Origin of the sequence: Neobacillus rhizosphaerae, from assembly GCF_937468385.1 — a bacterium.
Lineage (GTDB): Bacteria > Bacillota > Bacilli > Bacillales > Cytobacillaceae > Neobacillus > Neobacillus rhizosphaerae.
Map to the genome: position 1 here is coordinate 1 of NZ_CALBWS010000021.1, position 57,671 is coordinate 57,671.

At 34.1% G+C, this 57,671-nt stretch carries 60 protein-coding genes and 8 pseudogenes; 53 read left to right on the forward strand and 15 right to left on the reverse strand.

Annotated features, from left to right (window positions below; genetic code table 11):
• Positions 1-148 precede the first annotated feature (148 nt).
• On the forward strand, positions 149-1,099 hold the full coding sequence (locus tag M5A78_RS15240; RefSeq protein ID WP_248736139.1) for an SMI1/KNR4 family protein: 951 nt from the start codon (positions 149-151) through the stop codon (positions 1,097-1,099).
• A gap of 164 nt (positions 1,100-1,263) precedes the next feature.
• Positions 1,264-1,818: a DUF4240 domain-containing protein gene (locus M5A78_RS15245; protein WP_319942303.1), complete on the forward strand. Its 555-nt coding sequence runs from the start codon at positions 1,264-1,266 to the stop codon at positions 1,816-1,818.
• A gap of 276 nt (positions 1,819-2,094) precedes the next feature.
• Here M5A78_RS15245 and M5A78_RS15250 read toward each other — a convergent pair.
• Positions 2,095-2,355, reverse strand: a pseudogene (locus tag M5A78_RS15250) (Tn3 family transposase); the annotation flags it as partial.
• Between the two features lie 32 nt (positions 2,356-2,387).
• The gene (locus M5A78_RS15255; RefSeq protein ID WP_248736141.1) at positions 2,388-3,074 is read right to left on the reverse strand and encodes an ArsR/SmtB family transcription factor; all 687 of its coding nucleotides are present in this window, start codon (positions 3,072-3,074) and stop codon (positions 2,388-2,390) included.
• A gap of 90 nt (positions 3,075-3,164) precedes the next feature.
• Between M5A78_RS15255 and M5A78_RS15260 the strand changes: the two genes are divergently transcribed.
• The 5 genes from M5A78_RS15260 (at position 3,165) to M5A78_RS15280 (ending at position 7,630) form a co-directional block, all read left to right on the forward strand.
• Positions 3,165-3,641, forward strand: a complete 477-nt coding sequence (locus M5A78_RS15260) for a DinB family protein (RefSeq protein ID WP_248736142.1) — start codon at positions 3,165-3,167, stop codon at positions 3,639-3,641.
• A 192-nt stretch (positions 3,642-3,833) separates the two neighbouring features.
• Positions 3,834-4,130 (forward strand): HNH endonuclease, encoded by a 297-nt coding sequence (locus M5A78_RS15265; protein WP_248736143.1) that lies wholly within the window; start codon positions 3,834-3,836, stop codon positions 4,128-4,130.
• Positions 4,131-4,195: 65 nt separating this feature from the next.
• Positions 4,196-4,627: a MarR family winged helix-turn-helix transcriptional regulator gene (locus M5A78_RS15270; protein WP_248736144.1), complete on the forward strand. Its 432-nt coding sequence runs from the start codon at positions 4,196-4,198 to the stop codon at positions 4,625-4,627.
• Complete coding sequence (locus tag M5A78_RS15275) at positions 4,620-6,869, forward strand: ATP-binding cassette domain-containing protein (RefSeq protein ID WP_248736145.1); 2,250 nt, start codon at positions 4,620-4,622, stop codon at positions 6,867-6,869. Before M5A78_RS15270 ends, M5A78_RS15275 begins: the two co-directional genes overlap by 8 nt.
• Before the next feature lie 254 nt (positions 6,870-7,123).
• On the forward strand, positions 7,124-7,630 hold the full coding sequence (locus M5A78_RS15280) for a PTS sugar transporter subunit IIA (protein ID WP_248736146.1): 507 nt from the start codon (positions 7,124-7,126) through the stop codon (positions 7,628-7,630).
• A gap of 650 nt (positions 7,631-8,280) precedes the next feature.
• On the opposite strand, the gene M5A78_RS15285 is transcribed toward M5A78_RS15280, so the two are convergent.
• Positions 8,281-10,173, reverse strand: a complete 1,893-nt coding sequence (locus M5A78_RS15285) for a BglG family transcription antiterminator (RefSeq protein WP_248736147.1) — start codon at positions 10,171-10,173, stop codon at positions 8,281-8,283.
• A 192-nt stretch (positions 10,174-10,365) separates the two neighbouring features.
• Here M5A78_RS15285 and M5A78_RS15290 point away from each other — a divergent pair, with 192 nt between their 5' ends.
• From M5A78_RS15290 to M5A78_RS15320, 7 genes and pseudogenes are all read left to right on the forward strand, one after another.
• On the forward strand, positions 10,366-10,689 hold the full coding sequence (locus M5A78_RS15290; protein WP_248736148.1) for a PTS sugar transporter subunit IIB: 324 nt from the start codon (positions 10,366-10,368) through the stop codon (positions 10,687-10,689).
• Positions 10,690-10,703: 14 nt separating this feature from the next.
• Positions 10,704-11,969: a PTS transporter subunit EIIC gene (locus M5A78_RS15295; RefSeq protein ID WP_248736149.1), complete on the forward strand. Its 1,266-nt coding sequence runs from the start codon at positions 10,704-10,706 to the stop codon at positions 11,967-11,969.
• Between the two features lie 34 nt (positions 11,970-12,003).
• Positions 12,004-12,351, forward strand: coding sequence for a PTS lactose/cellobiose transporter subunit IIA (locus M5A78_RS15300; RefSeq protein WP_248736150.1), 348 nt, complete (start codon positions 12,004-12,006; stop codon positions 12,349-12,351).
• Between the two features lie 22 nt (positions 12,352-12,373).
• Positions 12,374-13,804: a glycoside hydrolase family 1 protein gene (locus M5A78_RS15305; protein ID WP_248736151.1), complete on the forward strand. Its 1,431-nt coding sequence runs from the start codon at positions 12,374-12,376 to the stop codon at positions 13,802-13,804.
• A 47-nt stretch (positions 13,805-13,851) separates the two neighbouring features.
• On the forward strand, positions 13,852-14,226 hold the full coding sequence (locus M5A78_RS15310; RefSeq protein ID WP_248736152.1) for a cytidine deaminase family protein: 375 nt from the start codon (positions 13,852-13,854) through the stop codon (positions 14,224-14,226).
• A gap of 498 nt (positions 14,227-14,724) precedes the next feature.
• Positions 14,725-14,904 (forward strand): annotated as a pseudogene (locus M5A78_RS15315) (Tn3 family transposase); the annotation flags it as partial.
• 1,754 nt (positions 14,905-16,658) lie between these two features.
• Entirely contained in the window at positions 16,659-17,543 is an 885-nt protein-coding gene (locus tag M5A78_RS15320) for a GNAT family N-acetyltransferase (RefSeq protein ID WP_248736153.1), read from the forward strand.
• A 235-nt stretch (positions 17,544-17,778) separates the two neighbouring features.
• On the opposite strand, the pseudogene M5A78_RS24960 reads toward M5A78_RS15320, so the two are convergent.
• A pseudogene (locus M5A78_RS24960) lies at positions 17,779-18,308 on the reverse strand (DUF7000 family protein).
• Positions 18,309-18,335: 27 nt separating this feature from the next.
• Between M5A78_RS24960 and M5A78_RS15330 the strand changes: the two are divergent.
• Positions 18,336-18,794 (forward strand): MFS transporter, encoded by a 459-nt coding sequence (locus M5A78_RS15330; protein ID WP_248736155.1) that lies wholly within the window; start codon positions 18,336-18,338, stop codon positions 18,792-18,794.
• Positions 18,795-19,311: 517 nt separating this feature from the next.
• Here M5A78_RS15330 and M5A78_RS15335 read toward each other — a convergent pair.
• The 4 genes and pseudogenes from M5A78_RS15335 to M5A78_RS15350 all read right to left on the reverse strand — a co-directional run.
• The gene (locus M5A78_RS15335) at positions 19,312-20,262 is read right to left on the reverse strand and encodes a cation diffusion facilitator family transporter (protein ID WP_248736156.1); all 951 of its coding nucleotides are present in this window, start codon (positions 20,260-20,262) and stop codon (positions 19,312-19,314) included.
• Between the two features lie 34 nt (positions 20,263-20,296).
• Positions 20,297-20,632 carry an ArsR/SmtB family transcription factor gene (locus M5A78_RS15340; RefSeq protein ID WP_319942304.1) on the reverse strand — a complete coding sequence of 112 codons (336 nt, stop codon included), beginning with the start codon at positions 20,630-20,632 and terminating at the stop codon, positions 20,297-20,299.
• Positions 20,633-20,938: 306 nt separating this feature from the next.
• Positions 20,939-21,121 (reverse strand): hypothetical protein, encoded by a 183-nt coding sequence (locus tag M5A78_RS24815; protein WP_319942306.1) that lies wholly within the window; start codon positions 21,119-21,121, stop codon positions 20,939-20,941.
• A 343-nt stretch (positions 21,122-21,464) separates the two neighbouring features.
• A pseudogene (locus M5A78_RS15350) lies at positions 21,465-21,814 on the reverse strand (WYL domain-containing protein); the annotation flags it as partial.
• A gap of 173 nt (positions 21,815-21,987) precedes the next feature.
• On the opposite strand from M5A78_RS15350, the gene M5A78_RS15355 reads away from it, so the two are divergent.
• The 9 genes and pseudogenes from M5A78_RS15355 to M5A78_RS15385 all read left to right on the forward strand — a co-directional run bounded on the left by M5A78_RS15355 (position 21,988) and on the right by M5A78_RS15385 (position 27,188).
• Entirely contained in the window at positions 21,988-22,206 is a 219-nt protein-coding gene (locus M5A78_RS15355; RefSeq protein WP_248736157.1) for a hypothetical protein, read from the forward strand.
• Between the two features lie 28 nt (positions 22,207-22,234).
• Complete coding sequence (locus M5A78_RS15360) at positions 22,235-22,627, forward strand: HXXEE domain-containing protein (RefSeq protein ID WP_406603706.1); 393 nt, start codon at positions 22,235-22,237, stop codon at positions 22,625-22,627.
• 61 nt (positions 22,628-22,688) lie between these two features.
• Positions 22,689-22,949, forward strand: a complete 261-nt coding sequence (locus tag M5A78_RS15365; protein WP_248736159.1) for a hypothetical protein — start codon at positions 22,689-22,691, stop codon at positions 22,947-22,949.
• A 305-nt stretch (positions 22,950-23,254) separates the two neighbouring features.
• Complete coding sequence (locus M5A78_RS15370; RefSeq protein WP_248736160.1) at positions 23,255-24,268, forward strand: ornithine cyclodeaminase family protein; 1,014 nt, start codon at positions 23,255-23,257, stop codon at positions 24,266-24,268.
• A gap of 14 nt (positions 24,269-24,282) precedes the next feature.
• Positions 24,283-25,245 carry a threonine ammonia-lyase gene (locus tag M5A78_RS15375; RefSeq protein WP_248736161.1) on the forward strand — a complete coding sequence of 321 codons (963 nt, stop codon included), beginning with the start codon at positions 24,283-24,285 and terminating at the stop codon, positions 25,243-25,245.
• A gap of 144 nt (positions 25,246-25,389) precedes the next feature.
• Positions 25,390-25,497 (forward strand): annotated as a pseudogene (locus tag M5A78_RS24965) (transposase family protein); the annotation flags it as partial.
• 42 nt (positions 25,498-25,539) lie between these two features.
• Complete coding sequence (locus tag M5A78_RS24970) at positions 25,540-25,704, forward strand: transposase family protein (protein ID WP_406603709.1); 165 nt, start codon at positions 25,540-25,542, stop codon at positions 25,702-25,704.
• 100 nt (positions 25,705-25,804) lie between these two features.
• Entirely contained in the window at positions 25,805-26,500 is a 696-nt protein-coding gene (locus tag M5A78_RS15380) for a GNAT family N-acetyltransferase (protein WP_248736162.1), read from the forward strand.
• 289 nt (positions 26,501-26,789) lie between these two features.
• Positions 26,790-27,188, forward strand: coding sequence for a cytidine deaminase family protein (locus tag M5A78_RS15385; protein ID WP_248736163.1), 399 nt, complete (start codon positions 26,790-26,792; stop codon positions 27,186-27,188).
• A 219-nt stretch (positions 27,189-27,407) separates the two neighbouring features.
• Here the strand turns inward: M5A78_RS15385 and catA are convergent, their stop codons facing one another.
• Complete coding sequence (gene catA / locus M5A78_RS15390; RefSeq protein ID WP_248736164.1) at positions 27,408-28,058, reverse strand: type A chloramphenicol O-acetyltransferase; 651 nt, start codon at positions 28,056-28,058, stop codon at positions 27,408-27,410.
• A 563-nt stretch (positions 28,059-28,621) separates the two neighbouring features.
• Here catA and M5A78_RS15395 point away from each other — a divergent pair.
• Positions 28,622-30,082, forward strand: a complete 1,461-nt coding sequence (locus M5A78_RS15395; protein ID WP_248736165.1) for an IS1182 family transposase — start codon at positions 28,622-28,624, stop codon at positions 30,080-30,082.
• Between the two features lie 206 nt (positions 30,083-30,288).
• Here M5A78_RS15395 and speD read toward each other — a convergent pair whose 3' ends face one another.
• Complete coding sequence (gene speD / locus M5A78_RS15400; RefSeq protein WP_248736166.1) at positions 30,289-31,794, reverse strand: adenosylmethionine decarboxylase; 1,506 nt, start codon at positions 31,792-31,794, stop codon at positions 30,289-30,291.
• Positions 31,795-32,157: 363 nt separating this feature from the next.
• Between speD and M5A78_RS15405 the strand changes: the two genes are divergently transcribed.
• The 12 genes and pseudogenes from M5A78_RS15405 (at position 32,158) to M5A78_RS15460 (ending at position 40,671) form a co-directional block, all read left to right on the forward strand.
• Positions 32,158-32,307, forward strand: a complete 150-nt coding sequence (locus M5A78_RS15405; protein ID WP_248736167.1) for a hypothetical protein — start codon at positions 32,158-32,160, stop codon at positions 32,305-32,307.
• A gap of 144 nt (positions 32,308-32,451) precedes the next feature.
• Entirely contained in the window at positions 32,452-32,919 is a 468-nt protein-coding gene (locus M5A78_RS15410; protein ID WP_406603710.1) for a class I SAM-dependent methyltransferase, read from the forward strand.
• Between the two features lie 79 nt (positions 32,920-32,998).
• A complete protein-coding gene (locus M5A78_RS24975) occupies positions 32,999-33,106 on the forward strand; it encodes a DUF418 domain-containing protein (RefSeq protein ID WP_406603711.1) in 108 nt (35 codons plus the stop codon).
• Between the two features lie 194 nt (positions 33,107-33,300).
• Positions 33,301-33,930 (forward strand): DUF1349 domain-containing protein, encoded by a 630-nt coding sequence (locus M5A78_RS15415; RefSeq protein ID WP_248736168.1) that lies wholly within the window; start codon positions 33,301-33,303, stop codon positions 33,928-33,930.
• Between the two features lie 443 nt (positions 33,931-34,373).
• A complete protein-coding gene (locus tag M5A78_RS15425) occupies positions 34,374-34,772 on the forward strand; it encodes a cytidine deaminase family protein (protein ID WP_248736228.1) in 399 nt (132 codons plus the stop codon).
• A gap of 121 nt (positions 34,773-34,893) precedes the next feature.
• Positions 34,894-35,007, forward strand: a pseudogene (locus M5A78_RS15430) (IS3 family transposase); the annotation flags it as partial.
• 728 nt (positions 35,008-35,735) lie between these two features.
• Positions 35,736-36,056: a metal-sensitive transcriptional regulator gene (locus tag M5A78_RS15435; protein ID WP_248736169.1), complete on the forward strand. Its 321-nt coding sequence runs from the start codon at positions 35,736-35,738 to the stop codon at positions 36,054-36,056.
• Between the two features lie 16 nt (positions 36,057-36,072).
• Complete coding sequence (copZ, locus tag M5A78_RS15440) at positions 36,073-36,279, forward strand: copper chaperone CopZ (protein ID WP_248736170.1); 207 nt, start codon at positions 36,073-36,075, stop codon at positions 36,277-36,279.
• 85 nt (positions 36,280-36,364) lie between these two features.
• The gene (locus M5A78_RS15445) at positions 36,365-38,788 is read left to right on the forward strand and encodes a heavy metal translocating P-type ATPase (RefSeq protein WP_248736171.1); all 2,424 of its coding nucleotides are present in this window, start codon (positions 36,365-36,367) and stop codon (positions 38,786-38,788) included.
• Between the two features lie 22 nt (positions 38,789-38,810).
• Complete coding sequence (locus M5A78_RS15450; protein WP_248736172.1) at positions 38,811-39,629, forward strand: hypothetical protein; 819 nt, start codon at positions 38,811-38,813, stop codon at positions 39,627-39,629.
• 80 nt (positions 39,630-39,709) lie between these two features.
• Positions 39,710-39,934 (forward strand): annotated as a pseudogene (locus M5A78_RS15455) (glutaredoxin family protein); the annotation flags it as partial.
• A 101-nt stretch (positions 39,935-40,035) separates the two neighbouring features.
• Positions 40,036-40,671, forward strand: a complete 636-nt coding sequence (locus tag M5A78_RS15460) for an NAD(P)/FAD-dependent oxidoreductase (protein WP_248736173.1) — start codon at positions 40,036-40,038, stop codon at positions 40,669-40,671.
• 517 nt (positions 40,672-41,188) lie between these two features.
• On the opposite strand, the pseudogene M5A78_RS15465 reads toward M5A78_RS15460, so the two are convergent.
• A pseudogene (locus M5A78_RS15465) lies at positions 41,189-42,438 on the reverse strand (IS110 family transposase).
• Between the two features lie 255 nt (positions 42,439-42,693).
• Between M5A78_RS15465 and M5A78_RS15470 the strand changes: the two are divergent.
• From M5A78_RS15470 to M5A78_RS15485, 5 genes are all read left to right on the forward strand, one after another.
• On the forward strand, positions 42,694-42,855 hold the full coding sequence (locus M5A78_RS15470) for a hypothetical protein (protein WP_248736174.1): 162 nt from the start codon (positions 42,694-42,696) through the stop codon (positions 42,853-42,855).
• A gap of 142 nt (positions 42,856-42,997) precedes the next feature.
• Positions 42,998-43,666 carry a DUF3885 domain-containing protein gene (locus tag M5A78_RS15475; RefSeq protein WP_248736230.1) on the forward strand — a complete coding sequence of 223 codons (669 nt, stop codon included), beginning with the start codon at positions 42,998-43,000 and terminating at the stop codon, positions 43,664-43,666.
• 684 nt (positions 43,667-44,350) lie between these two features.
• Positions 44,351-44,545 (forward strand): DUF6980 family protein, encoded by a 195-nt coding sequence (locus M5A78_RS24980; protein WP_406603707.1) that lies wholly within the window; start codon positions 44,351-44,353, stop codon positions 44,543-44,545.
• A 165-nt stretch (positions 44,546-44,710) separates the two neighbouring features.
• Positions 44,711-45,235, forward strand: a complete 525-nt coding sequence (locus M5A78_RS15480; protein WP_248736175.1) for a CbrC family protein — start codon at positions 44,711-44,713, stop codon at positions 45,233-45,235.
• A 159-nt stretch (positions 45,236-45,394) separates the two neighbouring features.
• On the forward strand, positions 45,395-45,778 hold the full coding sequence (locus M5A78_RS15485; RefSeq protein WP_248736176.1) for a hypothetical protein: 384 nt from the start codon (positions 45,395-45,397) through the stop codon (positions 45,776-45,778).
• A 132-nt stretch (positions 45,779-45,910) separates the two neighbouring features.
• Here M5A78_RS15485 and M5A78_RS15490 read toward each other — a convergent pair whose 3' ends face one another.
• Positions 45,911-46,744, reverse strand: coding sequence for a nuclease-related domain-containing protein (locus M5A78_RS15490; protein ID WP_248736177.1), 834 nt, complete (start codon positions 46,742-46,744; stop codon positions 45,911-45,913).
• A gap of 700 nt (positions 46,745-47,444) precedes the next feature.
• Here M5A78_RS15490 and M5A78_RS15495 point away from each other — a divergent pair.
• The 4 genes from M5A78_RS15495 to M5A78_RS15510 all read left to right on the forward strand — a co-directional run bounded on the left by M5A78_RS15495 (position 47,445) and on the right by M5A78_RS15510 (position 50,085).
• Entirely contained in the window at positions 47,445-48,257 is an 813-nt protein-coding gene (locus M5A78_RS15495; RefSeq protein WP_406603712.1) for a metallophosphoesterase, read from the forward strand.
• A gap of 105 nt (positions 48,258-48,362) precedes the next feature.
• A complete protein-coding gene (locus tag M5A78_RS15500; protein WP_248736179.1) occupies positions 48,363-48,755 on the forward strand; it encodes a hypothetical protein in 393 nt (130 codons plus the stop codon).
• A gap of 201 nt (positions 48,756-48,956) precedes the next feature.
• Positions 48,957-49,349, forward strand: coding sequence for a hypothetical protein (locus M5A78_RS15505; RefSeq protein WP_248736180.1), 393 nt, complete (start codon positions 48,957-48,959; stop codon positions 49,347-49,349).
• 235 nt (positions 49,350-49,584) lie between these two features.
• Complete coding sequence (locus M5A78_RS15510; RefSeq protein ID WP_248736231.1) at positions 49,585-50,085, forward strand: GNAT family N-acetyltransferase; 501 nt, start codon at positions 49,585-49,587, stop codon at positions 50,083-50,085.
• Between the two features lie 135 nt (positions 50,086-50,220).
• On the opposite strand, the gene M5A78_RS15515 is transcribed toward M5A78_RS15510, so the two are convergent.
• Positions 50,221-50,685, reverse strand: a complete 465-nt coding sequence (locus tag M5A78_RS15515) for a hypothetical protein (protein ID WP_248736181.1) — start codon at positions 50,683-50,685, stop codon at positions 50,221-50,223.
• Between the two features lie 386 nt (positions 50,686-51,071).
• Here M5A78_RS15515 and M5A78_RS15520 point away from each other — a divergent pair, with 386 nt between their 5' ends.
• The 6 genes from M5A78_RS15520 (at position 51,072) to M5A78_RS15545 (ending at position 55,781) form a co-directional block, all read left to right on the forward strand.
• Complete coding sequence (locus M5A78_RS15520) at positions 51,072-51,524, forward strand: AraC family transcriptional regulator (protein WP_248736182.1); 453 nt, start codon at positions 51,072-51,074, stop codon at positions 51,522-51,524.
• A 291-nt stretch (positions 51,525-51,815) separates the two neighbouring features.
• Positions 51,816-52,814, forward strand: a complete 999-nt coding sequence (locus M5A78_RS15525; protein ID WP_248736183.1) for a D-cysteate sulfo-lyase — start codon at positions 51,816-51,818, stop codon at positions 52,812-52,814.
• A 615-nt stretch (positions 52,815-53,429) separates the two neighbouring features.
• Complete coding sequence (locus M5A78_RS15530) at positions 53,430-53,969, forward strand: AAA family ATPase (protein WP_248736184.1); 540 nt, start codon at positions 53,430-53,432, stop codon at positions 53,967-53,969.
• Positions 53,970-54,255: 286 nt separating this feature from the next.
• The gene (locus M5A78_RS15535) at positions 54,256-54,714 is read left to right on the forward strand and encodes a MarR family transcriptional regulator (protein ID WP_248736185.1); all 459 of its coding nucleotides are present in this window, start codon (positions 54,256-54,258) and stop codon (positions 54,712-54,714) included.
• 45 nt (positions 54,715-54,759) lie between these two features.
• Entirely contained in the window at positions 54,760-55,407 is a 648-nt protein-coding gene (locus tag M5A78_RS15540) for a pentapeptide repeat-containing protein (RefSeq protein ID WP_248736186.1), read from the forward strand.
• A 167-nt stretch (positions 55,408-55,574) separates the two neighbouring features.
• On the forward strand, positions 55,575-55,781 hold the full coding sequence (locus M5A78_RS15545; RefSeq protein ID WP_248736187.1) for a YjzC family protein: 207 nt from the start codon (positions 55,575-55,577) through the stop codon (positions 55,779-55,781).
• 161 nt (positions 55,782-55,942) lie between these two features.
• On the opposite strand, the gene M5A78_RS15550 is transcribed toward M5A78_RS15545, so the two are convergent.
• Positions 55,943-56,338, reverse strand: a complete 396-nt coding sequence (locus tag M5A78_RS15550; RefSeq protein ID WP_248736188.1) for a DUF3888 domain-containing protein — start codon at positions 56,336-56,338, stop codon at positions 55,943-55,945.
• Between the two features lie 128 nt (positions 56,339-56,466).
• Entirely contained in the window at positions 56,467-56,889 is a 423-nt protein-coding gene (locus M5A78_RS15555) for a hypothetical protein (protein WP_248736189.1), read from the reverse strand.
• A 157-nt stretch (positions 56,890-57,046) separates the two neighbouring features.
• On the opposite strand from M5A78_RS15555, the gene M5A78_RS15560 reads away from it, so the two are divergent.
• Positions 57,047-57,472 (forward strand): hypothetical protein, encoded by a 426-nt coding sequence (locus tag M5A78_RS15560; RefSeq protein ID WP_248736190.1) that lies wholly within the window; start codon positions 57,047-57,049, stop codon positions 57,470-57,472.
• Positions 57,473-57,671: the final 199 nt, after the last annotated feature.

A 57,671-nucleotide genomic window follows, 5' to 3' on the forward strand; every position in this document is an offset into this window, starting at 1 on the left:
AGTTCACTGGAGATGATAGGATTCATAAAAAACACCATCCTTTCTCGTAAACTTCTTACGATAAGCATAGCGTTTTTCCATTTTTGGGGGTATTGTTTTAACTTAGCTTGATGGGCATGTGACGGTACCCCATAAAGGTAGGTCAATCATGAAGAATCTAATAGAGTTGCTCCCAACAAGAAAACCGGGAGTCGATGAAATACATATAAAAGCAGCAGAAGAGAAGTTAGGTGCACTGTTTCCAGACGAATATAAAGAACTTTTTATGTTGATAAATAACCCTGAGATTGGCGATTGGATTCTCTATCCGATTAAGGATACCCTAAATCTAAAACAAACGTGGGACGATATCGTAAGACAAAACCTAGAACAAAGAGAAGAAGCTTTGTCAAACGATTTAATAGCGATCGGTGAGAACGGAACAGGAGATAAACTGTGCTTTCGTGTTAGAAAAAAGTTCATGCAAAGTCAAGTATATATATGGGATCATGAAACAACCCAGGCTAGGGTTGTAGCCTTATCATTGAAAGAATTTACCGAACGTGAGGTTGCTAAGTATAAAAATGAAACAATCTCCCTAGGGACATTCCAAGTGACGAGTGGCAAGCTTATTATAAGCGATCCTTGCTATGGTTACGACGAAGAAGATACTGAAGATTTGCAGGTTCTTTTAAAGTCAGCTAAACGAGGGGATTGGTCAGCTACTGTTTCTTATGATGAGGAAGAGGTTGTTCATCAACTTGTAGTCTTTTGGGGAAACATGGACCCTGAAGGGGAATGGTTCCCAACCGATCAATTGATCGCGGTCGATTCAGCCCAAGCTGGGATTTTTGATTTCACCTTTTTTGATGATGATGAAAAAATAATTGATGAAGTAGAAAATGTGTATGATATTGAGATGGATGAAGATGTATCCAAATACTATGTTGCATGCTGCGATGCAGTTGCTTCTGAACAGCAAGGTGGTATCGTCCCCGGTGGTGCGGTAGCGATGTCAGGATATGGTGATGGCTTATATCAAGTTTATATCAAACAGGATGCGTCTGGTGAAGTTGTTTCTGTTATGATTGATTTCTTGGAAAGCGATGAGGATGAATAAATATTTAGAGTTAAAAGAAGGTTGATCTTTCTTCTTCTTGCTTAGGTGATGTCTGTCACTTGAAACTGAGCCGTTTTAAAAAAAATTTTTTTATAAAAAAATTTATTTTTAAAGGAATCCTGTTAGATAAAATTTAATAACTCTCATAATTAATTAAGAAAAGGGTGTATATATTGGAAAAGAAGGGATTTTGGAGATTAATTGAAAAGTCCAGAGAATTTGATCAAGCGGAATGGTTAACAGAGGAATTAGCTCAAAAGGGATTAGAAGAAGTATTAGACTTTGAAATTTTATTTCAAGAATTAATGAACGCTAGTTATCAATCTCATTTATGGGGAGCGGCATTTGTACTGATGGGCGGCTGTTCTGACGATGCTTTTGACTATTTTAGAGGATGGCTGATTGGACAGGGAGAAGAAATATATAACAAGGTAATGAAAGACCCCGAATTTTTAGCAGAATACATAAATGAAGATAACCTTGATGATGAAGGCTTCCCTCAAAATGAAGAATTGCTTACGGTTGGTGTAGATGCCTATACGCTTATAAAGACGGGTGATATTGAATGGGATGACGATATACATAATGAGTTATTAGAAGCTCTTGACAATAAGGGGCTACAATCAGTAACTGACATAGAATTTGATTGGGAAGAAGATGATTTGGAAAATCTATTTCCAGTTCTATGGGATAGATTTGGAGAAGAACCACTAGGTTAAAAGAAAACAACTTAAGTAAATAGTTATCCTTACAAAAGAAATTAGAATCTACTCTTCAACAAACGGGCGCTATTGCAGAAGATGATGGCTAACGACTTTGAATCGTTAGTCATTTTTAACTTTAAATACATGTCTACAATGAAAGATCACATTATAATGATTACAAAAAATAAGATTTATTTTTAAACATCTTTAAAACCACCTACAAATTAATCTAGTAGGTGGTTACTACATTTCACGGGTTTAAATTAAACAACTTTATTATCTCTGCACACTTGAATTTGTATGAATAACCTTTGTGTAGTAAGAAGAGAATTGATCACTAGTAAAACGGTAGATGGTGGCTCCTTTTCCAGTTCCATAATGTGGATTTGCATCTGCATGTAGTGATGAAACACCTAGCTGCATTCTCATACCATCTGACGAAGATGTTGTACCGTCGCCCCAATAGCAAAGCAATTGTAATTTGTGATGAAAATTTACTAAAACGGCTTGTGCTTTATTCATTGCATCTTCATACATGCTCCATTCTTTTATAAGGATGGCGCTTCATTTGTCCTATTTTACACTTACTCAGACGTAATCCCCAAGGATTCATATAATCCATCTCTTCCTTTTTTTGTAACCCTTACAGCCCTGTCGGGGAGCTTTTCAATCCAATGTAGATCTAACAACCGTATTAAAACAGCGTTTCCGAGAGACCCTGCTAGGTGGTAGCGCCTTTCACTCCAATCCAGACACTTTCGAGCGAAATATCTTCTCTTATTTCTTAAAGCATCAAGATCGATTTTGAATTCACGAAAGAATTTCTCTCCCTTATCCGTTACTAGAAAATCAACCTCACCCTCAACCAAATAGCCTTTTTCTAGGAAGGCTTCAGTCAATGATACCCCAAGTTTTCCGGCTAAATGGTCATAACAAGTCCGGGCAATTCGAACTTTCTCTGCACGTGAAAATTCCTTCAATGAATTGATTCTTTGGGCTGGTGCAATAATAGTTAATTTTTCTATTGCCTGAGCGACATCGGGGCTAGCAATACGAAAATAGCGATGGCGACCATATTTTTCCACCGAAATCAGATTTCCTTCTACTAATTTCGCTAAATGTCCGCTCGCTGTTTGCAATGAGATATTTGCCTTCCTTGCTAACTCATTTGCTGGAAGACCGTCAAGTCTAAGGAGAGCATCTAACATAGCAGCCCTTGATGAATCAGCCATTAGTTTTGCAACATACGAAAAATCAGGTCTACTTCCCATTGTCATCCTCCCAATTACATTTATACTTCGATTATAACCGAAGTTTTAGTGTGATAAAATAGTGGAAACGTGATGGGAGGATTTAAAAAAATGAATGTAAATGATTTAATAATCTTTAATTTTGAAGAAGTTAGACGTAGAAGTATAAAAGTATTGAAAGCAATACCCAATCAAATGTTAAATTGGAAACCAGATGAAGATGCTCTTACTTGTGCTGAGATGATTAGACATTTATTGGAAGGTGAGTTTCTTTATCATCAAATACTCATTGGTAGAGGTAGTAAAGCGTTATCTAATTTAACTAATCCATTTGAGACAAAAGAATTCATAACTGTCGATGATGAAATTGCATTCGCTCAGCCATATCGTGAAGAATTCTTGAAATACATAAAGTCAATTAGTATGTACGATTTAGAAAATGTAGTAATAGACCGTTCTGACGTCGGCTATGTAAGAACACTTGGGGATATGCTTTTGCGTATCGCTTATCACGAATCTGTTCATACAGGGCAGCTGTTAGACTATATGCGGACAATGGAAATTGCTAGACCACAAATATGGGACTGATTTTTAGTTTTTTCTTGAAATAAACGTGCTTTTGTGCAATATCATATGCTGTTATATAGCTAAAATATTGCTGGACGACTCTGAATTAAAGGGAGATTTTCCAGAGTAACGAAAAAAGTCCAATTTCTCAATTTTCATGCTGAGAAATTGGACTTTTTAATATTGTAAATTCTTTAACGTTGTAAATGCGGAATGTTGGCGGTACCCCAAGTAGAAAATGTCTCTAAGAGATCCTCGCCGGATCAGTTTTATCAGGTGCTCTCATCATTTTATAACGGTAAGTGTTTTTATTGTGGGAAATCCATTAAGAAAGAAGACGCTCATGTTGATCACTTTATTCCATGGAGTTTTGTCCAAGCCGATCAATTGTGGAATTTGGTGATTGCTTGCAGCACATGTAATCTGTCGAAAAGTGATAAATTAGCCAATGGGATATTTTTAGATAAAGTGTTTGAGCGAAACGAAATCTTAATATCTGTACCCGATTAGGCCTTGTGATATTAATACTAACATTATATAATTTCTATATAGAAATTATATCCGAGGTGAAACTTATGAGTTCGATAGATGACGTACTGATAAATTTACAATGCGAGTTGGTAGCGGAGAGAAATAGAGTAAATCTGAAAGAAATCAGTTGGCTTCAATATGATATTTTGCATCTATTATCTCAACAAGAATGGCAGCTTCCCTCTGAAATGAATACTTCTTTAGGAATTAGTCGGACGAAATTATCGAAAGCTCTAAAGGAACTCAAACTGCTGGGCTATATTGAGCAGAAACCGAGTAAAAAAGATGGCAGAGAATTGTTAACATTATTAACCGATGATGGACATGAACTATTGGCTGGTATTGAGATCGGACATAATCAACTTTCGGCAGTTGCTAGTGAGCTATTTACAGAAGAAGAGCAGGCGCAATTTACAAAACTAGCAAGAAAACTATCCAATGCCCTCAGAACAGAAAGGATGAAAGTTCATGAATGATTTCATTTCTATAAAAGGAGCTAGGACGAACAATCTAAAAAATGTATCCATCGATATCCCTAAGCATAAGATCACTGTTGTAACTGGTGTTTCAGGATCGGGTAAATCTTCTCTGATTTTTGATACCTTGGCCGCAGAATCACAACGACTTCTAAACGAAACATATTCAAGTTACATTCAGCATCTGCTCCCTCACTATAATCAGCCAATTATAGACGAGATTAAAAATTTACCAGTCTCTATAGTTATTGATCAGAGGAAAATTGGCGGTAATGCTCGGTCTACTGTAGGTACAATCACTGATATATATACAGGTCTCAGGTTATTGTTTTCAAGGATTGCCGAGCCATTTATCGGATATTCAATGGTCTACTCTTTCAATAATCCCCAAGGAATGTGTCCAATATGCAAAGGTTTAGGAGAAACGAAACAAATCAATATAAAGCGACTAATCGATTTTGATAAATCGCTAAATGAAGGAGCGATAAATTTCCCTACCTTTCAACCAGGAGGATGGAGACTTACTAGATATACAGAGTCAGGAAATTTCAATAATCATAAAATGATATCCGACTACACAAAAGAGGAGTTAAATCTTCTTTTGTATGACACAGGCAGCACACCAAATAATCCAACGAGTAAATGGCCAAAAACTTCGACTTATATAGGGGTTATCCCAAGAATAACAAAAAGCTTTGTAGAAAAAGATGATGCTAAGTATACTTCCGAGTTAGAAAATATCCTTGAAGTACAAGTTTGCCCTAAATGCCATGGAACAAAAGTTAATGAAACTGTAAAATCAGCAAAAATCAAAGGAAAGTCCATTGCCGATTGTGTCACCATGCATATTTCCGAACTGTTGGCATTCATTGAATCAATTGATAACTCAATCGTAGAGATCATTTTAATTGATTTGAGAAAGAAGCTGGAAAGTTTACAAACTGTAGGGCTAAATTATTTATCTCTCAATCGTTCAACGAATACGCTCTCTGGTGGTGAATCTCAACGAATAAAGATGACGAAACATTTAAATAGTGCACTTTCCGATGTATTATATATTTTTGATGAGCCAAGTGTAGGACTCCACCCAGAGGACATTTCTGGAATAAACGAAATTATTAAAGGATTGAAGAATAAAGGAAATACGATTGTCTTAGTAGACCATGATCCAGACATTATTAAAATTGCTGATCACCTTATCAATGTAGGTGAAAATGCAGGGGCTAAAGGCGGCAAAATCACATTTGAAGGATCATTTGAAGAATTACTTCAATCTGACACACTCACTGGAAAAGCACTATCTGAAACTCATTCAATAAATAAAGAAAAGCAAACTTATAATTCCTTTTACACATTAGATAATGTTAGTCTCCACAACGTTAAAAATGCATCCATAAAAATACCAAAGAATGCATTAACAGTTGTAACTGGCGTTGCTGGATCTGGAAAGAGTACTTTGATTCGCTATCTTTTCACAGAAAAATACCCAGATGCTAAAATTCTTGATCAAAGTCCTATACGTGGAAATAATCGGTCAAATGTTCTTACCTATCTTAATGTTTTCGATAATATAAGAGAAGTGTTTGCTAAACACTCACACAAAAGTAGCTCTCTCTTTAGCTTCAATGGCAAGGGAGCTTGCCCAGTATGTAAAGGAAAAGGATATATTAAGTTGGATTTATCATATATGGGGGATGTTCACCAAATTTGCGAAAAGTGTAATGGCAAAAGATATAATGATGAAGCTCTATCAGTTAAATGGCGAGGAATGACTATACACGATGTTCTTCAATTAACCGTTGGCGAAGCAAAAGACTTATTTAAAGATAATCAATTAAAACAGGTTATTAACGATCTTATTGACGTAAATCTCAGCTACATTAAATTAGGGCAAAGTTTAGATACTTTCTCAGGTGGCGAGCTTCAACGGTTAAAAATTGCAAAAACAATAAATCAAAATACTAGCAGATTATTGATCCTGGATGAACCAAGCACAGGTCTTCACGAATCTGATATCGATAAACTAATTGTACTATTTAACAAATTATTAGACAAAAATAGAACCTTGATTGTCTTAGAGCACAACCTATCAATTATTAGCCAAGCACAATGGATTATTGATATGGGTTTATGCGGTGGAACTTTAGGAGGAAATGTCATCTTTCAAGGGTATCCTGCTGACTTACTAAATGTATCAAAATCATATACAGCAAAACACCTGCGTAACTATGTAAAGATTTAATTTAACAATACGCCAAAAGCAAGTAGCCACTAATTTATTGTTACTACTTGTTTTTATCATGAGCGAAATATTAATACAAATCAACGCTTTAATAAAAATGGTTATATAGATGTCCAAACCCTTGGTATATATGGGATTAGACGTTTTTTTTATTATATCATAATTAACGTTAAGAAGGATTAACGCTTATAAACACTAAATGATTAAAAAATTTAGACTTGTCCTCTTCATGATAGGAGGGAAAGGAGATTATTATGTTTAAGAGCTTATTTAGCAGTATTAAAAGTAGCAATAGCACAGGAGTTACAATTGTATCTCCGATATCTGGAAAGGCTGTTCATTTAGAGGAAGTACCGGACCCTGCTTTTTCGCAAAAGTTAGTTGGAGAGGGGATTGCTATCATTCCAGAGGAAGGGAAAGTTGTTTCTCCTATTAATGGAGAAGTAGCTTTGATATTCCCAACTAAACATGCTGTAGGACTTGTATCAGAAGAAGGTATTGAGATTTTAATTCACATTGGGATAGATACAGTTTCAATGGAGGGAGAGGGTTTTAAAACTCATGTGAAACAAGGTGATAAAGTTAAAGTTGGGGATTTACTAATTGAATTCTCTTTAGATTTGGTTAAGGAAAAAGCCACAAGTACAACTACTCCTATAGTAATCACTAATTTTGATCGAATTAATCATCTTGAATTGGCACCCTTTGAAAGCGTAAAAATAAAAGAAAGTACAATTATGAAGATAGATATTAAACCATAATTTAGTAGGAGTTTAATAAAAATATCTTTAAAAAATAGTATGGTACTTTCCGCTTACTTCATAACAAGTAAACAAGCAAACTATATGAATTATATTAGTTTGCTTGTTTACTAAAATAATAATCTGTTAAAAAATAATTCTGAGCTTTGTTGCTTTATTGGATTAAATACCCAGAGATGAATTAATAACACTCCATTCCAGAAGTAGTATCTCCTTACATCAATATTCCAAAAGGAAAAAACCAATGTCCCACATCCAATTGTTATTTTTTTCCTCCTCCCCCGAAAAGCGTAACGAAAATATGCCCACTTAAATGGACAAGAGTAACGATGGGCAGGATGACAAAAAAAGAGATTAGAAATTTTATGATATCAGCGAATCCAAACATAATTAACCTCCCCTAAAATAGACTTTGTAGTATCGGCCAATTCGTTGAGTGAGTTAACGACGTTATGTATATACCCTATAGAACATAACTGAAGTATATTTTTATTAATGGAATATTTTGTGTTTTTTCTAGCAGCAGGGTGCAAATGGTCACCAAAATAGTATGAAAAAAAGCCAGGGATATTACTGGCTTAGGCAAATGATATATGTAATTATTATATTCCATTCGAGTTAGTAATCTTCGAACATAGGGAAAGGGCAAATTATATATTTGAAAAAACAAGATCTTTAATATCTGATAAACATGATGCATTTTTTATCATTTCAAAGACATTCTCATTTTCAAATAAAGATAGAATGGAGTCATATATAGCTAAAAATATTTGCTTATCGAGTTTGTTAATGGCTATAAGTAAGACAATGTGTACAACATTATCTCCCCAAGTGATTCCTCTCCTGCTAACAGCTATACCAATGTTTGTTTGTAGAGCATTCATATGAACAGAATGAGGTATGGCGATTTGTCCAAAAGAAGTAGAAGAAGCGTCTTCTCTTTCAAATACGTTTGCTTTGAAAGAGTGTGAAACAAAGCCCATCTTTTCCATCTCATCACATAAAGTTTCGATTACCTCGTCTTTAGAAGCGTTATCTACCTTAAAGAACAATTCCTCAGTAAAATATTTTTCAAAATTGTTGAAAATGAGTTCTCTTTTCTTGTTTTGTTGAATTTCATATATTTTCCCGTGAATTTCCTTCTTTTGATTTTCAATTTGAAAAGGAGAAATCAATACGGATGGAAAATAATTATTCCTCTTATCATCAATAACTGTAATCAATAAATCGAAAGAATAGTTCTCCAATTCTTCATAACTAGTTATCTTAGCTTCAATGGTAATATCATTAGAAAACTCTACTAATAATTGATTATAAATTTTTATTTCAAGACCTAAATAATTCGGACAAAGGAGAATACATTTTAATTTGTCTGTTGTTGACTTTTGACGATCAATTTCTGTACCAATATGAATAGCGATAAAAGCGGTTTCATCCTCCTTTATACCAATTTTATACATATCAGAAAGTCGTAATGATACAAAAATGGCTATATCGTATATGATTGGACAATCACGTTTAATATTTTCTAAAAAGGGATTTTTATTAAATTTTTTTAACGAAGCTCTAGTCACCAATGACTTAATGTGTAAGCCAAATGGTATGATAAAGCCTTCATGGTTTAAATCAATTGAATATAAATCTAAAACTTCATCCATTATTCCGTAAACGGTGTTCAAATAATCTGGACCAATAATATTTTTTAATTGATTACCATTAGAATTGATCAGATAATTCACTTTCGTTTTAAAGAGAATGTAAATTTCATTTCTTTCATAAGAATTTAAACTTATTGAAAAGTCTCTTTCAATCCTTTCTGATAGTTTTTCAATAAGCGTAATTTCTTCGGGATTTTCCATAATCATTTCTTGAATATCTGAAAGATAGTATCCTTTTTTAACCCTGTCAATCAGAATAGAAAAGTGTAATAACAAGTTCATATAAGAAAAATTATTTAAATAATAATTGCTTTTTAAAAAGAAATCGTTAATAATATTAGAAATTTTTTCAATATCTTCTTCATTGAACGATTGTTTTAATGTATTTGTGTCAATAATCCGATTATTTGTTTCTTCAAAGATCACACTGGATAATAATGAGCGCTTATCTTTTTCAGCTCCTATTATATGCACGATATCATTATGGGTAGAAAAACGAACATTAAACTTTTGAAAAGTAGTGTTCATTTTAGAAAGATCAGCTTTAAGAGTAGAATATCCGATAAACAATTCATTACAAAGATCAAATACGTTTGGATTTTTGTGCTCCACTAATATTTTCTTGATAATATAAAACGCTCTTTCCGAGTAGTTTTGAGGTAAAGAATTTTGTTTATCTAATAAAGAAAGAGACTCTTGTTTGTCAATTAAATAGCCCTTACTAAACGAGTGAATGATCTTCTTATCAGTCATCAAATTAATATCTTTAATATACGTTTTAATCGTTCGAACAGAAATTTCTAGAATTTTTGCCAATTCAGCTGCAGAGCAAGGGGATTGTTGCTCCAGTAAATAAAGTATTAACCTTTTCTTCTTGTCTGTCACGGTATCTCCCCACCTTAAACATATATGTTAACTAATTATAACTAAACTAGTTTTTAGTTCAACTTGTGAATTGCACTGTACGGTGCAATTCTTTTGTTTTCTTTTTTGCACTCTATCGTGCAAAAGACAAGTGGAGGCGGTTCAAATTTTGGTCCATTATAAAGTCATCAAAGGAAAAGGAGAGATTCAGCAATGAAAAACCTATATATTTTATTATGTTGTGGTGCCGGAATGTCAAGTGGATTCTTGGCTCAAAAAGCTAGAAAGGCAGCCAAAAAAAGAGGATTAGATATTAAAATTGAAGCGAAAAGTGAGAATGAAGCTGCATCACACTTAGCAACTATAGATGTTTTATTATTAGGCCCCCACTATCAAGCTTATAAAGAAGAGTTTGCAAAATTGGGTAAGCCTTTAAATGTACCAGTAGATGTCATTCCACAAAAAATTTACGGTACATTGGATGGTGAAAAATTATTAGATTTTGCTCTTGAAATTATTGAAAATAAAAGTAAATAAGGAGGTAGGAGAAAGTGAAGGCTTTTATAAACTGGTTGAGTATGTCATTTGCCCCAAAAATGAATAAGATTACAAAGAACCCTTGGATCGCATCTTTATCAAGTGCTATGCAAAAAATCATCCCGTTTATTTTAACAGGGTCAGCTATTTTTCTTTATAATGTTATTCGATCTTATATACATGTCTTGCCTGATTTAGGGGTAATCGCCAATTACACTTTTGGGATGTTAGGATTGTTAACTGCTTTTATGATGGCAAACCAGGTTATGGAAAAGTTAGGTCGTATTAGTTATACGGTGAATGCAGGTTTAACTGCTATTTCTGTATTCATAATGTTTATAAAGCCAGTGGTTAACAATAACGGAGTAATGACGGTTGATTTTGGTCGTTTTGGTCCTACAGGTATTTTAGTGGGAATGATTGCAGGCCTGTTTGTTGCAGTTATTTTTAATCTTATTGGTAAATTGAACTTATTAAGTGAGTCGAGTTTACCGGATTTTGTAACTGGATGGATTAATAGTATTATTCCAATATTTATTTCAATAGGAATAGCTGCGTTAGCAACTCTCAAATTTAATTTAGATATTTTTGCAATCATTGTTAAAGCATTTTCACCAATTCAAAATTTCGCTCAAACCTTACCAGGTTTTATTTTAATTGTGTTTATTGTAGCTTTCTTTTACTCGTTAGGGATATCTACATGGTTGTGGCAAGCAGTTCTAACACCAATTTTTATGGCTGGTATTACGGAAAATATTAATGCTGTAGCACTTGGTTTACCGGCAACAAATATTGTAACAAGTGAAACAATGTATACAGCTGCCCTTATTACAATGGGGGGGATGGGGGCTACCTTAGGTTTAAATTTATTAATGCTTTTCTCTAAATCAAAAGATTTAAAAACAATAGGAAGGCTCACTATCTTACCTTCTATTTTTAATATTAATGAACCCATTATGTTTAGTGCACCTGTAGTAATGAATCCACTACTAATGTTACCAATGTGGATTAACGCAATTACAGGACCAGTAGTAATTTGGATTGTAATGAAAGCCCAACTTTTGAATATTCCGGATAAAATGATTCAAGTGGGACAAATTCCTGCACCATTTTCAAGTGTAATGATTACACAGGATTTACGTGCAATAATAGTTTACATCGTCTTATTAGGAATTTACCTTGTAACTTGGTATCCGTTCTTCAAAGTTTTTGAAAAAGAAAAGATGAAAGAAGAAGAACAAGAAGAACTTGAAGAATCCGGTAAATTAAAAAGGGCTTAAAAAGCAACAATAAACAAAGGATAGGTGGATAAATATGTCTAATACAAATGAAATCACGGAACAAGAAAACGAATTAATTCCTGTTGCCATGCAAATCATCTTATATGCCGGTGATGCGAGGAAATTAGCAGACGAAGCGTTTAAATTAGCAAAAGAAGGAAGTTCCCAATCTGCTAATGAAAAAATGCAAGAAGCAGAAAAAGAAATTTTAAAAGCACATCGTTCTCAAACGCAAATCGTTCAGGATGAAGCACGAGGAGTTACGCATCAACCTTCATTATTATTCAATCACGCTCAAGACCATTTGATGACAATCATGACTGAAATTCGTATGACAAAAAAGATGATTGAATTATATGAATTAATTGTAAACCTTAAATAAATTAAAGTAGTGAGGGATTAACATGACAAAATACAACTTTCCAGAAGGATTTTTATGGGGTGCTGCTACAAGTGCATATCAGGTAGAAGGAGCAGCCGAAGAAGATGGTAAAAAGAAATCTCAACAAGATCTTATAAATGAACGTTCTCCATTTACAGATGCTTCAGTAGCAAGTGATCACTATCATCGGTACAAGGAAGACGTAGCAATAATGAAAGAATTAGGAATGACCTCATATCGTTTTTCTATTGCTTGGACAAGAATCTTTCCAGATGGTGTAGGGGAACCGAATCTAAAAGGTATTGAATTTTATCATAATTTAATCGATGAATTAATTAAAAATGGGATAACTCCAATTCCAACGTTATATCATTATGACATGCCAATGGCTTTAGTAGAAAAGTATGATGGCTGGATTAATCGTCAAAGTGTAGAAGACTTTAGTAAATATGCTGAATTTGTAATTAAAGAATATGCTGATAAAGTCAAGTATTGGACCACAATTAACGAACAAAGCATCATTTTACAGTATTGGACTGCTAAAAATTATATTCCTGAAAAATATTTAAACAACCCACAAATTAAATATCAAATCAATCATCATATGAATCTAGCACATGCAATAGCTTGTAAATATGTTCATGAATATGTACTAGGCGGTCAGGTAGGAGCAGCACTAGGATATGCACCAATTTATGCTTTAACTAGTAATCCGGAAGACCAAATGGCTGCACAAAACGCAAATGATTTAAGAAATCTATTCTTTACTGATATTTACCTCAAAGGCGAATATAATAAAGCAGCTATGACTTATCTAGAAAAAAACCAGTTAGCGCCAACTATGGAAGATGGAGATATGGATATTATTAAAGAAGGCTATTCGGACTTCTTGGCTATAAACTATTATTACAGTGACTGCGCTAAAGCTCCGGCAAAAGAAGCAGTTAGAACAGAACCTGGTGTTAATTTGACTGGAAAGAAAGGTGAAAAATCAACGTATGAAATTCAGCCTGGGTTTTATGAAATGGTTCGAAATCCTAATTTGGACACTACTGATTGGGATTGGACAATTGATCCGACCGGTTTAGAATTTGCGCTACGGGATTTGAATGCACGTTACGGTAAACCATTAATGATTACGGAAAATGGGATGGGTGCATTTGACAAGCTAGAAGAGGATAATAGTATCCACGATCCGTACCGTATAGAATATATCAAATCTCATTTAAAAGCTATGGCAAGAGCCATTGATTACGGTGTAGAACTAATATCATATAATCCATGGTCTTTTATTGACATATTAAGTACAAGTAATGGTTACAATAAACGTTATGGTTTTGTATATGTTGACCGTACAGATGATGACCTGAAAGATTTAAAACGCTACAAAAAAGACTCTTTTTACTGGTATCAAGAAGTTATTAAAACGAATGGTAATAGTCTAGAGATATAATGTACAAGTTATAATCTACAACATTAGTCTGTAACGGGGGATAATAATTGGAATTTTCAGAATTAAAAAAGCGTGCTATGGAATGTGTAGGATTAGAGCAAACAAATAAAAATACCAAGATAGGCAGTGTTGCAGCGGCTATCTTAACGGATCAAGGTAATGTTTATACAGGGGTTTCAATAGTCACCCCTTGTTCAATGGGTTTTTGTGCAGAACATACAGCTATCGGAACAATGCTAACAGCAAGAGAATCAAGAATAGTTAAATTAGTGGCAGTTTATCAAGATGGTAGTGTTCTATCTCCCTGTGGAAGATGCAGAGAATTTATTAAACAAATTGATGCCCGTAACGGAGAATGTCTTATTCAATTAAAAAATGGTATCAAAACATTAGATGAGTTATTACCAGACCAATGGGATTAAAGAGACTTTTAGCTAAGTCTATCAGTTATATGATCGTTACGAAAAACCTTTGTTCATTTTTGCACAAGGTTTGACAAAAATCACCTTGTAAAGTAACAAATCTGTAGAGTGATTTTTTCCTTTCCAGTGCATCTCTAAGAAGAAGCCAGACTTAAGTTTTGTCTGGCTTTTTATTATTAAAGTCTGTTATACGGTTACTACACCTCATTTTAATAGATGTATGTTACCTTTACAAAATTACATAGTTATAAGTAGAATGATTGGTATGGCTGAAAAGCAATTTAAGGTTATACATAAAACAAAATATCTGTGCCTGTCACCCCCCGAAATTCGTCAAAAATCGATCGGTTTTTATAGGTTGTTGTAAATGATAAAATGGGTTACAACTGAAAATTGTTAGGGTGGCCGGGTTGTAATTTCTTCTTTTTCTGAAATAGGGAAGGAGGTAATAACTTTGGAAACATTTCTTGAAATCTTAAGAGAAATTCGGAAAGGGAATGGAATGCCGTTTATCTTACAGAAGCAACAAAATTATTGAAGGAAAAGGGGAATTTGAGAGAAGATTTACTTAAACATGTTTCTCCGTTTGGATGGGAACACATTAATTTTCTTGGTGAATACAACTTTGATGCAAGTAAAGTAGCAAGTCTACATTCACTACGCCCTCTTATTCAATAATACTAAAAGCCGATGATTCCTTAGCGTAGGAAAAATCGGCTTTCTTTATGTCGAAATTTGTGCTTAGTGTATGTTTTCCGCGTTTTAACAATTTGAATCCCTATCTTCATCTATTAAAAATGAAAAAATTGATTGCTAATAGAAGACTGTATTCCTTTAAAGGTTATCAAGACCTAAATTAAAAAAATAGAAAAATTAAAGGACATTACAAATTACAAATACTAGGCTACGTCATCTACTTTTCAAGATAATTGGACATCCCCAAAGCTATGTCCCCTCATGGTTTGGAGCACTTAGATGAAGACCATCCCGAGATGGGAGTCTTTTGCATGGTTATTTTTTTCGATACCTTTCCGGAATGGTTAAGCCATTTCTTTCATCATCCCAAGCTATTGAGCTTATCTTCCAACCACAGGGCGTGCGAATGAACTGCATTGTTTTCATGCCCATTGTATCAAAAGCTTCGCCAGACAATACACCTATTTTTCGATACAGGCTGAACCGATGAGCGATATTTCCGAAAATCTCTGTGATTTCGTACGATTCTTCTTCCTTGAAATTTATCAGGTTCCCTTCACTTAATAGTATCTTAGAAGCTGCTAATATAATGATTAACGGCCTTTACAGCTCCTTTTTTAATAATAGGTCCAGATTTTAGAAAAACCTAAAAATGGAAATTGTATATTTAGGTTAAATTATATAGAAAATATTGTGAAAAAATGTGTTTAAGCTAAAGGGAGTTAGTTGAAGTAGGAATCTATCGAAAAGGCTCATTAGCCATATACCTTGATGGAGTATCCATTGTCACTATTAAACGGGTGGAGTTTCCGCTTAATATTTGTCTATAATGGCGAAGCTAGGACGAAACTTGTATGCGAAACTAGGCAAAAATGTCCGGTCAAAAAACGTATCTTTGCAATACTGTTTGATAGAGACGGCAACTCGGGAGACCCTACTGGTCTTTACTTATTAGAAAAGTAGGGTGTACAAGCGATAAAAAGTAAGGAAACCAAATGCCGGTGTAGGGAGTCGGATAGCAGCGTAGTACCAATGAAGTTGGGTAGAGGAAAGGCTAGCTACCAGTTATTACCCTTGCTAGTGACACATTTACAACACACAGAGGTAGAAAACAAATGGAGACAAAGCTAGTAAGGATAGCAGAATTAGCAGAATCTGATCCTAATAGATTAGCAAGGTTTTGTGAATGGTAACTAGGAGGAGCCGTGTGTGTTAATAGCGCAAGCACGGTTCTGTGAAGGGGAGGAACACAATCTACCGAAAGGTAGAGAGGCTCCTTTCTACTCGACTAATTGAATAAAGAAATTTAGTAAATGTTATGTTACTCACATAGCTAGAAAAGTTTACAAAAAAGAGAATGCAAGGTAAAATGAATACAATCCGATAACAGAAGGGAGATTAGACTTTAATGCTAAAACTTATTATCGCAAATTAAATTCCAACGAATTTAATAATAGGACTATTCTATAATTTTAAGAAATTATAGGTTTATTAGTTATGTCCTTTTGCGATAATTGAGAGAAGCAAATGTTGTCTAATTCATATAAGCAATAATAAAGTGTTAAATCAGACTAAGATGAAACATAAGGTTTGATTTTCAACACTTTAGTTTGGGTATAAAAAGACTTTATGAGTTTATTCTCATAAAGTCTTTTTCTGTTTTTAGGAGGCGATAATTCCCATTAAATGCATGTAATGCACCAAAGTGATTGAAACAAAAATTGGAGGGAATTTAAATGAAAAAATATGAATTAGTAAGTGATTATCGTAATAATGAAAGCTTGAAGGAGAGTTTTAATGCCTTAGCTATGAAAACATTCAAATTAGATTTTCGGGGCTGGTACAACAAAGGGTATTGGAATGACAAATATATACCGTATTCATTTGTTGATGAGGGTAAGGTTATCTCAAATGCTTCAATTAATAAAATATCAATAATTATTAACGGTAAAATGTATAAAGGGATTCAGATTGGTACAGTAATGACAGATGAAAATTATCGCAATCAAGGTTTGGCTAAGCAATTAATGAAGCATATTATGAAAGAATACGAAAATACCTGTGATTTCATGTATCTTTTTGCGAATGATACTGTATTAGATTTTTATCCGAAGTTTGGCTTTACACGTCTAAATGAAAGTGAGTATAGCTTAGACCTAGCAAAAAGCTCAATTCAAATGAATATGGATGCGAAAGTAAAGCAGCTTACTATTGAAAATGATCTTGCATTACTTGAACAATTTGCGGAAAATCGCCATGTAAACTCAATGATTTTAGATGTTGAGCATAATGAAAGCTTATTAATGTTTTATTTCACAGTGGTATTTCATGAAGCTATTTTCTATGTGGAAGATTTAGAAACGATTGTGGTAATGGAGGAAGAAGAAGATACTCTGCATATTTTCGATATCATTTCGTTAAATGCACCAAATGTTGAAGCTATATTAGCAAGTATTGTGAAGGAAACAATGAAAAAAGTGGTATTTTATTTCACACCTGATTTTACAATCGAGGGCATGACAGCAACCATTATGCCAAATGATGATGATGCTTTATTCGTCTTAACGAAAAAATCATTGCTGAAGGGTAACTTTATGTTCCCGTTAACATCACATTGTTAATTGGAGTGAAATATCTATACTGGAGTTAGTATTGATACAGCTTGCGCTTTAGGCTTCTGTGCCAAACATGGTGCTGTCGCGGAAATCGTATTTCTTATCAATCTTTTTTTATAAAAAACAAACGTTACTTAAATAATCAAAACCTCACTTTGATCAAACTATGCTCAAAGTGAGGTTTTTTCTTGGTACTAATATCATTTGTAGTTACACAAATTACTCTCATATTTACCCAATGCTATAATCTTTTCAAATATTCAATGATTATCTCCATCTCTAAAAATGCTTTTTGCTCGATTTGCTCTGTTAATTTTTCTAGGCTATCGAAGTCAGGATTATCAACTAAAATTGTTTCAAGAACAGAGTAACGGGGCATTGTCATTCGCTTCGCATTCCACTTGCTTGTTTTCAAAGCTTCCCATTAAAAATTTTGCGTATTGGCATTCTGACCCATTAACCATAGTTCAAATCGAATTTTTTTACGATTAAACACAATCCCAAAACGCAATTTATTTTCTCGGAGATATTGAGTAAACAAAGGAAATTAGTGTAATCCATATATCCTGGAGATACGTTTCCATACAAAAACTCTGGATGCTTTTTTGACATAGTTGTTTTTAGCTTCATCACATATCCAACGAAACCACTATATGCTTGTTGAATTTTACCATCAGCTAGTTGTTTTTTATAGTATTCTGCTAACTCATTTAAATTTTCGCCTCGATGTTTGCCATGTACAGCTACTTTGCCGAATATATGGGACAGCATTTAAACATGAGCGGGAAGATTGTGAGTATGTTATTGGTCGTCTTTGGTGCCAGCGGCGTGGCGGGCAACTGGTATACGGGCAAGTTGCTCGGTAAGAATTTAATGAGAACGACGCTACTTTATCCGATCGCTTTGGCGGCGTGCTACATCCTTCTTAAATATGCAGGATTGTCGCTCATGTGGCTTCTTGGCATTGTTGTACTGTGGGGAGCCGTGCATACAAGTGGGCTTATCGTCAGTCAAATCTTGCTGACATCGGAAGCGCCCGAAGCGCCGGAGTTTGCAAACAGTTTGTTCGTCTCCTTTTCAAATCTTGGTGTTACGATCAGTACGGCCGTAGGCGGCTGGCTGATTGCGATCTCCGATACAGGGGAAATCGTATGGGGTGGAATGCTGTTCGCTACGCTTGCCTTGATATTTATCGCAGCAAACTTCGTATCGCGGGCGAAGTCAAAAGTACAGTCTGCGGTTGACGTGAAACAATAAAGGAATTGGTGTAAAGATGCGAACTCCTCACTTTCGTACACAACATTTCCAACGCAGGAATCAGCGTCAACCTTTTGGTGACTGTGCATAATCAGCCTTAGGCGGAACTTGCGGATATTCCGTGCGTATAAGCAGGTTATCCGTTTCCAGTTAGTAACATAGATAGAAAATGATCAAACTTTTTTATAAAACTGAAACTTAAATATTCTAGAGAAGAACCTATTTTGATCAATCTTTTTTTCAAAATGGGTTCTTGCTATTTACCGTAAAATACGGTTTTGTGAGGTATTTTGGTTCAAACTTTATTTTAAATCAACATAAAGCTGTTAAATCTTTTTCCATAGTAGATTGGATGAAGGAGTATTGCTTAATTTTTTTTCAATATCAGCTTTTTTTAATGCAATTAAAGGCTTTAAAGTTGTTTTGTCTTCTAAAACTAGTTTGATTTCATCAAGGGAAAACTCGTATTCTTTTAGCTTTTGAATAAACAAAATAATCTTTAATTGAAACATGTAATTTAATGATGATGGTGGAGATGTCCAGTTGATTCAGCCTTCACTTTACATAAAATAGAATTATCATGCTTATGTTCAGATGTTTCAAATTGAATTGTCACATGTTGAATCCCCTTATGTTCAAGATCATGTTCAATTTTATGTATCATTTTTTCACTTTCTGCAATGGTTAATTCATTATTAACAACTACATGGCTAGAAAGGGCATTTAAGCCACTTGTAATCGACCATATGTGTAAATCGTGAACACTTTGAATACCTGCAGATTTTTTGATAGTTTGAATGACATCGTTCATATCTATATTTTGCGGTGTACCTTCCATTAATACATGTACCGCAGATTTTGTCACATAGTAACCACTACGTAAGACAAGTACAGCGACGATAACACTTGCTAATGGATCTGCCCAACCCCAGCCAAAAAACATGATAAGTAATGCTGCGATAATGGCACCAACTGAACCAAGCATATCACTAATAACATGTAAAAATGCTCCACGCATATTTAAGTTTTCTTCTACATCCCCACCACGCATCATAATCCAAGCAACAAGAATATTGACAGCTAAACCAATACTACTAATTATCAGCATACCTGTTGAGGCTACTTCCGGTGGATTTGTAAAGCGTTCAATTGCTTCATAGAAAATATACAAAGCAATTAAAATAAGAGTTACACCGTTTAAAACGGCAGCTATAATTTCAAAACGTTTATAACCAAATGTCTTACTTTGACTCGCTACTTTTTCTCCTAATTTAAATGCAATTAATGCAATAGCTAATGAAAAGGCGTCACTAAGCATATGACCTGCATCTGCTAAAAGAGCCAAACTATTTGTTAAGTACCCACCAATGGCTTCTATAAACATATAACTTGCAATTATTAGAAACGATATGAATAATGTTTTTTTATTTGTGTTATGTGCATGATTATGATCGTGATAATCTGCCATATAAATTCCTCCATTCATTTAATAACTTGATTTTTTAAACATGACTAGCATGCGCAATTGCTTGTTTCAATAAATTCATAATGTGATTATCGTCATGTGAATAATATAATGTTGTGCCTTCTCTTCTAAATTTGACTAATCGCAAATTTTTTAAGAAACGTAATTGATGTGATACGGATGACTGACTTAAATTTAAAATTTCCGCAATATGATTGACGGAATGTTCATTCGAACATAACAAGTTTAAAATGCGAATTCGTGTTGGATCGCTTAACGCTTTAAAGGTTTGAGACACAACAAATAATGTTTCTTCGTCTATATGCTGATCTTTATTCATTTCAAGTTCATCTTTATTCTGATCCTCATTCATTTAGGATTCACCTCCAGTAGTGATATGTTTGTTATTTTATTATATGAGCATATGTTCATATAATAAAATATATACAAGCACCTGACGATTGTCAATCATAAATTATTTTAAAGGATTCTAAAAATAATCTTTCAGCGATATTTCTGATGAAACCTAACTGCTAAAAAACCCCTAGTATGAACACTTTTGTCTTGCTTACAGCATATTTGCTAATAAAAAAATCCTTCTAGAAATTAAATTCTATCACTTTACATACTATACACATTGATTTCTACCAATACTTTTGCCTCGATGGTTGGATGTGTATCATATTTTAGATAATAACGGGAAATTTGTAGGGTTGGAAGAGCTAGAAGAAACATATGGAGAGTATGAAGAGATGGATAAGAAAGCAATCTGAATTTCCTTTCCTTCAGGTGTGATAATACAGGCAGAAATGTTGTCCTTATGGACATCCATACCACATGCTCTTTCAATGACTACATCCATTAAAACATCCTTTTTTCGGTAAACATAAAATAGAGGCAGTGCATCAACCAGAATAGGATTAATCCACCATGTGTGCTTCCTGTAAGGGAGCGACAGTCTGTGGCGCACTGTTGTCTTTGAAGTCAGACTAACGAATGGGCTCTAACGCACCATAGTTCAAAGAACTTCTTTGCATGCATTAAAAGTATAGACTGCCTGATCCACTTTCATTCTTTGTGGTGAACCACTGATTTTTATGGTTTATGGGTGGCTAACGGGCAGCATTTAAAGTAGGAGCTATCGAAAAAGCCTCATCAGCCCCCATATTTGAAAGGGGGGTTGAGGCTAATAAAAAACAAATATTTTATTTCTCATCTTGATACATAGTTAAAATTTGTTTAGCTTGTTTACGTAATCCATCTATTATTTCTTTTGGTTCTAAAATTCGCGCATGACTTCCAAGTCTTAAAAATAGTGATGTTATAAAACCAAGCCCATCTTTATCAATAATTGTATCTATGTATCCAGTTTCATCTTCTTGTGTGACTACAAAACCATCAAAATAGGGAACGCTTTTACATTGACGTACGCCCTCCATTGTTAAGTGTACATGTAATCGAATTGGTTTTTTGACTTCATGAAAGTCGAACCATTCTTCTAATTCATGAATTTATCTTCACTTTTTTCGGTTGATAAGATTGAAAGAATGCGATCTTTCTCTTGTCAGGGCTGTGATTTCAGGTTTTTTCTTCATAATAATTCCTCTTTTCGTTGATGATACGACAAATGAGCATAAACTGACGGTTGATAGAGCATTGAAAAGTTCTATAATTATATATATAATACGACAGTTTGTTGGATTAACCAACCGAAAGGAGTTATCTATTATGAACTTTTTTAGAAGACATTGGTATAATGTTGGATTAGTTGTTGCCATCATATCTATTGTGTATTTAATCTTTGCTTGGGGGGATATGAGTATTCTCCAAAGGTTAGTGTTTATGAACTTTATAGTGCTTTTAATCCATCAATTTGAGGAATATGGATTTCCAGGCGGTGAACCAGCAATAATGAATATGGCACTTCAACCTAGTACTAAATCCTAGAAATTACCCTCTTAACCAAAACTCAGCGATGATTACGAATGTTGTTATAGTTTATATTATGTATCTAGTTCCAGTATTTTTACCTGATGTAATCTGGTTAGGATTGGCTCCAATGTTGTTTGGTATGATGCAGTTTGTGGTTCATGGAATTATGACACCTAAGAAACTTGGACAATTTTATAACCCTGGATTGGCTGCTGTTGTCTTGGGGCATATTCCGTTGGGGATTTATTATAGTATCTCCGCATTATCCAAGCAATCCAGATGGAAGCTTCTACAACAACTGGTCAACAAAGGGAAATGTAAATCCTTACACAGGCGAAAGTGGGTACCAAAACATACCTTGATTACTAGGAAGAGACTCATTCTTATTCAAATGAGGGGTGGTCAAGTGAAGAGACTGACGGATTTGGCAGCTTAGAAGAACTTATGGAGGTTCCGATTATACAGAGTTAGATTTCTACGAATTACAACAGCAGAGATTGGAACTCCAACAACAATACGAATGGGAACTTGAAGAATTGAAAAATGCTTATGAATATGATCAAGAGGAACTGAAAAGGCGAGTAGAGGAATTAAAAGCGAGAACGGCTGAATTGGAACAGAACATTAATTCCTTGCTAGAAGAATTGAAGGAAACAAAATACACTCCTGATTATGAGCCTTATGAATCCATTTTTGAAACCGAGGAAACACAGGAAATTGATTACCTCGCAAATGTGAAATTTGAGTACAGCTTCTAGTATTTTATTTCTTAACAAAATTTAAAAAATTATTGCTAATCTCAAAAAAATATGCTATTTTTATTTTGAATTATAAAATAAATAATATGATGCTTGTTTTTACCCCCGGGTAAAAACACTAAAAAGCACTGAATTTCACTCCGTTAGGGCCTTTATAGGAGGGGTGAGATTCAGTGCTTTATTGTCTTTTTAGGGTAAATGCAACTTCATACTTGGAGAGGAGCAGGGATTTACAGAGTAAAAATGGAGTAGAATTGGACAAGAAATTATAAATTTTTCGAGTAACTAGAAAGGGGCTAATACTAATGTTTGATATTCGTATTCTAAGTAAAGAAGATGTAACGAAAATTATTACTATGCAACAAGTAATAGAAGTTGTTGAAAGTGTTTATAAAGCAAAGAGTGAGAGCTTAACAGACGTATGGCCAACAGTATTTTATGAATTCAACCGAGGTAAAGCTGATTTAGATATTAAATCAGGGTATTTAAAAAGTAAGCAACTTTTCGGGCATAAAACGGTCACTTGGTTTGGAGATAATGCCGAAAAAGGAATTCCAACACTAATCGGTATGATTGCTGTATTTGATGCGGAAACAGGGATGCCTCTTGGTATGACAGACGCAGCATATATTACTGGCATGAGAACTGGAGCAGCAGGCGCATTAGGCGCTAAATATTTGGCTAGAGAAGACGCAGAAAACCTATTAATAGTTGGTGCTGGGAATCAAGCAATCTTCCAAATTGCCGCTACATTGACGACAATGCCAACAATTAAAAAGGTACGAGTAGCTGCACAGCAACTAGCCAATGCAAAAAGTTTTGTCGAAGGGATTCATTATAAACTTCAACATCAATTCGGTATAAGCATAGATAATATCACATTTGAAGCTGTAGAAGATTTAGAAAAAGCTGTACATGATAGTCATATTATCATTACGATAACCCCTTCAAGAAAACCAATCATCAAAAAAGAATGGCTAAAAATAGGAACGCACATTTCTTGTATCGGTGCGGATATGGTAGGAAAGCAGGAAATAGATGCTGAAATACTGACATCATCCTTACTGTTTGTAGACGATACGAAACATTGTAAAGAAGTTGGTGAAATAGAAATTCCACTTAAACAAGGCGTTATAAATGAAACAAATATCATTGGTGAACTAGGCGATTTAATAGTTGGTAAAGTTAAGGGAAGAACAAGTAATGAACAAATAACAGTTTTTGATGCTACTGGTATGGCGCTTTTAGATATAGCTACAGCTGATATGGCACTAAAGCAGGCAGAGAAAAACGAGCTTGGCACGAAAACAAATATTTAAAAGGAGATAGAAAAATGAGTTTACATTATAAAGAAATACAAGATGCTTATACACGTATTAAGAAATATGTACCAACAACACCCTTAGAAGAATCCTATTATTTAGGAGATCAAAATCAACGCTATTTCTTTAAACTTGAATCATTCCAAAGAGCAAAAAGTTTTAAAATTCGTGGTGCATTAAATAAAATGATGACACTAACAACAGAAGAAAAAGAACGTGGTATTGGAACTATTTCTTCAGGAAATCACGGCAGCTCTGTTAGTTATGCAGCTTCAATTCTTGGTATCAAAAATGCAAAAGTTATTGTTCCTAAAAACACACCGCAAAGTAAAATTGATAAAATTAAATATTTTGGTGCAGATGTTATGCTGATGGGAAATAGTTATGATGAGGCACATGCTCTTGGAATGACTTATATAGAGGAAAATGGTCTTACATTTATAGATGCATATTATAGTGATCCAAAAATATATGCAGGTCAAGGAACAATTGCTATAGAAATTCTGGAACAACAGCCTGATATTGATACGATCATTGTTCCAATCGGCGGCGGAGGCTTGATTACAGGTATTGCAGTTGCTGCAAAATCCATTAAACCAGATATCCGTATTATTGGGGTGCAAACAGAGGCATGCCCCGCTATGATAAATTCTTATAGAGATAATACCTTCTACGAAGAATATCCTAGTGAAGAGTCACTCTGCGATTCCCTAATTGGTGGTATCGGAAAACTAAGCTACGAAATGGCGAAGGATTATGTTGATGAATTTCTAATTGTTTCAGAGGAGTCCGTTGCAAAAGCCGTTAGTTTTATGGCAAAGGAAGAAAAGTATATTGTAGAAGCTGGAAGCTGTACAACCATAGCTGCAATAATGGAACACATAGAAAAAATTGGTGGACAAAACATAGCACTTGTTTTATCAGGTGGAAATATTGATGGTAAACTATTAACTTCTATTTTGGCGAAATATTGAAAATTCAAAGACAAAGCACTATTGTAATTAAATCCGTTAAATTTTTAATTCTTTAACTTAAAAGGTTATTTTGATTCATACTTTAGGAGTACTAAGTGACCTCAAAAGAACCTTTTGTAACTCTCCCCCTATTGCTCAAAATGTGGTACAGTTGCAAACTTATATAAGCACGGTAAAAAGAAGCAGTTATTTTTCGATCTACCAATGCACGCTAAACGTGTCGGGATTTATATAAAACGACAGCGTTATAGGTGTCGGGAGTGCAATGAAACATTTTTTGAAACCTTGACTGATATGGATGTCAAGAATAGACTTATAGATTGGATTCAGGAAGCCAGTCTTGAAAAGACATTCACCAGCGTTGCAGACGATATAGGCGTTGATGAAAAGACTGTACGAAACATCTTTAATGATTACGTTGTAGAACTTGAAGCACAAACAGATTTTAGAACTCCCTAATGGCTTGGTATTGATGAAGTCCATCTACTCAAAAACTATCGTTGTGTCATTACAGACGTTGAAAACAAGTCTGTAATTGACTTGTTAAGGAGGAAAGTGCATGACAATTAAATGGGATGAAATAACAAATGATAATGTAAGTAATTTAGAAAAAGCCCTAGAAATTTTTGATCGAGCATTTCCTGTCGAAGTGAGAGAAACACATGATGTTTTCATAAAAAGCTTACAATATGCAAAAAGCAGTAAACCAAATAATTATCGATTCCTAATTGGTTTTGAAGGAGAGAGAATTGTATCTTTTGCAACAGGACATTATTTAGCAGATGTTAATGTAGGATTTATCGTTTATATTGTTACGAACCCTCTTGTGAGAAGTAAAGGATTAGGAACAAAAACATTATTGAAATTAGAAGAATTATTAAACGAAGATGCAAGTTTTGCTGGAAACACCTCGCTGAAAGCAGTTATCTTGGAAACAGAAAAACAAGAAATGGCACATACAGTAACGGAAAAGCTAGACTGTATCAGAAGAAATATATTTTTCGAAAGGAATAATTATAAACAATATAAAAACTTAGACTACATCCAACCACCCTTACATTTTGGAGCCAGTCACATACCTTTAAATTTATTTATTAAAAATGTGCAAAAAAATAGAATTAGTGATGAAGAAATCAATGTTTCCATTGGAGCTATTTTTAGAGAAAAATATTATATTGTAAATGGAATTGATAAGAATATTCTAAAGCATTGTCTTAGAACGATGGGGATCGATGGTGAAGGCTTATTCGATTAATTATGCTAAAAGAACTGTAGTTAAAAATTTGATTTGATTTTCAGGAATAAAAAAAGAAATTTTCATAATGACTTTACCCGTATCGTGTACTTTGGATTTTACGTATCCAGCATCAGAAAAAAGCTTTTCCATATGTGGTTTTGAAATAAAGTTTGATAATTTATAATAACAGTCAGTTTGAATAATTTAAAAATAACCATAGAACTTCAAACAACTTAATTGTTACACTCATTCCAATCGATACCGCCTAATAGAAATTAAAATACCAAAAAAGAGGGAGTTATAAATTATGAATAATAAAGAATTAAAAAAGATCGCAACTGCAATTACTTCACCTACAGAATTAAATGATTTTGTTGAGTACGGAGGTGTTGGTGCAGCCATTGAAACCGTAGATGGTAATATATATACAGGGATTAGCATAGATACAGCTTGTTCTATGGGTTTTTGTGCAGAGCATGCAGCAGTTGCAGACATGTTGAAACATGGTGAGTATCAAATAAAAGCTTTTGTAGCAGTGGACACCGAAGGAAATGCTGTTCCACCATGTGGACGGTGCCGTGAGTTGATCAGTCAGCTTTCAAAAGAAAATTTAGAAGCTGTTGTAGAGGTTGAAAATGATACGTTTGTTTTATTGAAAGAGATTTTGCCGTATGATTGGAAAAACAATCGAGGTAGACAGTGGTAATTGTTTATTAAGTATTTAAATTTTAATAATTTTAGAGTTAGGTATTTTTGAATATTTCTAAAATTAGTTAAGCTATTCGAGAGGACTATAAACATGATGAACAATGCTTGAGTTTAAGACCGGCTATTATCCAGCCGATCTTTTCATTGTTTAATTATAGAGACAGGTTAGTGACATTAGAAAACCGACTGTAAAAAGTACAGTCGGTTCTTTCTAATGTTATAAAAGCAATTCATTGGGACTGTCAGCCAATTCCTGAATAGAAGTCATAAACATTCCTGCATGATAACCATCACAAACAGCATGATGGACTTGTAAAGATAGCGGTAAATAAATTGAATTACCTTTTTTAATGAATTTTCCTGCTGTAATAATGGGCAGAAGATAATTACTGTTATTATTGATATTTAAGTTAAACCCAGTAAATGAAGTCCATGGAATCATAGAAATAGAAAAAGTATTTTCAGGTATAGGTGTTTTGGGAAACAACTTCCCCGAACCATTATATTTCTCTACATCAGAAAGGTATAACTCATTAAACTCTTTGAAGTCATTCTTTCCTGTAGTCCAAATACCAGAGAATGTTTCAGATACACTATCAAAAATCGTATAAAGTGGGTCTAACTTATCCCAATAACCTAAATCTCCCTCGCTATTGTAACCCGTTCTAAAAGCTGTATTTGAGTTTATCACATTTGTCACTAAGAAAATAAATGCAGGATAAAATTTATATCCTTTTTGTTTTAAGTTTCGGTATAAAACACTAATATCAATTTCTGTGGTTATGCTAAAAGTCGTTTGTTGGTTCAAATAATGATTAAATATCTCTTTTCTCTTCCAATTGTCTAAATCAATTTTATTAAAGTTCATTTGATATGCCTCCTAAATTTTTATCTAAAGTGAATTTAGGAGGCAGACTTGTCAGCTTTCTTCATTAGAGTCAATCCTTTTTTAAAAGTTAATAACATTGTAACCGATTTATATATATTTTTAAATCAAACCTTTCCATCCAATTTTGGTTTATTGACTAACGGGTGCGAGAGTTGAAGAGATAGTATTGCTGCGGCAGATCATTTTTCTATTTCTTCTTCAACTAAATGGCAGTTTAGCATTCCTGTAGATCGTTAAATATCAGGTTTGAAAAAAATAGAGCCCCTCAGTAAGATACGAGTATAGAGTCCAATCTAACTCAAAGTCTTAAGGAGGAAGCCCTACTATGAATTTTAAAATGCAAGACAAACAAAATCAACTAATAGAAAGAATTTCCGATACACAGCCTTAGAACATTATTTAAAAGTGCACACTGTAATATAAATTGAACCGCCGTATACGGAACCGTACGTGAGTCTGTCTAACAATTTTAGGTTATTTCCATTTATTAGGGGATAATCGATATCTAATGTCGAATACCTATAATAAAGGAGCTGCTGAAAATGCCATTTATTATAGGTGAAGAAAGAAATCAAATTACCCTATTCCCTTATACTTTGGATGATTATGTTAGTGAAGATAATCCAGTAAGAGTAATTGATGCATATATAGATAGTTTAGATTTAGAGAAACTAGGATTTGTTATTTATTCTGGAAACAGGTCTGGTCAAAAACCTTACAGAAGACAAGATCTCCTAAAATTATTTATTTATTGTTATATGAATAAAATCAGGTCTTCTCGTTTGATGGAGACCGAGGCAACCAGAAACATTGAATTAATGTGGTTAATTGGGAAAATCAAGCCTGACCATGGTACTATATCTTCATTTATGAAAATTAATAAAAAAGCCATTAAGCAACTGTTTAAAGAATTTACACTTATGTTAAAAGGATTTGGACTTATTGACGGCATCCTGGTCGCTATTGATGGTACCAAGATAAAAGCAAATAGTGCAAAAAATAAACACTTTAACGAAAATATTATTAAAGAGAAATTAGAATACTATGAAGCAAAAATTGAGGAATATATCAATGACGTATTAAACACAACTGATGACGAAAGTTTGAAACAAAAAATTAATGATAAAATTGAGTGTTATCAAGATAGGATAAAGAATTTAAATGCCATTAAAGAAGAACTAAAAGAACAAGGAAAGAAACAAGTTTGTTTAACTGATTCAGATGTAAAATCGATGAAGAACAACGGGAAATTTGAGGTTTGCTTTAATGTTCAGGCAGTTGTAGATAATAAAAATAAGTTAATTGTTGACTTCGAAGTAGTAAATGATGTTAATGATCAAGGCCAATTATCAAATATGGTAAAAAAAGCGAATGAAGTATTCGAGGACCAAAATATTACAGCTTTAGCTGATACAGGTTATTTTAATATGTCTGAAATAGTTGAAGTGGTTGATGAGCGGACCGAAATTCTTATAAAGCCTCAAAAAGGAAAACAACAAAAGGTTGAAAACGGTTTTGATAAATCAAACTTCAAGTATGATCAAATAAATGATGCTTTTATTTGCCCGATGGGCTACTGTTTAAATTTTAAATGGAACGGAAAGCAAAACGGTAAGGATTTCAAACGCTATACGTGTGTAAACTTTAATGAGTGTGGAAAAAAGGAGATGTGTACTTCTGCAAAAGGTGGAAGATCAATAATTAGGTTTAAAGATGAAGAAATCATTGATCAGGTTACTGAAAATACCATTAAAAAATATCACATTTACAAGAAAAGGGGTTCTATAATAGAGCATCTATTTGGAACCATAAAACGACATTTCGGTTATACCTATTTTTTAACAAGAGGGCTTGAATCAGTAAACACTGAGGTAAGCTTTATTTGTCTTGCCTATAATTTTAAAAGACTAATAAATATTATCGGAGTTAAAGAGTTAATACGAAAATTCAGAGGGGGCATCGCCCCCATTTTACATGTATTCTATGAAATCATATTATTTTAATCAAAAATCAACAGAAAAATTTCCAACCTTTATAAATTTACAATTAGTTGTTAGACAGACTCACGTACGGTGGTGTGAGAGGGGCGAAAATAAATTACTTTATTTTCCCTCTACTCGATTTAAAGGGGGACTTCCAATACAAGAAAAACAACTTGTTTTTCTTTGCCTGTTTCATTTTAAGGGCTTATGGGAGCCCTTCATTTTTTCTATTTACCCCGATGTAGGTAATGCTGTGTGGCATTTCCTGCATTAAATTGCTCAGTAATATATTGAACAGCCTCTTGTAAGGCTAATTTACTGTTACAAGTGAAAACATCTATTGCCGCATAACCGTACTCTGGCCACGTATGAATCGTTAAATGTGATTCTTGAATAATGACTACACCGCTAACCCCGTAAGGTGAAAAATGATGGAAATGTTCGGCCACGATCGTTGCCTTTGCTTTATGGGCAGCTTGACACATAATCGTTTTAATTTGTTGCACGTCATTGAGTAATGTATCATTGCAATCGTGCAACTCTAATAAAATATGATGCCCTAATGCATGCTGGGATTGTATCTTTTGTACTGTTCTCTTAATTTGTGAAAACCTTTTATTTTTACAATTCGGGCAACCACTGGCTTGAAGTTGAGCAATCGTGGTGTATTGATAGCCAGCGCCGACTGTAAGTGAGTGCTGACAATGGGTACACTGATAAACGACGGATTTCCGCTCAATTTCTCCTGTGTAAATTGGTCGCGTAAATTTACGCTGATTAGGAATGGAGGAAGTCATTTGCTCAGTTGTTTGTAATACGAATAATTGGCTTGTAGCACCTATAATCTGCGCACCTTCGTAGGTGTTTATGTCGTATTGAATACTGTTAATCACGAAGCCCATAGCATGTAAGCTTTGTTGTAGCTGCCACTGCTTTTGATAGCTACGTTTAGCGTAGGAAAAAAACACATGCCTCATTGCTTCTGGCTTTAGTGCGTTAATTGCACGTGATAAAAAAAGCTGTGCGCCAATCAAGGTATATGGTGTATCTGTGTATACGCAATCAAACTGGTGGGCGTATGTTTTAGGCAAAGGCTCCTGAACGTTATAATAATCTGTTTTAATCGGAAGCTTAAAGTCCTTTGCTATTTTGCTAATCGTACATAAAATTCGTCTATCAATATCTAACACAACAATTTTAGTTGTAGAATTTGGAGCGATTTTCTTTAGTAAAAACGCTAATGCTATACTGATGAAATCATCATCACCTAAACACAAAATGCGCTTATTGAGTAGAATCGTATAGTCTAGTGCGAGAAATGCACGTTTTAATGCTGTCTCAACTGTACATTTTGCTTGATCAATTGTCACGTCAGCTGTGGGTCTAGCGTCATAAATAGTACTTAATTCGCTTATATTTTGTGTAATCCATTCCGTACGAAATGCATCATCTGTCGTTAATTGAAGGTAGAGTTTAGCATCAGCACCTGAGAGTTGAAAGTATTGCGAGATAGCGAGCTGGCCTTTTTTCGTTAAACTATGTTTACCCCAACCTTGCTTGGCAAATTCCTTCTTCATTGCTGAAACGATAGGTATCGGTAAGTCAGTCGTATGAGCTAAAGATTTAGTCGTGCAATTTTTATGGAAATATAAAGCAAGTAGAGCTTTTTCTAATGTGTGATAATGTTCTTCAAGCTGCATATCAGCTGTAATTTGTTGTAATTGTTTTTGCATTGTAGATTCGTCCTCTCAATTTTAATAAGTAAAAAATTAAAATTGTCTAAATCAACGAATAGAAAAAGCGCGACTAAAACTAGTCGCGCTAAATGTTTATACGAAGCTAACTAATTCTAATCCTGCTTTTTTTGTACAACAAATAACACCCCAGATGGGTGGTATGTTCGACAAAAATAAGCTATTACGTTGATTCAGATTAGAATTCTACAATTAACAAAAAGTTCACCCTTTAATAAAATAGTACTTCTACTATATAATAGATATAAAAATTTCGCAAGTTTTTAGTAAATCATCTCTTGATAGCGCAATATTTGCTCAAAAAATGTATAGAATTGGAGAAGACAATGGAGGCAATTAAAAATGGATAAAGAACTTATACATAATCTCGAAAAGGCTCTTGCATATAAGAAAAACACTCGAATCTCTGTTCCTACATATGGTGCGTTTTTTACGATGATTCAATCATACTTTGATCTCAATTGGGCGAAAAAGAGGCATCACTGCTTTTGATCGGCGCTGGTGGTGAAAATGAACTTTCATCATGGTGACCACCAAGCATAAGTGGAAAATTATTGAAGTTGACCCTTCTCAGGAGATGCTTCAAATCGCTAACAATAATCAGTTCAACTAGGGTCGGAAAGGCGTGTTAGACTCATTCAGGGAACGATTGACGACCTTCCACATATAGACTCGAAATTTGACAGGGCCAGTTGTATCTTGGTTCTTCATTTTATTGATGATATTCAAGAAAAGTTGAGGCTGCTCAGGAATATCAATAATCATTTGAAGCCTAGAAAACCTTTCGTACTCGTTAGTGCATACGGAGACCAAGATAGTGCCGAACTTCATGACAGAATAGACGTATGGAAAAGCTTTTTCCTGGATGCTGGATACGAGAACTCCAAAGTGGACGATATGGGTAAAGTCATTATGGAAACTTCCTCCATTTCCGAATACTTATTTCAAACCCGCCCGATTCCGCCAAATGTCTTTTATATTTTATCCAATTCGTCTACTGCACTTGTTGTGCTTGTACTTTCTATCTATGTTGCAGAAAGGTTTGCTGGACATTGGTTTACAAATGCCATTATCAAAACTGGACAAATGACATTAACGCACTAGTAAGCCATGTTATTGTGTTGGGATTGGAATATTAGTATTGTTAAATAGAATGGAAAACCAAACACTTGCCTTCTCACTTATGTTCTCATTCCTCTTTTTTGTAGGAAGTATTTTTTTCTCCGTTTTTTGGAGAAAAAAATACAAAAGAGGACCTATTGAGTTATTTATGAGAAAAATAACTCAATAATTGCCTTTTTATACTGTAGGTCAAAATTATTTATATGTTGAAAAACAAGAAGATCAGCAAGAACCCAAGTAATAATTGCGGGTATTAGTTTAATATGATGGAAAAGCCAATATACCTTACCGCATAGGAAATCGGCTTTTATCATTTTAGAAATTGTATAAAAATGAATATAACAGGTAAAGGAGACAGTATTAATGACCAATAATTACATACTAATAGAAGAGTTCAACAATGCAGTATTAGATAAAAACTTAAAATGGTTCTCCCCACCTGAAAAATGGGAGGTTAATTGCGAGAAATCGAACTTAATAATAAAAACTGACAAAGAAACAGATTTCTGGCAAAAAACACATTATGAATTTCAAGCTGATAATGGGCATTTTTTATATTATGAACTAAATGGAGACTTTAGAGTGATTACTAAAGTAAAATCTAAACCAAAGAATAGATATGATCAAGCTGGTTTAATGGTTCGATTTTCAAAAGATACTTGGTTAAAGACATCAGTTGAATATATACCTGATGGGATTAGTAAACTAGGTGTTGTTGTAACAAATTACGGCTATTCTGATTGGTCTAGCCAGGAATATTTAGAAGATCTGGATTCGCTTTTCTATCGAATTACGAGAAGAGGAAGTAATTACTATGTTGATTATTCATTAGACGCTACTTCATGGAAACAAATTAGAATAGCCCACCTCTTTGAAGAGAAGGATTGTATTAATGTGGGTATTTATGCTTGCAGTCCACAAGGAGAGGACTACGAAGCTGAGTTTGACTTCATTAAAATTGAAAATATAGATAAAAATACAATAGTTTATTAAAAACACAAGGTTATTTTTATTCTTATAAGAGGTGGGAAATCCGTAACAAAAGATATACCAGATAATATTGTAGTAGGTGGAAATCCTGGAAAAATAATTAAACAAATTGAATAGCGACCATACATGGGGAAACGAGGTCTTTAAAGATGCTTGCATTATAAAGCGTAAAGAAGCAGAAAAAGAGAGACTAACAGAAAATATCACTTGGATGGCTGAGGTGATAAAAAGAGGGAAGGATTCTCTCAAATCAACCCCAGGGGAGCGATTTTTTGCTACGGAGTTTGAAGGATTCGAATTGGAGGGAAATATGGAGATCGGATAAAGCCCTGAGATCCAATGAGTGTTTGTGCGTAACAGCAGTAAAAGAACAATTTGTTTCAAAACATTTATATTTTAAGCAATCGAGCTTGTATTGAATATACCAGAGGAGGAGGTTGACACTTATGCATCATAAAGAGTTAAAAAAGATTGCAACTGCAGTTACTTCACCTACAGTATTAAATGATTTTGTTGAGTACGGAGGTGTTGGTGCAGCCATTGAAACTGTAGATGGTAATATATATACAGGGATTAGCATAGATACAGCTTGTTCTATGGGTTTTTGTGCAGAGCATGCAGCAGTTGCGGATATGCTGAAACATGGTGAATATCAAATAAAAGCTTTTGTAGCAGTTGACTCGGAAGGAAATGCTGTTCCACCATGTGGACGGTGCCGTGAGTTGATCAGTCAGCTTTCAAAAGAAAATTTAGAAGCTGTTGTAGAGGTTGAAAATGACACGTTTGTTTTATTGAAAGAGATTTTGCCGTATGACTGGAAATCTAATCGAGGCAGAGAGTGGTAATAAGTATCTATTAATTTAACAATACAGAAAAAGGGATACCAAAGATATTACGATAAATACCTGGAATGAAATAGCAAAAAGGGCACCTGGAAAAAGGAGTGTACTTCACTTATGTAAGAAGAAATCGCTGTTTGAGTACATCGAGTTCTTCTATAATTCTAAGCGCATCCATTCGACTTTGGGGTATTATACACCGAACGAATATGAACGGATGTATGGAAAATCTGCAGCTTGATTTCACCTTCATAAAAACGTTTAAATCGTTCTTTATTTAAACATTTTTATGAAGGTCACCAAGCGAAAGCGCGGTAGAAATCTGTGTCTACTATCTTGACATAGTATCAAAATGTACGGATGTAAGCGGATGTTAGAAGAGGAAACAATTCGTATAATACTAATTAACGCTTAAATAAACTTGGTTATAAAAATGTCTAAGCCCTTGGTACATAAGGGATTAGACGTTTTTTTATTATATCATAATTAAGGTTAAGAAGGATTAACGCTTATTTTAAGAATTAACGCTTATTTTTGTGGTACTTCTTCAACTTCGGACAGGGGAGTCAAAGAAAGAGAAGTAGTAGAAAATTGACTAACACTTGGGAGTTAAATTAGATATTTATTCTAAAATAATTTGAGATTGAGAAGGAATGTACTTAAAGTAAAAGGTTTGTTTAAGTGAAAACTTTCACAAAAGGATCTGTTCTATACAATAGAATAACCGGATTTTTCAATGATTGTTTTCAAAATGAAACTGTAAGCATATCATGGCTACCGGCATTAATATATTCATGTCCTCGCTAGCGCAATGAACTTCATGATTTACAAAAATAAATTCAAAAATGGAGGGCAAATTAAAGGGGAAAACATTTTTTTTCATTTTAGACAATATTTCAGTGGATTTTTTTTAATCACTCGTATACTATAGGAGGGTATAGTATATTGTGAACGTGGAGGTGAGATTAGATGAATGAAAAAATGAATGATGATTGTCATCTTTCTAAAGAAAGAAAGAGTCATCATTCCGATAAAGTAAAGAAAAATTTGGTTACTCGTTTAAATCGAGTAGAAGGTCAAATCCGTGGAATAAAAGGGTTAATCGAAAAAGATACCTATTGTGATGATGTTATTACGCAAATTTCAGCTACACAATCTGCTTTAAACAGTGTGGCAAAAATTCTTCTAGATGGACATTTTAAAACTTGTGTATTGGAACGAATAAACGAGGGTGATACAGAAGTATTAGATGAAGTTCTTTTAACTATAGAAAAATTAATGAAAAAATAAATGGGAGTGTTTATTAATGGAAAAGATTACTTTAAAGGTTAATGGAATGTCTTGTGGCCATTGTGTAAATTCAATTGAAGGTAGTGTTGGAAAACTTGATGGTGTTAATTCTGTTAAAGTTAATTTAGCAGAAGGGACAGTCGATGTTGAATTTAACCCTGCTGAAGTTACCTTAAGCAAGATCAAAGAAACAATTGATGACCAGGGCTATGATGTTGAATAGGAAGTTAAAGATAACGTGCGACGAACAGCACGTTATCTTTAACAACGAAATATACCCCCTAACCGTATGAAAGAGGTGAATATCGATGAGTAATGATATAAAAGAAACAATTTATCAAATTACAGGAATGACCTGTGCGGCATGTGCCACAAGAATTGAAAAAGGACTCAAAAAAATGGAGGGCGTAAAAGAGGCAAATGTTAATCTAGCACTTGAAAAGTCCACTATAAAATATGATCCAGAAGTTGTATCTGAACAGGATTTCCAAAAGAAAATTCAGTCTTTAGGATATGATGTTGTAAGGGAAAAAGTGGAATTCGATATAACAGGAATGACCTGTGCGGCATGTGCAAATAAAATTGAAAAACGATTAAACAAATTAGATGGAGTTGAAAAAGCGACTGTCAATTTCGCGTTAGAAACTGTCCTTGTGGAGTATAATCCAGAACAGATCTCTGTCTCTGAAATGAAAGAGGATATTAAAAAGCTAGGATATACCCTTGAACAAAAGAAAGAAAATGCGGGAGAACAAGTTGACCATCGTCAAAAAGAAATTGAAAAGCAACAAGGAAAATTTATTTTCTCTCTTATCTTGTCAATCCCTCTATTGTGGGCGATGGTTAGCCACTTTGAATTTACACGATTTATTTGGCTGCCAGATATGTTTATGAATCCTTGGGTTCAATTAGCTCTGGCAACACCAGTACAATTCATCGTTGGTAAACAGTTTTATGTGGGAGCTTTTAAGGCGTTAAGAAATAAGAGTGCAAATATGGATGTGCTTGTTGCACTTGGTACATCAGCTGCTTATTTCTATAGTTTATATTTAAGTATTAGCTCGATTGGCTCCGGCGCTCATATGGTAGAACTCTATTATGAAACAAGTGCTGTTCTTATTACCTTAATTCTATTAGGGAAACTGTTTGAAGCTAAGGCTAAAGGACGTTCGTCTGAGGCGATTAAAAAATTAATGGGACTACAGGCAAAAAATGCAACTGTCGTTCGTGATGGTCAAGAGATGATTATCCCAATCGAAGAAGTTTTAGAAGGAGATATTGTTTATGTAAAACCAGGTGAAAAAGTGCCGGTTGATGGTGAAATTGTGGAAGGTCAATCAGCGGTTGACGAATCGATGTTAACGGGTGAAAGTATTCCGATTGATAAAACAATTGGAGATAACGTTATTGGATCAACGATTAATAAAAATGGTTTCCTGAAAATTAAAGCAACAAAAGTTGGTAAAGATACAGCATTAGCTCAAATTATTAAGGTGGTTGAAGAAGCACAAGGCTCTAAAGCACCGATCCAACGTTTAGCTGACGTGATTTCAGGAATATTTGTGCCGATCGTTGTAGGAATAGCAATTATTACTTTCCTTGTGTGGTATTTTGCTGTAAATCCTGGCGATTTTGCGGATGCCCTTGAGAAATTTATTGCGGTATTAGTTATCGCTTGTCCTTGTGCACTTGGTTTGGCGACACCAACTTCAATTATGGCTGGCTCAGGTCGTGCTGCCGAATTTGGAATTTTGTTTAAAGGCGGGGAGCACCTTGAAACAACTCATCGCTTAGATACGATTATTCTTGATAAAACAGGTACGGTTACAAACGGAAAACCATCTTTAACGGATGTTATTTTAGCAGACGGCATGGATGAAAAGGAATTTCTAACGCTGGTTGGTACGGCTGAGAGAAACTCGGAACATCCACTTGCAGAAGCAATTGTGGAAGGTATAAAGGAAAAAGGAATTAACCTTGGGGCATCTGATACATTTGAAGCTGTTCCTGGTTTTGGTATCCAATCAACGGTGAATGGTAAGCAGTTATTCATCGGTACACGTAGACTCATGGCGAAATATTGCATCAATGTCCAAGATGTACTAGCCAACATGGAGAACTTGGAAAAGCAAGGGAAAACAGCTATGTTAGTAGCCATCGATGGGCGCTATGCAGGTATTGTGGCGGTGGCAGATACCATTAAGGATACATCTAAAGAAGCTATTGCCCGATTACACAAAATGGGCTTAGAAGTAGTAATGATTACAGGGGATAATACCCAAACAGCCCAAGCCATTGCGGACCAAGTTGGAATTAAGAAAGTGATTGCAGAAGTTTTACCAGAAGGCAAGGCGGAAGAAGTGAAAAAGCTTCAGCAAGCTGGTAAAAAAGTAGCAATGGTAGGAGATGGAATTAATGACGCTCCGGCACTTGCGACAGCTGATATCGGTATGGCAATCGGTACGGGAACTGACGTTGCTATGGAAGCTGCAGATATTACACTTATTCGTGGCGATTTAACTAGCATTGCGGACGCAATTTTCATGAGTAAGAAGACAATAACAAATATTAAGCAAAATCTTTTCTGGGCGCTTGCATATAACGTCATAGGAATTCCAATCGCAGCAGCAGGTTTATTAGCACCATGGTTAGCAGGTGCAGCAATGGCATTTAGTTCTGTATCAGTTGTTCTCAACGCACTCAGACTTCAGAGAATTAAGTTAAAAGCTTAATGTAGAAAAGGAGGATGCTTATATGAAAAAAAGCATAATGATTTGGGCTGTTTCGGCTATCGTTTACCTTGGGATCGTCATCGCTGGTTACAGTGTGTATGCAAGCATTAATCCAAAATCAGAGGAACACAATAATCATACAGCTACTGAACAGGGGGAAGAAAGCAGGAATCATCAACAGCACGAGAATCATGGTGCAAACACTATCAGTGAGGTTACACCAAAAGTATCCTATGCAAATGGAGAAATCACAATTGAATTAAAAGATAATAATAATCATGCTCCGGAACTGGAAGTTTCTCATGAAAAATATATGCATTTGATTGTCGTTAGCTCAGACTTAAAAGAGTACTATCATTTACATCCAGAACAAAAGGGCGAAGGAACATATCAAGTGAAGGTAAATTTGGCAGATAATTCTTATAAAGCCTTCGTTGATATCCAGCCAAAAGGGCTTCAATATGCGGTAAGACCTATTGAGTTGCAGGTTGGGGAAGCACATCATATACACGGCAAAAATAATCTCATTACAGATAAAGATTTTACAAAGACAATAGACGGTCAAACGGTTGAATTAACCCCTCATTCATTTGAGGTCAACAAAGAGGTTACTCTTAATTTTGATGTAAAGGGTGAGAAACCTGAAGAGTATTTAGGTGCGTTAGGTCATGTTGTCATCCTAGATGAAGCAGGAGAGAAATTTATCCATGTCCATCCAGTTTCGAATGATAAAACTGTATTTGAAACACAATTTGATAAGCCGGGTATTTATAAGCTTTGGGCTGAATTCAAGTTTCGCGGACAGGTCAATGCCTACCCATTTGTTATCGAAGTTAAATAATAAAAGGTGAAGGGGTGATAATGATGGCAAAAGTTCAACTAGAGCTTTATACGAGACCTACCTGAACGGATTGTCAGGTAGGGAAAGAGTTTCTTTCCAAAAATAACGTAGCGTATATTGAATATGATTTAACGAAACTACCATCCAAGGAAGAGGACTTAATCAAAATAACGGGTACAAGAATTGTTCCAACATTTGTATTTAAAAATAAATCGTTGTTGGGGTTGATGAGTAAACCGAAAGTCCTGATTGGATTTGAACAAAATGTAGATGAAATAAGGAAGACTTTAAACATAGAATCCTGACATTACCTGTCGCATTATTTAGCGACAGGTCTAATTTTCACTAATATATACCTTACCGGTGTATAGTAAATAATTAATTAAAAGGGGGAGAAGAAAATAATATGGAAAATGGTGTGAAAAAAATTAAGATCGCCGTAAATGGAGGAATAGGGTTTGGGGCTAAACTCAATCCAAAACAACTTGTTACAATCTCAAAATATATGAATGAAGATGAGGAACTTGAACTAACAACATTACAACAACTCATTATAGAAATCTCGGAAGATAAAAAGGAAGAAATCATAGAAGAATTTCAAAAGGTTGGCTTAGCATGTTATCCGGTTGGAAACTTTGTAAAAAGCTTGAGAACCTGCAATTTTTGCAAAGGGGAAATAGAAGAAGGAATGCCGGTGGCAAAAGAGCTAAATCGCCGTATAGCAGGAAAAGCCGTACCGTTTACCCTAAAGGTTGCTTATACAGGTTGTCCTATAGGTTGCGGTGAACCAATGTTAAGTGACATAGGTGTTATGAAAATTAAAGATCATTACAATTTATATGTTGGAGGAAAAGCAAAAGGGAAAGACGCTGAGGTTGGTTCCTTGCTAATGGAGAATCTAACTCCAGAAGAATTATACGATGCTGTTGAAAAGATCATTGCTATGTATTCAGAAATGGGTAAAAAGCGGGAGACATTTTACAAATTTTTAAAACGGATAGGTAAAGAACAATTGATAAGTAATATAGTTGAAATGGAATAAGGGAGTTTCTTAGTTGGAACAGTCTTTTTCCATTTACAAGAAGTTTGTGAAATATTTTACTTAAACAAACGGGTGCTTTACTTCAATAAGGAGTAAGGCTTTTTTCTTGTTCAACTCCCTCAGTTTAATAGCTTTTTCTTACGAATGCTCGCTTATTCGCAGGATTTCATACCACTTTGTATCGGCATATCGGATGAATTAAAAGAGTCATGACAGTTTTGGTTAAATGAGGGCATGTGGAAATAGAGGATTAGTCTAAAATCCCATATACTTCCATGATTATGCACGCATTCTCCACACTGTCCTTGGAGGCTTTCCCTCCCATGTCTCAACGGGTCTCAGCCCTTTCATTCCTTCGTCATGCCTATCCAAGGGGTGGAGGCCGGTTTTGCTAACGGAACGGGTCGGTGCCCTTTTGTGGAACACATCCGGTACTCCGTGCTTTCTTTGAAATCCTACGAATAAGCCAATTCTCGTAAATAACTAACTTCTAAAAATGTAAATAAACGACTAAATCTTAAGCTGCTATTTGTGTGATAGATAATACTTTTTCAGGTGTGTAGTCTAGTCCATTTCGAGCCATTCCTACTAAGATTCGAGCTAGTTTTCCACACAGCTTCATGATCGACTTAATTCTCTTCATTTTTTTCACCTTAACATTGGCGGAGTGGAGGGCTTTGAACTCAGGGTTATTCATCACTAAGGCTATCGTCGCCATAAACAGAAAACGCCGAAGTCGAGAACGACCACGTTTGGATAATTTAATCTGTCCTTTCCACTTACCTGAACTTGCCTCAGCTAGATGTAATCCTGCATGCCGTAACAGGGAATTTCCGTGGGTAAACCCACTTAAATCTCCCGCCTCTCCCAAAATACCTGCCAGTGTAATAGGACTAATCCCTTTAATGGCAAGCATCTTCTTGACACAAGGTATTTGCTTCAGTACGTCTGTAGCTTCTTTTTCAATTGTTTCAAGCTGGGCAGTGGCAAGATCGTATTCTTCGAGTAATTGGTTTAAATGAAGCTTATGAGCATCGATGGCCCGCTGAGTCCCGACCGAACTTTTCGCAAGTTCAATAAGCAAACGAGCTTTAGGAAAACCAGCGTGTCGTTTCATTAATAATTTCCATCTATCCACTATTTCTTGTGGCTGTAATGTCTTTAATTCTCCTGGTGTTGGGAAAGCGCGAAGGGTGGCAATGGCACCTTTGCTCATTATGTCTTTAAACACTTGCCTTAGTTCTGGAAAAACGATTTCCACCCAACGGTGGAGTTGATTTTTGGCTGTGACCAAACGTTTTACAACCACGTCACGGTTGGACATAAGCACTCGTAGTTTTTCGAATGTTTCCGAATTGGAACGTGTAAAAGCATAGTAGCCATTCTTGACCATATCAGCGATGACGAGGGCATCTTTTTTATCACTTTTAGATTGGGTATTGTCTCGGTTTTCCTTATTTTTTTTGACTAAATGAGGATTAACTAAAACGACTTCTATATGATGTTCGGATAACCACTGGGCTAAATTTAACCAATAGTGTCCTGTAGGTTCCATACCAACTATTACTTTGTTTAAGTTTTTAGATTGGAGGAGTTTATTAATCCATTGAAATAATTGAAGGAAAGAGGTTCTCCAATGATAATCCCACGGTAGTTTACTGCTCGGGATACATGTATTTGTTGGGCAATATCAATCCCTACAACAAGATGTTGGTTAGTAATTCTTTCAATTAGTTGATTTTGTTTGTGTTGCATTTTAAACTTCATAGTAGAGCTTCCTCCTTTGATGATGAGTTAGAGTGGTATCCATACTCTTATCTTACTGAGGGGCTCTCTTTTTTTCAAAGCTGATAATTAACGATCTACAGGAATGCTATCGGGGTGCGATGCTTTAAGAGGGCCACGCCTTTTTCTTGTTAAACTAAGAGTCAGGTTTATTTAAAAAGAAAAAAATAAAAATCAACCACTTACCGAATTATGGTAATGTTAAAATAGTGAATTTATTTTAGGAGTGAGAGGGTTATGGGGATAATTTACGGCTTAGTAGGTTTAGTTGGTCTATTTCTTATTATTGTATATGCCGTTAGTTTTGGCATTGATAATTCTAAGCAAGTTAAGCTTTTAAGGTCTGAACTAAAAGAAATAAAAAAAGAACTAAAAATATTAGGGGAAAATCAGAAATAGATAATGTTCTTATTCAAGTAACGGGTGCTTGAGTTGAAGTTGAGTTGCGGCGGCAGCTCTTTTTTTGTTGATCAGCTAAAGGGTAGGTCAATGTAATAATGATACAATTAAACAAACAGTAGAAGGAAAGGAGTGAATCACGATAGAAGTAGGTCAATATTTAAACAATACTTTTCCAGGGCTTGTGTTGGCACCTAGTCTTTATCATCAATGGGATATAGGGATTCACTTTGAATTAGGATCTGGTATGTATCAATTCAAAGATGATGGAAGCCTTAACCTTGAAATGTTTGAACGTGTATATAATCAGGCATTGTCTATTTTTAAAGAACTTTTTTCAAATTCGGATGAAATTTTTCTTGTGACCAATGTTTATCGGCACAAGTCTGATGAAGTTAGGAAAAAGCGAATAAAGGTTTATGATCGCTATATAAAAAATAAAGATCTAAAATTTCATTTAAGGCAAGAATCCTTGCCATATGTATTTGATGATGAAGATGCTGATGATTATTATACCTCTCGATTTTCACTAAAGTGCCACAAACAAGACTTTAAATACTCATTACTCATTAAGGCAGCGTGCAATGAGGACTTTCCTTTGAAACCTAAGCTAGGTGGTAGTGGGTGCGGTTCAGACTATCCAGATGTGTTTTTCATTAATCTTACCAAAAATGTGATTTTTTTCATTTATGATGATAGAGGATGTGAAGTCATCGCAACTAATAAAGAAACAATATATCCTTTATATATAAAATACGGCGATTTGATTGATGAATACTCACGAGAAGAGATTGATCAACGTTTTAAATAAGGATGTAATTTTGTAACCCACTTCTCACACCCTTTGTTCTAAGAAATTTTTATACACTTCTTGTTTCACTAGCAGGTGTAAGAATTTAAGATCAGGCTGCCATCTTTGGTAGCTTCTTCTTGTGCTAACGAGCAGGTTACTTGAAGAAGGATTAACGCACTTTTTGTAGAACTATTGACCTAACGAAATAAGTTTTTATTGAAAAATTTCGGAAATAAGGTGAAGTTTATAGAATTAAATTTCTACATAAGGGGGGATTTAGTGTATATCTTTTTATTCATAGTTTTAACAATGGTTTTTGGTTATATTCTATTGTGGGTACATCCGTTATTTGCGGCATTATTAGCCTTCATTATTGTCGTCGGATTTTTGTTGAGAGGCTTATATTTACTTAACGAAATAAAAAATAAACTTTCAAATATTGATACAAAGAAATAAAAGAAATTGGATTATATAACAATGCTAAACGGCTTGGAAAATTCCTCGTCGCTTTTAGTGAAATAATTCTGTGAATTTAAGTGTAAAAAATTATGCGATTAATGGTGGTTTCATTTGAGATTTCTCATTCTAGGACCTAAAAGTAAAATCGTTCATAATTAGAAGGGAGTTTTTATTATATAGATATTTGTAAAAAATTGTACTTAAACTATAGGGTGCTTTAATTAAAAAAGGAGAAATACAATTATGAAAATACATTGTTGTGAGGATATGGCTTATCATGCAAATTTCAAGTGCGATATCCATGAAAAGCCTTTTGAATGTCCCGACAAACTCATCATATTCGATGAAAAGGTTAAGGACTATGGATTAATAATTCATGATGGCGGTACTTCAAGTATCAGAATAGATTTTTGTCCGTGGTGTGGTACGAAGCTATAAATTTTGGATACATTCTTCTTTCACTAACTGGTGCAATAGTTAAAGAATCGGAGCTGTCAATTTGGCAGCTTTTCCTGTTCCACTAACTGGCAGTATAGTTGAAGAAGAACTTATGCTAAATTTATATAAAAGGTAATAAAAATACATAGAATAGGCGGAAATAGAATGAATTTACCAACCTTTAAATACAATCTTGACCCAATTAAATTAGGAGTAATAATTGAAGAAGAAACAATATGTCCAGTTTGTAAAAAAGAACGTGATTTTGTTTATGATGGACCATTTTATTCATTGGAGGAAGTTGAAGGAATCTGTCCTTGGTGTATTGCAGATGGTTCGGCAGCACAAAAATATGAAGGTGATTTTCAAGATTCATATTCATGTGATGAAGTTGATAAAGAAGAATATTTAGATGAATTAATCTATAGAACTCCAGGCTATACTAGTTGGCAACAAGGGTATTGGTTAAGTCATTGTGGAGATTTCTGTTCTATTATTGGTTATGTTGGATGGGAAGAAATAAAGCATTTAGAAAATGAATTAGAGAGTGATATTAAAAGAATTTGTGACGATTATAATCTTACAAATGAAGATTTTAAAAATTTTTTAGTAAATGATGGAGATTTTCAAGGTTATTTATTTCAATGTAATTGCTGTAAAAAACATCGTCTTCATGTGGATGCGTCATAATCTTTATAAAAGTAGTTAATACAACTAAACGCATGCAATAGTTGAAGATCAAGCTGCCATTTAGGCGGCATTCTTATTCAAGTAACGGGCAGGTTCAAGAAGGATTGTGTAGATAATTTGTAGAACTCTTTAAAATAAACCAATTATAGGGGATAAAAAGTGAAAGTAAAAATACTGAAATGTGTAAAGCAAGTAGCAGACGGATTTATAGTGGGTTTTTACTCTCAATACGGTACAGCGGAAGGCAAATGGGTTGGCACTGAACCAAATTTGAATGGTGAATATTATATAGAAATTGATATTCCTGGTATTTGTGAATGGGGGACACAGGTTATACCCATTAATGAAAAAATAAGCCAGATTAAAAGTTATCAAAATCGGATTTATTTATCTGGGAAACTGGAGTCCGTTGATGAAGGGTTTGCTGTGCTTAGAATTGGAGATAGTATTGTTGCTTTTGAATTAATTGGCGAAGAATATACAACTGGTACGTATGTAAGAGTTGAAACAGACATAATTACTCTTTATGATATTAATCTTTAGTGTTTCTTCTTAAGCTAACGGGTGCAAGAGTTTAATTAGGGCCTAATTTTAAGATTTCAAAACTAATAAGATATTAAAAAACGATTAAAATACCCGCACATTTTAAGAGCGGGTATTTTCTAATAAAATGCTTTAATTAGATTTCTCAATTGATTTTTGGTGGTCAAAACAATATATTTTACCTTTAAATTTTGTGTTTGATAAACAATACATTTTCACTTTTTCAGACACAGATGTATTACAAATCACACAAGTGGATTTTTTACTTTTACTATCTGAAGGATTACTTTTTAATAAATGAATATGTTGCTCTCTAATTTTTGGATTAGTTACGTTCAAATTTTTAAAGCAATTATGAAGGAATATAATTTCTTTATCACTTAATAAAGGGTCTTGGTGCGCCATTTTTATTCGAGAAATTTTCCTGTGAATAAAATCTGTCAACTCTAAGTCATATACAATAAGTTCATTTGAGTCAATTTTGCGGTAATCTAAATCCAATTTAAAAGTGCAACGCTTTGTGAAAGATACCATTGAGATAAATAAACTATGGTATTTTACATCAATTAAAGATTTTAATGCTTGAATATGTCCGTAATTTTGAACAAATGGGTTCATCATTTTAAATTTCCCATTAATCAACCATGACTTATGTTCTTTTGAACCATATATGGTTCCTTGATAATTCTTAGTTTCAATAACGAAAATACCATATGGAGTAATGATCAGATGATCTATTTGAGAGTATCCTGACTGTGATTTTTGGTTTTTGATCATTATATCGCTTAAATATAGAAAGTCTTTAGGTAATTGGGCCAATTGAATATTAATTTTATACTCTCCTAATTCTCCTTTTCTTGTGGCAATTTGATCATTTGTCTTTTTGGGAATCGGTGAGGCGGGTTTAACTTCATGATTTTTGGCTATGTCCTTTTTCTTCGAAAAAATACTTAAGAAAGATAACATGATTTTCTCCTTTTACATATGTATATAATAATTGTATCTTTCGTATGGGAGTTTGACTATAACGTGTTTTTAACTTTGAATTAGTATAATTAGTAATGGCCCCGAGTTGAAAATTAGCAGCTAAACTATCCGGCTTTTTCTTATTAAACTAAAGGGAGTTTAGTTAAATAAGAAGTGCTACAATAGTAGTAAAAAATCGGGGGATTTTGTATGGCTGATATAGAAGCAAAAATAACATTTCATACCACTGAAGAAGGTGGAAGAACGACTCCTGTTTTTTCTGGTTATCGTCCAGCACATTAGTGAACAATGATTATTTAACCACTGGGATACATCAATACTATGATAGAGAAAAGGTCGAGTTAGGTGAGACAGTTTTAGGGACAATCACATTTATCACTCCAGAGGCGTACCCAGAATGTTTATGGGTTGGAAAAAGGATATCTATACAAGAAGCATCCCATATTGTTGGTTATGCGGAGATAACTAAAATATTTAATGAAACACTATTAAAGAACATGTGAAAATCTTATCCATCTATCGGGTGCAAGAGTTAAAGATCAGCTGCCATTTTCGGCGGCTTTTCTTATTGAAGTAACTGGCAGGATAGTTTAACAAAAATATATTTGATTAGTAAAAATAGAGGAGGTATAGGTTGAAGAGAAGAACAAAAAAGAGATGGCTATACTTTTTAATCGGTATGACTTTATTAATTTATTTTTTTTATTTTCAAAACAATTCAATTGTAACAAGTGAATATAGCATTCGATCAGACAAGCTCCCACAAAATTTTAATGGATATAAAATTGTACAATTATCTGACTTGCACAGTAAGTCTTTTAGGAATAACCAAAGTAACTTAGTTAAAAGAGTGAAAAAGGAAAAACCAGATTTGATTGTATTTACAGGTGATTTAATAGATTCAGAAAAATATGATGAGAAACCTAGTTTAATTTTGATGGGAAAATTGGTTCAAGTTGCTCCAGTTTATTACGTGACAGGAAATCATGAATGGTGGTCTGGGAAATTCAATTCATTAGAGGATAAATTAAAAAACATCGGTGTACAAGTGATGAGAAACTCAGCAGAGGAAATTACCAATGGAACTGACAAAATTCAAATTATAGGAATTGATGACCCAGCAAATGTAAAAGAATCTTATGCAGAAAAAGCCACAACGGAAGAAAACATCATTAATTCATTAGAAGGACTCGAAGAAGAAGATAATTTTCAAATTCTATTATCACATAGACCTGAAATGTTTTCTCTTTATAGTGAATATGAATTTGATGTTGTTTTTTCAGGTCACGCACACGGCGGACAATTTAGAATTCCTTTCATTGGTGGTTTAATTGCTCCAGACCAAGGATTATTTCCAAAGTATACTTCTGGTAAATACAATTCATTGAACACTACAATGATTGTAAATAGAGGACTTGGAAATAGTATTATTCCTTTAAGGATTTTTAATCGTCCAGAAATTGTTTTAGTGACATTAAACTATGTTAAATAAATATGAAGCTTGTGAGTGATTACACTTAAACTGTTGCGATGCCTCAATAAAGAAGGATCGTTTTTTTCTTATTCAAGTAACGAAGCGGTTTAGTTGAACTAGGAAATGGTAAAATGTGCTATTATTTTATATGGGAAATTGATAAATAAAGTAGGTGTTTTCCAAGAGGAAATTTATTCAATAACTAATTTTGACGAATTAAAAAACCTATATTTTCACGATGATGAACTTCAAAATATAGTGGTTAATTATATGAATAAAGAAATACGATTTCACTTAGTACAAACAGGAACCCAGGATACAAAACAAAAGGAAATTGGATTGGTCTTTACAGGGGGATACGATTTACACATTCCAATGGTGGAACCGTGGGGAAGTGGCTTTTATGTTAATTCAATTGAATTTAATAAACACTCAGATAAACAGATAAGAACTAAAATACTGTTGAACTCTGGAGACGAGATAACTTGTATAGCTGAAACAATAAAAACAGAGTAATCTTATTCAGCTCTAACAGATCAGGTCAGTTGAAATAGGGTTAATAAAATATATTTAATTATTTTTCGACAGATTCTACAAGTGTTTTTTATGAAAATTATGATATACATTTAGTGATAGAAATATACAGCTCAGCCTTAGAGCCTTTGAGGAAATTGTAATTTTGGAGGCATTGACATTAATACTAAGGAAGGCGAAATAATGGAAAAATACAGGAAATCTAAAACAACTGGAATGATTTTAGGGGCAATAATGATAATAGCTACCTTTGGGTACGGACTTCTATATTTATTAGGTACATCTTTAGGGAAAGCTCTTGGTTCCGAAATGAATACAACAGACAGTGATCGGCTTACTTTAATAATTTTATTGAGCATAGGCTTATTGGGTATAATAACAGGAGCCGGTTCTTATGGAATCAAATTTAAAGGATGGAGATATGTATATATTGGGTTTTGTGTGTTAATTGGTGTCGCACTTCTATTCACCTTTTTTATTTCAAGAAGAGCCTTGGGTACTACTAATGAATTTCTGATTTTATGTATAAGCACCTTGTATTTTTTATTAGGTTATTTAGTAAAAAAGGAGAAATGAAATTCAAAAAGTATTCTTTCCTGCCTTTATAGCGGCTACTAAAATCATAATGTTTAAGGAAAATAAATCTATTTATTTCTACAACTAACGGATGCTAGAGTTTAACAAAAGGGCTGCGGCGGCAGGTTTTTCTTATCGAGTTAAAGGTCAGGTTAATGGAAGAACCAATTCACCCAAAGGTTAAAGAATTTAAAATGGAGAATAGAGTAGAGGAAAAGGGGGATTCAATTTGAATGTGATTGCTGAAACGGAACGGCTGCTGTTGAGAGTTTTTGAAAAAACCGATGTGGAGAATGCAAAGGCATTTTGGGGAAATGAGGAAGTTATGGAACATTGCTTCGGCGCGATTCCTCACGAGCATCTAGATAAAGCGCTGGAAGCATATGCATCTTGCCACGGGACAAAAGGTCTCTCGGTTTATGCGGTTATAGAAAAGGAGTCGGGAAGGGTCGTTGGCGCAGCAGGATTTAATGTAAGAACAACACAGGAGACAGTTGAATTGATTTATCATTTTGCTAAATCCGCATGGGGGAAAGGCTACGCAACAGAGGCAGCAGGAGCATGTGTTGATTTTGCAAAAAAACATCCGATAATAATGAATATTTACGCATCAGCTGATCCGAAAAATGTGGGTTCACTGAAAATTTTAGAAAAAATCGGGTTTGAGTATAAAGGTATGAAATGGTTTGATGATACAAATCAGGAAGAGCCTTATTATGAAATGAATTTAAGTTGAAAAAGGGCTGTACCCAATTGAAATTAACAGGTTCTCTTTTGAGGTGCAAAAGTTAGAATAGCATATAAAAAACACACAAAAAAGCAGAGCGTTTCGAATATGAAGTTGCTCTACTTTTTGATTTTTTTAATACTCCTACATTTTTTCACTATTTCCAGTTTTTCTTATCATGTTAGGCAAATGCAAAACAAGCAAGAATCCCAACTGGATAAGAGAAATAATTGCATAAACAAATGAACTCAACCCCAAAATAACTAATAAACCGAGTCCATCCACAGTTGCCCCATACCAAAAAAAGGCTGATAATAGAACGATGAAATTTAAACAACCTGGGATTATAAATGAACCCCATATTTTTTTGGATCTCCTGTAGAAAAGAGGCTCTAAAATAAGACCCAATATTAATACAAGCACCATTGAGTAAACATAGATAAATCCTCTACTTCCAAAATCTCCTGTTTTAAACTCTTCAATCAATGTTTCATAATAAAGTTCAAAATACTCTTGCCCACCATTAAAAGCAATCCCTAAATTGAAATAAACGGAAGCGCCTATTGTCAATGCAAGAAATAAGGTAAAAACAAATTTTACATACTTCATAGAAATCACCATCCCTTCCCTAAAAGAGTAATTTTACACTATTATAATTCGCTGAAATTAGAAAAATTCCTTTTAGGAAACCTTAATTTCTTTTGAAATTTTAGTTGGTGGTGATTTATTGCATATAAATAATTTTTTAAGCCAATATGTGAATAAAACTGGATAAATTAACACAAGAAAAATCCCTACTTTTAATGAAAAAGAAAAGATTTTTTAAAAATTTTTATCGACTTAGAGATTTGAGCAATTAATAGGTCCTTTTCAAGAAAAGCTCTCGTTTATTGAAAAAGAAAATTATCAATTTTAAAAAAATAATTGATTATATTTTTATATCATAATAGCATTCGAAATGTAGTAAATATTAATGGAGAAAGGAAAAAGAACCTATGAATATTAAAGTCGAAACTCTTCCAAAATATCGCATTGCATATGTGCGGCAAGTTGGTCCATATGGTCCTGCTAACATTCAAGCAATGGAAAAGTTAAAGAAATGGGCTAAGGAGAAAAATCTTGTTAAATCGGCAATAATACTTGGAATTCCACAAGATAACCCTGAAACAACACTTCCTGATAACTGTAGATATGATGCTTGTATTGTGATTTCAAAGGATTATCAAATTGATAATTCAATTTGCGAAAGTGAATTTTCTGGTGGAAAATATGTTATTTGCAAAGTCAAACATACAGCGGAAGATATTCAAAAAGCTTGGGCTGAAATTTTTTCAGCTATACACAACAGTGGATATCAAATTGACAACAAACCGATTTTAGAAAGATACACGAGTGATATGATTAACAACGATTATTGCGAAATATGTGTACCTGTAAAACCGTTATAGTTTGATTAGTACGTATTTACAATGTCCATCACCAGAAAATTAAACATAGAAAAAGAAGAACCAGTGGCTTATCAATAACGATAACTTCTTGTTCTTCTTTCAATTAGTCTGCCTTGTTAGCTTAACAACAACGGTTCTTCCTTAGCTTCGCTCGTTTACCTAAAGATGCTTTGATTGAAATCGAAGCGTTTGCTATGATTTAATCATAATTATTGAAAAGAGAACGTCAGAGTGATATTCTCTTTTCTTATTAGGCCAGTCTTAAACAGAGAATACAGGAGGAGAAGTAATATGAATTTAGCACAATTCCCTAGACAGCGATATACACCAACATATACTCCCATTGAGAAATTACATCATTTTTCTGAAGTTCTTGGGGGCCCTTCCATTTATATTAAACGAGATGATTTACTTGGGCTGACGGCTGGTGGAAATAAAACAAGAAAACTAGAGTTCCTTGTTGCAGATGCATTAGACAAAGGAGCGGATACGTTAATTACATGTGGAGGCATTCAATCAAATCATTGCCGCTTAACACTGGCGGCTGCCGTTAAAGAGAAAATGAAGTGTATTCTTGTATTAGAAGAAGGTCTAACAAATTCTGAGCCGGATTTTAATGGTAACTATTTTCTGTATCATTTACTGGGTGCTGAAAAAGTCAAGATCGTGCCTAATGGGACGGACTTGATGAAGGAAATGCAGAAAGTAGCTAAAGAAGTAACGGATGAGGGAAATAAACCTTATATCATTCCGGTCGGGGGATCAAATGTCATTGGCGCAACGGGATATGCTGCATGCGCTCAAGAGATTTTGGCACAGTCCTTTGATCAAGGAGTCAATATAAATGCGGTCGTTTGTGTAAGCGGCAGCGGGGGAATGCATGCAGGATTGGTTACAGGCTTTTATGGAAATCAAAGCAAAATACCGGTAATCGGAATAAACGTAAGCAGAGGAAAAGCAGAACAAGAAGAGAAAGTTTTTCAGCTTGTTAAAGAAACATCTGCACACATTGGCATTCCAAATTCAATCCCACGTGAGGCTGTTAGGTGTTTTGATGAGTATGTCGGACCAGGCTACGCTTTACCTACGCCTGAAATGGTGGAAGCTGTCAAGCTCATGGCAAGAACAGAAGGGATTTTGCTGGATCCAGTATATACAGGTAAAGCAGCAGCGGGACTCATTGATTTAATCCAAAAAGTCACCTTTAAGCCGGACGATAACATCCTATTCGTGCACTCTGGCGGAGCCTCATCGTTATACGCCAATACTTCGCTCTTTAATGAAGCATAGTTATAATATAGTAATTGTGTGACTCGTAAAAACAAAAAGAAAAATGGGCAAGGTAATACCCTCTCTTATGTAGGGGAGAAAGGGTTCTGATGCAAGCGTTCGTTACACATAGTCTGGTTTTTAAACGACTTTATTGTTACTGACTATAAATAAAATGTGCACAGGCCTTTAAGAATTAAACAACTATTTTGAACACCGTTCGAATTATTCGGACGGTGTTATCAGTATTTATAAAAGAAAAATTAAATGACTTTATTGTCACTCGTTGGCGAACAAAGGATATGGGGACTAATTATATTAGTTATTGGGATGCATACTGGTTTTATCATTTCAAATTGGACGGAAATAATTGAATGGCTGGAAATTAAAGTTGAAAGTAGAGAAATAAAAAATAAAGTGTAATAATTCTTAAAGGGATACACGTTCCAGGCGAGGTACTAAGTAATACAATAAAGGTCTATGGTTATATAAAGGATGGTACTTTTATCGATTCTATTTAACACATCTTACTCAACTAACGGAGGCGTTGATCCAAGAAGAATTAACACTTTTTTTCTAGAACTTATTGAGCTAACGGGCAGGAGAGTTGAAGAAGGTTATAGGAGGTAATAAATTATGACTCTTGAAAAGGGTATTTATATTGTAACTGGGATAATGGCTTCTGGAAAATCCACAATTGCACAAATGTTATCAGAACAATTTGAGAAGGGTGTTCACGTGCGTGGAGATATTTTTCGAAAAATGATAGTAAAAGGGAATATTGATATGACCCCTGGTTATTCTCAAAGTGCGGTAGAGCAATTGGTACTCCGATATAAAATGACGGCAAAAGTGGCGGAAATGTATTACAAAGCAGGGTTCTCTGTTGTTGTGCAAGATACTTATTTGGGAAAAGAGGTGGCTTCTTTTCTTGAAGCATTTGAATCAAAGCCAGTTTACTTTATTACACTAAATCCAAATGTTGAAGCAATTATTGAAAGAGAGAAAAAGCGGAATAAGTCAGGCTATACAACTTGGGAGGTTGAACCTCTTTATAAAGTATTAATAAATGAAAATCCTAGAATAGGACTTTGGGTAGATTCCTCGGATATGACTCCTGAAGAAACGATATCAGAGATTATTAAACGTGTAAAATCTGAAGCACGCATTATATAAATGTTTAGTAAATTTATGATTATAATAATTTCCTTGTTCAACAAACGGGGGCTTTGCTTTAATAAGGGGTAAGGCTCTTTTTCTTATTCAAGTAACGGGCAGTTTAGTTAAATAAGGAATTATATTAAATGAATACTTTTACTATATAAAACCATAGCGCATTTAATTTATTGATTTGACATTATGGATAAAGCATATTATTATCAAATAGTTAAAAGGTCTTAACTATTAAAAGTGATTAAATATTAATACGTTTTAAGTTAATGGTAGGAGTGATGAATGAACGATGAATTATGATGGAGATATAAATTTTAAAAAGCTTGAAGAATTATCCCTTCTTTTGCATCGGAAATTTACTATGGCTTATACTATGCCACCAGAAGCCAAAGAAACTAGGATGTCTTATTCCCAATACTTAATTCTTGAGCTACTTAGAAAAGGAGGTACCAAAAGTAGTTCTGAGTTAGCTCAATTCTTTAAAATTACAATGCCAGCTATTACAAACTTATCAAAAAAACTAGTGGATGCAGGATATATAGAACGTATTTACTCAGAATCAGATCGACGCCTAGTTTTATTTCAAATAACTAAAAAGGGGATAAATTTCTTAAATTTGATGGATCAGACGGGAAAAAACTTTATTAAAACTCTATGGGGAAATTTATCTCCAGAGGAAGTAAAACAATTGAACGTCATATTTCAAAAAGCATTAGGATTAGATGATTGTTTCAATGTAGATGACTAGAGCATGACTCAATATATATGCATTGAATATGTAGAAGGTGATAAAATGACAAAAGGATTCAAAATTGAACATCCAAATATTCCAAGAAGTTTAGAAAAAGCAAATTTTCAAGATATCTTTTATGAAGAAGAACCATATTTATCGAACTGTATGATTACAAACGCAATAATTGATAACGAGGAAATTGATAGGGTAGTTTTATCCAAAGTTATTTTTAAAAATGTAACATTCATAAATGTTTCTTTTAAGAAGATTGATATGACTGATGTGATTTTTGAAAACTGTGATCTGTCCAATGCCAGCTTAAGTGAAGGTATAATACATAGAGTCACTTTTAAAGACTGTAAATTATTGGGCGTTGATTTTTCAGAAGGAAATTTGGGAAACGTTTCTTTTGAAAATTGTATTGCAAATTTAAGTAATTTTACAGAGGCTCGTTTAAAACAAGTGATATATGATAGTTCATCGTTACAGAGTGCTAACTATTACGATTGTAAACTTAGCAAGGTGGAATTTTATCAAAGTGATATTAATGATGTTGATTTTACTCAAACTTCACTAAAAGGTATAGATATTAGCACATGTACATTTGACAGACTTAATGTGGCTTTTGAGAGTTTAGCTGGATGTGAAGTTTCCCCTGAACAAGCAATTGGATTTGCAACGTTGTTAGGGTTAAAAATTAAACAATAAATCTTTACTCAACTAACGCATGCAAGAGTTTAAGATCCAGCTGCCATTTTTGGCGGCTTTCTTCCTGTGCTAACGTGGCAGTTTAGTTTAACAATATGAGTAATAACATTTCCTAATACCTAATATGATGGATTAGTATGATTATTTTTAATAAAGGGGTTGTGTAAATGATTTTGAAACCAGGCGAAACTGCACCTGTATCAGGTAAGTATGTTGAAGTAGGTCAGGGAGGCGGCAAGGTTAAAAGAGCTCAGCAAATTTATGTGAATCAGGGAGAGATTTTACCAATGCTAAGTCCTTATTCCATAAAAATCGAACATAAAGGTTCAAGTGAAGTAAGAAATAGACAGCACTTTTGGAAACTCGTACAATAGTGATATAAAATTGCGATTGGTAGTTTAAGCATCCATCAACTTGGATGCCTTTTATTTTTTTCATCATTCCTTAATAAATAGGCTACCTTTCCTTGATTGTAGCTGGTTTTTCTTCAAATAAAGGGGAGTTGAAGAATATTACCGAAGAAAAAGCACCCTTTTTACAAAGGATGCCTGCACTTAGATATTTCGTTTGGTTTTAACCTTCTGCTTTTGAAATCAATGGTCTGCCAACTTGGGGAATGAAAATTACTAAACTTAATAGTCATTAAATCATAAGGCGGATTAAGGGCACCCTCAAATGTCGTTACCTGTACGGTGACATCAAAGTAGTAGCTGCCTTGTTCCAGCTTCTTGATTTGGAGAATTTGTTGGCAATAATACTGCTTCGGTTTGCCGAAATGTTTCTCGATTTCTTTGTCAATTAAGGGAAATAACAAATTCAGGATTAGTTCATCACGTAACTGTACATCATTTTTAGTTATCGTTTCTGCTTTCACGGGTGAATAACAGAAAAGAGTGAAGCAGGCAAATAATATTAAAAAGCTTTTTTTCATAAAAATCCTCCACTTAATGTTTCTCTTATGATGAACAATTAAAGAAATTCTTATTAAGTTAACGGGTGCGATTCTTCAATAAGAGCAGTCGCTTTTCTTGTTCCGCCAATAAACCTTATTTCTGAGGTCTACGGCTTAAAATTCAATAATCCCAAGAATTTACTTGTATCGCCTTGAAATGTTAAGAAATATGGTTGGTTCTCGTTGTCAAAAACCATTAAATATGGGTGTTCTTGACCAGGAAATATAATCATTACTTCATCTACAAAGTCATTGAACCATTGATTTTTAACCATAACATTAGGTTCTAAAGGGATTTTTATTACAAACCCATTATTAGGATAAGGATTCAATTTCACGTAAACCCCTGTTATTCCTTCAAGGAATTTCTCTACTTCTTGTTGTATATCAGAGTTTTTTTGAACATTTTTTATGACTTTACCTTTACTTATATCGATAATTTGTATTTGTTGATTAGTTTGAGCCATAGCACTGGTTGTAATTAATTTAAAAATACAAATACAAATACTTATTAATATCTTTTTAATCACTTTAACCACCTCAAAGGTATTTTCCCCCAATAATTAAGGTGGTATTAAAATGCTTATTTTATAAATGTTAATTTTGAGTTTGTGAATAATTGTACTTAAACAAACGGGTAGCTATTGTTAAAAAGGGATAGCGGTTACTGGGGAGGTGATCAAAGGTATGACGTTTTATAATAATATAAAACAAAAATTAGAAAGTTTCCAAAACGATATAGATACAATGAATATGGAAGATTTTTATATTATTAAATACGACAATAGTGAAAAACTTATATTGGCAGGTAGCTTTGATTTTAGTTATTATCATAATTTAGAAATTATTTTTACCAATGTTTCCTTTATTTTATTGCCTGGTTCAGTATTTAAAATCAATAAGATTCGGTTGGCTAAAAATGATGAAACAAAAAAGCTTCAAGAGTTTTCTCACGGATATAATGAAGGTTTTACCTTTTGCCTTGAAGATACTTACTATAACAACAAATTCTATATTTCAGCTAATGGCTTCGAATATAAAGTTCAAACAGTATATTATTATAAGAGAGAGAATTTGAAAGAAAATGAAAAAATTGCGGACAGGGTAAAATGAGAAAAGTTTTTCCTTATACAACAAACGGGGTGCGATGCTTCAATAAAGAAGGATCGTTTTTTTCTTATTCAAGTAACGTGGCAGGATTATACAATTAGAACGTTTGGTTCATACATAGGGGGAGGATTGAATAATTTGAGATGGTTTCTTGCTATTCTATTTATTTTGCTCGGAGCTTTTTTATTTTTATTAACCATTG

Excerpts from the sequence above, each read along its gene's own strand:
- M5A78_RS15490 (WP_248736177.1), bottom strand. The coding sequence starts at position 46,744 with ATGTTATCTTTCTTAAGTATTTTTTCGAAGAAAAAGGACATAGCCAAA.
- M5A78_RS15290 (WP_248736148.1), top strand. The coding sequence starts at position 10,366 with ATGAAAAACCTATATATTTTATTATGTTGTGGTGCCGGAATGTCAAGT.
- M5A78_RS15480 (WP_248736175.1), top strand. The coding sequence starts at position 44,711 with ATGAATTTACCAACCTTTAAATACAATCTTGACCCAATTAAATTAGGA.
- M5A78_RS15530 (WP_248736184.1), top strand. The coding sequence starts at position 53,430 with ATGACTCTTGAAAAGGGTATTTATATTGTAACTGGGATAATGGCTTCT.
- M5A78_RS15415 (WP_248736168.1), top strand. The coding sequence starts at position 33,301 with ATGACCAATAATTACATACTAATAGAAGAGTTCAACAATGCAGTATTA.
- M5A78_RS15470 (WP_248736174.1), top strand. The coding sequence starts at position 42,694 with ATGGGGATAATTTACGGCTTAGTAGGTTTAGTTGGTCTATTTCTTATT.
- M5A78_RS15260 (WP_248736142.1), top strand. The coding sequence starts at position 3,165 with ATGAATGTAAATGATTTAATAATCTTTAATTTTGAAGAAGTTAGACGT.
- M5A78_RS15265 (WP_248736143.1), top strand. The coding sequence starts at position 3,834 with ATGTTGGCGGTACCCCAAGTAGAAAATGTCTCTAAGAGATCCTCGCCG.
- M5A78_RS15355 (WP_248736157.1), top strand. The coding sequence starts at position 21,988 with ATGAACTTTTTTAGAAGACATTGGTATAATGTTGGATTAGTTGTTGCC.
- M5A78_RS15450 (WP_248736172.1), top strand. The coding sequence starts at position 38,811 with ATGAAAAAAAGCATAATGATTTGGGCTGTTTCGGCTATCGTTTACCTT.
- M5A78_RS15240 (WP_248736139.1), top strand. The coding sequence starts at position 149 with ATGAAGAATCTAATAGAGTTGCTCCCAACAAGAAAACCGGGAGTCGAT.
- M5A78_RS24975 (WP_406603711.1), top strand. The coding sequence starts at position 32,999 with ATGTTCTCATTCCTCTTTTTTGTAGGAAGTATTTTTTTCTCCGTTTTT.
- M5A78_RS15275 (WP_248736145.1), top strand. The coding sequence starts at position 4,620 with ATGAATGATTTCATTTCTATAAAAGGAGCTAGGACGAACAATCTAAAA.
- M5A78_RS15370 (WP_248736160.1), top strand. The coding sequence starts at position 23,255 with ATGTTTGATATTCGTATTCTAAGTAAAGAAGATGTAACGAAAATTATT.
- M5A78_RS24980 (WP_406603707.1), top strand. The coding sequence starts at position 44,351 with ATGAAAATACATTGTTGTGAGGATATGGCTTATCATGCAAATTTCAAG.
- M5A78_RS15335 (WP_248736156.1), bottom strand. The coding sequence starts at position 20,262 with ATGGCAGATTATCACGATCATAATCATGCACATAACACAAATAAAAAA.
- speD (WP_248736166.1), bottom strand. The coding sequence starts at position 31,794 with ATGCAAAAACAATTACAACAAATTACAGCTGATATGCAGCTTGAAGAA.
- M5A78_RS15280 (WP_248736146.1), top strand. The coding sequence starts at position 7,124 with ATGTTTAAGAGCTTATTTAGCAGTATTAAAAGTAGCAATAGCACAGGA.
- M5A78_RS24970 (WP_406603709.1), top strand. The coding sequence starts at position 25,540 with ATGGATGTCAAGAATAGACTTATAGATTGGATTCAGGAAGCCAGTCTT.
- M5A78_RS15460 (WP_248736173.1), top strand. The coding sequence starts at position 40,036 with ATGGAAAATGGTGTGAAAAAAATTAAGATCGCCGTAAATGGAGGAATA.
- M5A78_RS15305 (WP_248736151.1), top strand. The coding sequence starts at position 12,374 with ATGACAAAATACAACTTTCCAGAAGGATTTTTATGGGGTGCTGCTACA.
- M5A78_RS15535 (WP_248736185.1), top strand. The coding sequence starts at position 54,256 with ATGAATTATGATGGAGATATAAATTTTAAAAAGCTTGAAGAATTATCC.
- M5A78_RS15550 (WP_248736188.1), bottom strand. The coding sequence starts at position 56,338 with ATGAAAAAAAGCTTTTTAATATTATTTGCCTGCTTCACTCTTTTCTGT.
- M5A78_RS15385 (WP_248736163.1), top strand. The coding sequence starts at position 26,790 with ATGAATAATAAAGAATTAAAAAAGATCGCAACTGCAATTACTTCACCT.
- M5A78_RS15435 (WP_248736169.1), top strand. The coding sequence starts at position 35,736 with ATGAATGAAAAAATGAATGATGATTGTCATCTTTCTAAAGAAAGAAAG.
- M5A78_RS15495 (WP_406603712.1), top strand. The coding sequence starts at position 47,445 with ATGACTTTATTAATTTATTTTTTTTATTTTCAAAACAATTCAATTGTA.
- M5A78_RS15425 (WP_248736228.1), top strand. The coding sequence starts at position 34,374 with ATGCATCATAAAGAGTTAAAAAAGATTGCAACTGCAGTTACTTCACCT.
- M5A78_RS15515 (WP_248736181.1), bottom strand. The coding sequence starts at position 50,685 with ATGAAGTATGTAAAATTTGTTTTTACCTTATTTCTTGCATTGACAATA.
- M5A78_RS15525 (WP_248736183.1), top strand. The coding sequence starts at position 51,816 with ATGAATTTAGCACAATTCCCTAGACAGCGATATACACCAACATATACT.
- M5A78_RS15360 (WP_406603706.1), top strand. The coding sequence starts at position 22,235 with ATGATTACGAATGTTGTTATAGTTTATATTATGTATCTAGTTCCAGTA.
- M5A78_RS15545 (WP_248736187.1), top strand. The coding sequence starts at position 55,575 with ATGATTTTGAAACCAGGCGAAACTGCACCTGTATCAGGTAAGTATGTT.
- M5A78_RS15395 (WP_248736165.1), top strand. The coding sequence starts at position 28,622 with ATGCCATTTATTATAGGTGAAGAAAGAAATCAAATTACCCTATTCCCT.
- M5A78_RS15255 (WP_248736141.1), bottom strand. The coding sequence starts at position 3,074 with ATGGGAAGTAGACCTGATTTTTCGTATGTTGCAAAACTAATGGCTGAT.
- catA (WP_248736164.1), bottom strand. The coding sequence starts at position 28,058 with ATGAACTTTAATAAAATTGATTTAGACAATTGGAAGAGAAAAGAGATA.
- M5A78_RS15560 (WP_248736190.1), top strand. The coding sequence starts at position 57,047 with ATGACGTTTTATAATAATATAAAACAAAAATTAGAAAGTTTCCAAAAC.
- M5A78_RS15330 (WP_248736155.1), top strand. The coding sequence starts at position 18,336 with ATGTTATTGGTCGTCTTTGGTGCCAGCGGCGTGGCGGGCAACTGGTAT.
- M5A78_RS24815 (WP_319942306.1), bottom strand. The coding sequence starts at position 21,121 with ATGGATGTAGTCATTGAAAGAGCATGTGGTATGGATGTCCATAAGGAC.
- M5A78_RS15320 (WP_248736153.1), top strand. The coding sequence starts at position 16,659 with ATGAAAAAATATGAATTAGTAAGTGATTATCGTAATAATGAAAGCTTG.
- M5A78_RS15375 (WP_248736161.1), top strand. The coding sequence starts at position 24,283 with ATGAGTTTACATTATAAAGAAATACAAGATGCTTATACACGTATTAAG.
- M5A78_RS15300 (WP_248736150.1), top strand. The coding sequence starts at position 12,004 with ATGTCTAATACAAATGAAATCACGGAACAAGAAAACGAATTAATTCCT.
- M5A78_RS15505 (WP_248736180.1), top strand. The coding sequence starts at position 48,957 with ATGGAAAAATACAGGAAATCTAAAACAACTGGAATGATTTTAGGGGCA.
- M5A78_RS15445 (WP_248736171.1), top strand. The coding sequence starts at position 36,365 with ATGAGTAATGATATAAAAGAAACAATTTATCAAATTACAGGAATGACC.
- M5A78_RS15540 (WP_248736186.1), top strand. The coding sequence starts at position 54,760 with ATGACAAAAGGATTCAAAATTGAACATCCAAATATTCCAAGAAGTTTA.
- M5A78_RS15380 (WP_248736162.1), top strand. The coding sequence starts at position 25,805 with ATGACAATTAAATGGGATGAAATAACAAATGATAATGTAAGTAATTTA.
- M5A78_RS15500 (WP_248736179.1), top strand. The coding sequence starts at position 48,363 with ATGGTAAAATGTGCTATTATTTTATATGGGAAATTGATAAATAAAGTA.
- M5A78_RS15340 (WP_319942304.1), bottom strand. The coding sequence starts at position 20,632 with ATGAATGAGGATCAGAATAAAGATGAACTTGAAATGAATAAAGATCAG.
- M5A78_RS15405 (WP_248736167.1), top strand. The coding sequence starts at position 32,158 with ATGGATAAAGAACTTATACATAATCTCGAAAAGGCTCTTGCATATAAG.
- copZ (WP_248736170.1), top strand. The coding sequence starts at position 36,073 with ATGGAAAAGATTACTTTAAAGGTTAATGGAATGTCTTGTGGCCATTGT.
- M5A78_RS15270 (WP_248736144.1), top strand. The coding sequence starts at position 4,196 with ATGAGTTCGATAGATGACGTACTGATAAATTTACAATGCGAGTTGGTA.
- M5A78_RS15520 (WP_248736182.1), top strand. The coding sequence starts at position 51,072 with ATGAATATTAAAGTCGAAACTCTTCCAAAATATCGCATTGCATATGTG.